Source organism: Dysgonomonas sp. HGC4 (assembly GCF_001261715.1).
GTDB lineage: Bacteria > Bacteroidota > Bacteroidia > Bacteroidales > Dysgonomonadaceae > Dysgonomonas_A.
In genome coordinates, this window is the sequence record NZ_CVRU01000032.1 from 1 (window position 1) to 55,248 (window position 55,248).

Here is a 55,248-nt window from a genome sequence, read left to right on the forward strand (position 1 = left end):
AAATAATTATTTGTCCCTAAAATTAAAATCCAATATTTTCAGATAGATATTATTGATTCTGATTCATTCTAGCCGTATTAAGCATATCATCGCGAATCATACGATTAGATACTATATTACAATTAACAATATTCGCTCTAAAGGTCACCACCTTATCTGCCAGCATTGTACTTTCTGTTTTATAGGGCGTTACCGTAATATTATAAGTACCCGCTGTATCATAAGTATGTTTCTGAGTATAGGTCGTGGTTCCCGCTGCAAAAGCCTGAGTAACTAACGAGCTACCATCTCCAAAATCCCATGTAAAGTAGGTTGGAACATCTATACCCGCAAAAGAGGTTTCGATACTTAACTTAGCTGCATATCCTGCACAAGTAAATGCCTTAGGTGATACAGGCTTTGCATTAAAAAAGGAAGCTGCAAAAGTTGGAAGCCCATAGCCAGCATTCGCAACCAAGAAATTATCCATTGTTCTAATATCAGTGCCTCCTTCATCAGGATTCATTATCACATACAGAGTACTAGTATTTATTTTTATACCATAAATTCGTCCATCAGGAGATAACTGAACGTTGGAGATAGGCAAAGTCGTATTTATCCCAAACAAACCATTACGTACGTCGTTGAATGACACTCTATACATAGGACCACTTTCTGAAGTATTGTAGAAAATATATTCTCCCGAAGGTGAAAACTCCAATGCATACGGTTTAGTTGATATCGATGCCAGATTTGTAGCTTTCACACCAGATACAACGCCTGTTGATGTATCAAAAAAACCAGTTATCATTTGCTTACCGGTATAATTCGGACGAGCAAAGCGTGTATTGTCAGAAGAAAATTTCAGGGTCCCCAATGCAGCACTAGCATCAATTACAGGAGTAAATCCAATATCATATATCTGAGGTGTTGCCGAAAAACCAGCCTCAGCGGTTATCGCCCAGACATAAAAATACCTTCCCGTATTGTGTACCAGCCAAAAATCTTTGCCATTAGCATTTAATATACCAGCAATATTTTCATCCAAAGGACTCGGCAACAGTTGTACGTTTTTAGTTGTAATTTTTCCTAATCCCCCGTTTGCACTTAAATCGGCTATCGAATAATTGATTCCTTTAGCATTTGCGTTTTCACCTATTCTTACAGCCACTGTAACAATATAATATTCGGTAGAAGAACCTGGTTTAGGAATCACAATTCCTGACTGAGTCGCAGATGAATGCCCCAATAGTCCTGAACCGTTTTCCATTTGCTGATTTTGTTTATTATAAACCGTGATTCCGTCTGAAGACATTAGTAGATTTCCTCCCGAATCCGATAATGTAAAACATCCCTCACTAGTATTTAAAGGACCTCTAACAGCCTTTGGCATATTTTCAACACCATTAATAGTACTCAGTTCGTTAAAATTCAAACCCGAACCAGACCCAAAATACCACCAATTGGTTTCTTTTTGAGCATAGATAGCTATTGTGCAGAAAATACAACAAAGTATTAATATTGTTCTTTTCATTAATATGTTTTTATATAGTTATTTCTTCTATAAAATGATTACACCCCACCTTCGTTATGCTCTTACCTCAAAAAAGTCAAGGAATGGCATAACGAATAAATAGCGACATTATCTAATTGTTAATTATTTGATTTTAAAGCACACAGCCCAATAGCTCAGAATACTAAGCTGTCCAAATAAGCATAATTAGAATTATCACTCAGAATACATTAGTTAAATTTGTCGTCGTCTCAAATGTGAAGAGTTGTCAAATTCTTCACTGGCAAAAATATAAAACATTAAATTGGAAACAAAACTATTATCCATCTTTCTTTCTAGCTAACAAAAACTAAATTACCATTTTTACAACTATACCTTTTCATTTCCGAGTCAGAACTTTATCTTTGCATAAATCTGAAAAAACCTAAATACAAAATGACGGAAAATTTATCCACTCCCAAAGAAAGCACATCACACCCGAAAGGACTCAAATACCTATTCCTCACCGAAATGTGGGAGCGATTCGGATACTATCTTATGCTTGGCATATTTGCTCTTTACCTTATCGACTCAGAAGGCATGGGACTCTTAAAAAAAGATGCCTATGATATTGTAGGTACTTATTTAGGATTGGTATATATAACTCCATTTCTTGGAGGGTTAATTGCTGATAAACTTCTGGGATATCGCAAATCCATCATTATAGGAGCAGTTCTTATGTCTGCCGGATATTGTACACTAGCCATTCCGGGAAGTACAGCCATGTGGATAGCCCTACTTCTTATTATTATAGGTAATGGTTTTTTCAAACCAAATATCTCTACATTATTAGGTAATTTATATACAGAAGAAAAATATAAAGCTAAGAAAGATGCAGGTTACAGTATTTTCTACATGGGTATCAATGTAGGAGCTTTTATCTGTAATTTCGTTGCAGCCTATATGCGTAACAATTATGGATGGGGTTATGCATTCATCGCAGCCGGTATAGGTATGCTTATTGGTTTGATAGTCTTTCTGATGGGTACACGCCATATAAAAGAAGCCGATATTATCAAAAAGACCAACGACTCCAATTCTGATATCACTAAAGTATTACTTTATGTATTTGCACCTGCTATTGCTTTTGGAGCATTAGGATGGTTGATCCCCGGAAATGTATTCGGTTCAGATTCTAATGATGCATTCCTATTCGGATGTATTCCTGTTATATTCTTCTATGCCTCATTGATATTCAGATCACCCAAAGAAGAACGATCACAAATTAAAGCACTTTTGAGTATCTTCCTTATCATGGTAGTATTCTGGACAGTATTTAAACAAAATGCAACAGCCCTTACTACCTTTGCCGAAAGTTATACCGAGCGATCTATAACTCCCGCCACTGCCAAATTGGTAAAACCCGTTGGAATGGTACAAGAATTGGAGTATAAAAAAGATTCAGTCATAACGATGGATCATACTTTAAAAGCTGTTACAGATACTGATGGTAACACTCTAAAATCGTACGATTATCCACATTATTTCATAAACGAATCTCCTGAAAACCTACCTAAGGAGAGCGAAAAGGTTAACTTAATTTCTACTGAAATATTCCAATCTATAAACCCATTCTTTATAGTTATACTCACCCCTGTTGTACTCGGATTCTTTTCTAGACTTCGTATAAAAGGAAGAGAACCTTCAACTCCTGCAAAAATGGGATGGGGATTACTTATAACGGGGCTTTCGTCACTCGTGATGGCTGCATCGGTTATCTATACTGATATTTACAGCGACAAAGCCTCGGCGCTTTGGCTCATTGGTACATACGGAGTAGTCACAGTTGGAGAGCTATTAATAAGCCCCATAGGTTTATCGCTCGTCTCAAAAGTCAGCCCCAAAAGCATTACCTCATTTATGATGGGTGGATGGTTCTTGTCAACCTCTATCGGAAATAAATTAAGTGGAATGGTTGCCGGAATGTGGGACATGTTTGATAACAAAGAATATTACTTCCTCATGAATTTCGGGGCATGTGTTATAGCTGCCCTAGCCATTATGATGCTCGTAAAATGGTTAAGAAACATTATCAATCAACATTCGTAAAAAGAAACAAATATTTCAGTCAGCATACAAGAGGTCGGTATTATATAAATGCCGACCTCTTTTTGTTTTGAAATTCGCCAAACTAAATACGATAAAACACTTACAATTAATTTTTTCTGTAAGAAATAACTGGAAAATCTCTTTTCTCAAATCCATAAAAAGTTCATAGAGATTAACATGCTAAAGAACATACAATTTTGTATTTCAGATTATAGTCTCATCAAAAGAACATTTATTAATTTTGAGAAAAAGCAAAAGAGCATTCATTCCTCGATTATAAAAGTAGTGTAATATTTATTGCCATATTTTCTAGACGTTTGAATAAACCTTACAGTTATTCAAACAAAGGGTATACTTATCCTTAGTCAAAGCAATAAAGGGTTGAAAACCCAAATCTGGTATTGAAGTTGAATATTTTATATAAATCCTATAAATATTTATTACCATGAGAACTTACCAAACTAACGAAATCAAAAACATTGCAATTCTTGGGAGCTCCGGCTCCGGGAAAACCACTCTTGCCGAAGCAATGCTTTTCGAGGCAGGTGTTATAAAACGCAGAGGTACTGTGAAAGCCGGAAACACGGTTACCGATTACTTTCCGGTTGAAAAAGAGTATGGATATTCGGTCTTTTCGAGTATCTTTTCTGTTGAATGGATGAATCGTAAACTCAACTTTATTGACTGCCCCGGAGCTGATGATTTTATAGGCAATGTAGTAACATCACTCAATGTGATGGATACAGCACTCATGGTATTAAATGCTCAATATGGGATTGAAGTTGGTACAGTAAACCAACTAAGATATATTCAGAAATTTCAAAAACCGGTAATGTTCATCGTCAATCAGCTCGATCAGGAGAAAGCCGATTTTGACAATGTAGTAGCTCAATTAAAAGGTAATTACGGCGAAAAAGCAGTACTCATACAATACCCTATCAGTTGCGGACCAAGTTTTAATGCCATAATTGATGTTCTAAAAAAGAAAATGTACAGATGGAAACCCGAAGGAGGCGTTCCCGAAGTACTCGAAGTTCCCGAAGAAGAAAAAGATAAAGCCGAAGAACTACACCAAAAATTAGTTGAAGCAGCCGCAGAGCACGAAGAATCGTTGATGGAAAAATTCTTTGAGCAAGGTACACTTACCGAAGAAGAAATGCGTTTCGGAATCCGTAAAGGTCTTGTACAAAGAGATATTTTTCCCATATTCTGCGTTTGTGCCGAACGAGATATGTGTGTAAGACGAACTATGGAATTCTTAGGGAATGTAGTACCTTATGTTGTAGACATGTCTTTCCCCGAGAATACAGAAGGAGAGGAAGTAAAACCTGATGTGAATGGCCCGACGAGTTTATTCTTCTTCAAATCGACAGTAGAGCCTCATGTAGGCGACATTTCGTACTTTAAAGTAATGAGCGGAAAAGTAAAAGAAGGAGATGATCTTATAAATGCAGACAGAGGATCAAAAGAGCGTATTGGACAATTATTCATGGTTGCAGGTCAGCAACGTACCAAAGTAGAAGAACTTGTTGCCGGAGATATAGGTGCAACAGTAAAACTGAAAGATGTACGCACAGGAAACACACTGAACGGAAAAGGAACCGACAATCAATTCGACTTCATTAAATACCCCAACCCCAAATACCGCAGAGCAATAAAAGCTGCTAACGAAAGAGACTCTGAAAAACTGAGCGAAGCTTTGCAACGAATGCACGAAGAAGACCCCACATGGCTTATCGAAAATTCCAAAGAACTAAAACAACTTATAGTATCGGGACAAGGTGAATTCCATTTAAAAACTCTAAAATGGAGAATAGAAAATAACGATAAAATATCAATAGTATATTCTGAACCTAAGATTCCCTATCGTGAGACTATCACAAAACCATCGAGAGCCGAATATCGTCACAGAAAACAATCGGGCGGTGCAGGACAGTTTGGTGAAGTACATATGATTGTAGAACCTTATATTGAAGGCATGCCTGTACCCGACTCCTATAAATTTAACGGGCAGGAATTTAAAGTACAATCTAGAGACATTCAGACTTATGATCTTGATTGGGGAGGAAAACTTATCTTCGTCAATAGTATTGTAGGTGGAGCTATCGACACACGGTTTGTTCCCGCTATTATCAAAGGTATTATGGCTCGACTCGAACAAGGACCTCTTACCGGATCATACGCACGTGACGTACGTGTTATCGTATATGATGGGAAAATGCACCCCGTAGATTCTAATGAAATATCTTTCATGCTAGCCGGACGTAATGCCTTTAGTGAAGCTTTCAAAAATGCAGGTCCTAAGATTCTCGAACCTATATCGGATGTTACCGTTTTTGTTCCTTCCGATAAAATGGGAGATGTAATGAGTGATATTCAAAACAGAAGAGGTATAATTCAGGGGATGGAAAGCGACAAAGACATTGAAGTCATAAATGCTAAAGTACCTTTAAAAGAAATGTCTAACTACTCTATAACTCTTAGTTCTCTTACCGGAGGTCGGGCTTCATTCATTATGAAATTCTCTAAGTATGAATTAGTACCCGCCGATGTACAAGAAAAGCTATTGAAAGAGTATGAAGAAACCCAAAAAGCCGAAGATTAAAGGTCACTTACCTTTTATGCTTTCGATTTTGCCATACATGCACTATTTATTGCTTCCAGATGATCAGTAGACCATTCTACGAGATTTTTAATTAAAGGCAATAAGCTTTTGCCCATATCAGTTAGCTGATACTCTACTCGGGGAGGTATTTCCAGAAATGCCTCTCTTGAGATTAGACCACACTCTTCGAGTACTCGCAGAGTAGAAGCTAGCATTTTTTGAGATATATCCTCAATACCCCTATCCAAATCATTAAAACGGATGGGGGTTTCTTCTTCACCTAAGGTTTGCAAAACAAGAATAGACCACTTATCGCCAAACCTATCCATCACGGTTCTCAACGGACAACCTTCTATCACTATTCTTTTTTTCATTTTTCTTTTGTTCTAACCCCTACATTATCAACTTTACTAACCTTTAGGTTAGCGGATTACACACATGTAAGTTATTGTTTTACAATATATAAGTGACTACTTTTAATCATTCAAAAGTATAAATTTTAAGTCTTCGAAATGAAAACAAACATATTTATTTTATTATTGGCTAGTAATTTTTGTATAACACAAAGCGCCTTTAGTCAAGATGTAGATCTGAATTTTAAAAATCAATCACTTAAAACAATAAAGATGGAAACAATAAATAAATCTACCGAAGAAACACGTAAAATAGTTGAAAGTTTTTATAATAAAACTACTCTGGGAGACGTAGCCGGAATTATAGATCTAATGTCAGATGATATAGAATGGGAAATTCCCGGAAATGAAAGTTTAGCTCCTTGGGTAGGATTAAAAAAAGGAAGGTCCTCTGTAAACGAATTCTATACTTTATTGAACAAGAACACTAAGAATCTGATATTCAAAGTTGATGAATTATTTATAAACGATCAGCATGCTGTTGCACTAGGGTATGTATCAACCATTATATTGAAAACTAATAAAATATTCAATAGTTACTTTATGGCACATTTTACGGTCTCTGATAAACGCATAACAAAATATCTATTTTTGGAGGATAGCTTTGAACTAGCAAAAGCATTGACTATAGATAACTATGAAGAATATACGAAAGGCAATTCAAGTGAAAATATCGATATTATCAAAAAATACTTTAAGAATGTTAGTACCCGAAATATGGATACCATAAATTCTCTTTTTGCACCAGATATAGAAGTTTATTTTCCTCAATCGGGAGTTTTAAAAGGCATCAACAACCTGCTTAAACTTAACAAGAGCCTAATAGAATCAATAGATAAAATCAGCTACGACTATAACAACTTTGTCTATACTATTTCCGGCAATAGGATAATTGTAGAAGGAATAGAGAGTGGCATCTATGCAAATAGTAATAATAGCTTTGTGAACAAACGATTTTGCAGTATATTCGAAATCAAAAATGGACTAATTTGTCGTATGTATGTGTATGCCAATTTAAACCTATAAAATTCTAAATAGACACTCTAGTAATTATGATGCAGATATCTCTTATTTATCAGGGAATAAGAGATGCTGCTCCCAACAAGCTAATATCCTCCTTGGACGAAAGCAATATTTTCATTCTCTCTAAAGCCAAAGGGTAAGGATAAGTATCCAGATTTTTATTCATACCTCCTTCAAAGTATTTATATCCCTTGGATATTCCTCCACCAAGAATCACAGCCTCGGGATCATACATATGCATAATCACTTGAATCATATTACCAATATGATGTCCAAACTCCTCCCACATATCAAGTGCTTCCTGCTCGTTATTCTCAGCTCTCAAATAGGCAATGTGACCGGTAGTATTATATCTTTGAAAAAATTTAGCTGCACAATAGTGTTCGTAATTACTATCCAGATAAGGTATTAAACCAATCTCACCTGCGCCGGTATTTAGCCCTTCATACAAAACATCGTTAATAACAATACCTGCCCCCAAACCTGTACCAAGAGTTACGCCTACGATATTGCGATACGGCGTACATTCGCCATAATATCTTTCGCCAAAAGCAAAGCAATTACAATCGTTATTTACACGTACCGGTATTTTAAACTCAGACTGAAGAATGTCTTTCAAATGTACCTCTTTCCACGAAGGAACATTACCTGCTTTGTAAACAATTCCCTTTTTAGAATCAACAACCGAAGGAACTCCTATACCAATTCCTTTGATATTTGAATTCATCAATCTGCCAATAGTAGTAATCAAGAAGTCTATTGTTTCATCAACTGTTTTATCATACGGAAAAGGTTCCGATATTTTACGGTAGATCACTCCACCTTCAACTATACCTACTCTTATATTCGTAGCACCTAAGTCAACTCCTATTGTCATATTTTTTCTGTTAAAGACTTTAGAGAATAGATTCTTCGAAAAAAAAGATATACTCTAAATTAAAGGTTAAAAAAACTTATTCAGTTGAAAACTGATATAATATTAAATTTATTTGATTTTCCTTCTTCCTGGTAAAATTCAATACAAATATAAACAAAATATCAAATTGGGTGTAATTACAACAGCCATTTAACATGGTGTAAAGCCAGCTAAACACACATATTTCAAATCGAAACCAATTAATATATAATCCGATCAAAATAGCACAAAAAAAAGGGAAGTATTAATACTTCCCCTTTTTTATATAGATAGTTGATAAAGTCTACAACCTTATTTGATAAAACCTCTATTTTTCAACAAATAAATAGGGTTAGGCTCAGCTCCTCTGAAAATCTTGTACAAAGTCATCGGATCCTCAGAACCACCTTTAGACAAGATATTATCACGGAACGATTGTCCTGTTGTTCTATCGAAAACACCTTTTTCTACAAAAGCTTCAAAAGCATCAGCATCCAATACCTCAGACCACAAATAGCTATAATATCCGGCAGAATATCCACCATCAAAGATGTGAGCAAAATAAGTACTCTTATATCTTGGGATAATCTCTGAGATAAGACCTATTTTATTCATTTCATTTGATTCGAATGCATCTACATCAAAATCTTGTTTCTCAGTTATTACATGCCATTTCATATCAAGAAGAGCAGCAGCAACAATTTCAGTAGTTTCGAATCCTGAGTTAAAGTTTGTTGCCTCTTGCATTTTAGCAATCAAAGCATCAGGAATTACTTCACCTGTTTGATAATGTTTAGCATATAGCTTCAATACCTCAGGATGCAATGCCCAATGTTCGTATATTTGAGAAGGAAGTTCTACAAAGTCACGAGATACAGCTGTACCCGACAGTCCATTATAATTTACATTCGATAGTAAGCCATGCAATCCATGTCCAAATTCATGGAAAAGAGTTGTTACTTGCTCCAATGTCAACAAAGAAGGTTTATCCTCAGTAGGCAAAGCAAAATTACCTACATTATAAATAATAGGATTCACAAACTCACCATTCTTTACACTCTGTTTACGGAAACTACCCATCCAAGCACCGTTGCGTTTACTTGCACGAGGGAAGTAATCCAGATAAAGCACACCAATAAAAGATCCGTCAGCATCTATTACATCAAAAGCTTGAACATCTTTATGATAAATAGAAATCTCCGACGATGGTTTAAATGTAATTCCATATAACTTATTAGCTACAAGAAATGCTCCATCACGCACATTATCAACCATAAAATAAGGCTTCAATGCCTCTTCATCTAAAGCATATTTCTCCTTACGAAGTTTTTCAGTATAATACCACCAATCCCAAGAAGCTAATTGAAAATTACCCCTTTCACTATCAATCATCTTTTGAAGTTCAGCAGCTTCTTTTTTAGCTTGAGGTAAAGCATATTCCCAAATATTATTCAATAATCCGAATACATTATCAGGAGTTTTAGCCATTGTTTCATCAAGAACATAATCTGCATGAGATTTATATCCTAAAAGATTAGCTTTCTCTAATCTCAGATTCACAATTTTATTGATGTTCTTTTTATTATCGAATTCGTTATTATTGTTGCCACGACTATACATAGCCTTGTACAATTTTTCGCGTAAATCTCTGTTATCTGCATATTGAAGAAAAGGCAACCAGCTAGGTTTACTCAAAGTAAATACCCATTTACCATCCATTCCTTTTTCTTTAGCTGTTTTTGCTGCGATATTAATAACATCAGATGATAATCCTGATAAGTCTTTAGAATTATCTATGACCAACTCATAGTTATTTGTTTCTGCCAGAAGATTCTTACCAAAAGAAAGAGAAAGTAAACTCAACTCTTTATTTATTTCACGTAAACGATCTTTTTGAGCTGCATTTAATGCAATACCCGAACGAACGAATCTCTTATAGTATTTTTCAACTAAACGTTTTTGCTCTGTAGTTCTGGCAGGATTCAAACTATCAGCATATACTATTTTTATACGTGCAAAAAGAGGCTCGTTCAAATAAATATTATCATCGTGCTCCGACAACAGTGGAGATATTTCCTCAGCTATTTTTTGAATATCCGGATCACTTTGAGCTCCACGAATGGCTCCAAATACTGACGATACTCTATCTAATATCTCACCACTTTCGTCTAAAGCCACCACTGTATTTTCGAAAGTAGCAACATCTCTTTTTCTAGTGATGGCATTTATTTCAGCAGCTTGTTGTTCGATACCTTTAACAAAAGCAGGCTTGTAATCTTCTTTTTTAATTAAATCGAAAGGAGGTGTACCGTTAGGTGTTTTAAACGCCTCGAGGAAAGGATTCTTTATATCCATTTGTTTAATATTATTCTGATTATCTTGCGCATAACTCAATGTCGTTATAGCCAGGCTAAAGAGAAATAAAAACTTTTTGATCATAAACTTGCGTAATTTATATTTAGATTAGTAAATACCTTCAATTAATTATACCTATTAACATAGTAAATAGATATATCACTTTATTGTGAGATCACAGATAATCAGGGAGTCATTTCATCTACCTGAATAACTCCAGCTTCATTCAAATCATCTATCTCACTATCAGGCAACCAGCCTTCCTTTGTTGAAAAATAAGTATATAAAGAACAAGAAGTTCCATTCTCTATATCTCCGCAATTTCTTAATACTAACTTAGTATTATCTATTTCCAGAATTTCAACAATTTGCGATGCTCCATCAGTAGGACTAACCATTACAAAATGAGTATCATCTACCAACTTCCATCGGTCTTCATATACATCGGAACTATATTTTGAGAAAACGGAGTATAATTTATTTTCCTCATCAAAAAAGATACTTGAGATATCATCTCTCTTGTAAAACTCAACCTGAGTCAGCACCTCGTCACCCACTTTTTCCTCAGTTCTCACAGAAAACAAAAACCAAGCACCTTGAGAAGTTAACTGTTGACTCATATCAATATCTTGTCCTTTCATATATATGATACAACACAACATAAATGATACTATAACACCAATCTTTTTAATCATAATATTAAGTAAATGAAAGTATTCAATAATATACTTTCTAATTTTAACAAACTATTGTTATTATGCTTTTCAAAGTATATATAGGTCTGAGATCTTACACTTTTCTTTTTTTAATCGAGACGATACCCGAATGTTCTTAGTATATTATCTCTGCTTCTCCAATCTTTTTCGACCTTTACAAACATTTGAAGGAATATCTTCTTCTCGAAAAAGCGTTCCATATCATGACGTGCCATTGCACCTACTTTCTTCAAAGCTGCACCTTTATGCCCGATAATAATTCCCTTTTGAGAATCGCGTTCTACAATAATAAGAATACGTATATTAATAATATCTTTTTCTTCTTTAAACTCCTCAACTACCACTTCTACCGAATAAGGCACTTCTTTCTGATAATAAAGCAAGATCTTCTCTCTTACTATTTCCGTAACAAAAAATCGTGCAGGACGATCAGTTAAAGCATCTTTCTCAAAATATGGAGGTGATTCAGGTATTAAATCAATAATACGACGTTTTACAAAATCGATATTAAACTTATTCAAAGCCGAGATAGGATATATCTCAGCCTTTGGTAACAACTCTTTCCAAGCCTCTACCAAAGTTACCAAATCATCCTGATTCGTTTGATCTATCTTATTAATTAACAGCAATACAGGAGCTTCTACTTTCTGTACTTTTTGCAAGAAATCCTCATTTTTAGAAGTTTTTTCCACAACATCAGTTACATACAGCAATACATCAGCATCGCCTAAAGCCGATTCCGAAAAGTTACGCATCGATTCCTGCAACTTATAATTGGGGCGAAGTACTCCGGGGGTATCCGAATATACAATTTGATATTCTTCTGTATTTACAATTCCCAAAATACGATGACGGGTAGTTTGAGCCTTCGACGTGATAATTGATATCTTTTCGCCAACTAACTCATTCATCAACGTTGATTTTCCAACATTGGGATTTCCTACAATATTTACAAAGCCTGATTTATGCATTCTTTTTTCTTCTCTCAAAAATTTAGTTTTAAAGTCTAAGACTTGCTCATTATTTCTGTATCGGGAATATATACTGATAAGAATAGGCTCTATTCTTTCAAAACAGAGCAATTAAATACTTCCCAATACTTAAACACCTCATTAGACAACAAATATAGAATAAAAAAACGCACCTGACAAAGATGCGCTTTTCTATCTATATAAGATTTATATTTTTTCTATTATTTTCCGTCGTACGCCCACTTCAAATACACAGAACCCCATGTAAATCCGGCACCAAAGGCTGCAAGAATAATATTATCACCTTTTTTCAACTGGCTCTCCCATTCCCATAAACAAATAGGAATTGTTCCTGCACTAGTATTACCATATCTTTCGATATTCACCATTACCTTATCGCGAGACAATCCCATACGATTAGCTGCTGCATCTATAATTCTTAGATTAGCCTGATGTGGTACAAACCAGCTTACATCATCTTTAGTCAGTTGATTACGCTCCATTATCTCTGCTGAAACATCAGCCATACGAGATACTGCATGCTTAAATACAACCTGACCCTCTTGATATACATAATGCATACCTTTCTCAATAGTCTCTGCTGATGCTGGGAAAGCTGATCCACCACCACATAAATGAAGGTGTGGTGCACCAAACCCGTCGGTATGCAAGATAGTATCTTTAATACCATAATCTTCTGTAGTAGGCTCTAACATTACAGCACCTACTGCATCACCAAACAAAGGACAAGTAGTTCTATCTTTATAGTTTGTAATTGCAGTCATTTTATCTCCCGCAACTACTATTACTTTCTTGTATCTTCCTGATTTTATATAATTCGATCCGGTTTCCAATCCAAAAAGGAAACCTGAACAAGCTGCTTGCAAATCAAAAGCTAAAGAATTTTTTATTCCGCAACCATCAGCTACTAAAGCTGCTGTTGAAGGAAACTGAAAATCGGGTGTTGTTGTTGCAAAAATAATTACTTCAACATCTTCAGGTTTTGTATTTGTCTTATCCAACAACTCTTGTACAGCACGTATACCCATTACGGATGTGCCTTTACCTTCACCTCTAAGTACATGACGTTCCTTGATTCCAACGCGACTCATGATCCATTCATCATTAGTATCTACGAGTTTCTCAAGATCTTCATTAGTGATGACATCTTCGGGAACATAAGCTCCGATGCCTGTTATCGCTGCTTGAATCATATTTTCAAAGTAAAATTATAAAAAAAATGCCCTATTTGATTAGGGCTTTTATTGTTTAGACAATTAAAGAGCGACTTCTTTCTCAATTGCTAATTTTCCTCTGTAATAACCGCAATCACCACATACTGTGTGATAAACGTGCCATGTTCCGCAATTAGGGCATACAGCTAATGTTGGAGTTAGAGCTTTATCATGAGTTCTTCTTTTCGCTGATCTAGACTTTGATTGTCTATGCTTTGGATGTGCCATTTTATCTGTTTATTTAATTTAAATTTTTACTTTATTTATTATCTCACTCTTCAACAAGTCCCTTTAAGGTATCCCATCGGGGATCCGTAGCCTCATTAGATTCTTCTTCAACCGAATCATCAAAACCAGCATCGTCATCTGCTTCAAAAGCATCATCTGGATCTGCTGCAACAGCTTTGTGCTTATTAAGTTTCGAAGACATCATTTTATTGCATTTACCCGGTGCATGAACATGCTTCATCGGAAGGCTCAACATTACAAATTCATATAAGAACCATGCAATATTAATTTCACCTTCTTCTTCCGGTATAATTACAATCTCATCGCTTTCTTCCGAATATTCATGACCAAATTTCACAACCAGACGGTTGGTAGAGTTCGTTTCAATCTGAATATCATCCAAACAACGATCACAAGGAACCGAGACTTCACCACCCAGAGTAAAACTAAACTCGAATGTTGAAGATACACTTTTCACTGTGACATCTACATTAACTTTACCTCTTCTAATATCAGAATCGGCGTCGCCAATAGCTTTGAAGTATTGATCATCCAAAACGTACTCGAACTTATGAAGACCATCTGCCAGATTCCTTAACGGAATATTATAGAGACTAAATTTTCCCACTTTTTCAATTAATAAAAGAATGGTCGCAAAGATAAAAAACTTTTTCCTAATTACCATATTTCTTTCTAACTAAAAAAAGACACACAGATATATAGTTAATATTTGAGCATTGTATTCAGATCTTATTTTTATATATTTATTTTGTTGTAATTATTATCTTTGACTGTCTTATTAAAATTAGCAAGAAATAAAACAACATCAAATTTTCAGATCAAAATATAATAATTTCAACTCACTAATAAGAAACAATAAATAGGTTTACGACCAGAACTGTTTACTCAATGCAAAAACTCGCATCTATAATACTACTCTATATCCTATGTATATTTTATACACAGGCACAAGAACATCGAATCATTCGCTATACGTTCGAAGTAGTAAAAGGCGACACTCTATTTAATGCATATCTCCCCGAAGCTATCATATTTCCCCCACTCTATTTCAAAAGCGAAAAGGAAAGATTAGAGTACACCAAACTTGTACGTGACGTAAAGATAACCCTACCCTATGCCAAACAGGTAGCGCAAAATATCATTGAGACTTACGAATTTATGGAGACTTTACCCGATAAGAAAACAAAACAAAAGCATCTAGAACAGACTCAAAAATTCATAATGGACTCCTATAAGCCCAGAATGAAGAAGTTAACTAAAAATCAAGGGAAGATTCTAGTGAAACTTATTGACAGGCAAACAAACTCCTCAGCATATGACATTGTAAAATCTCTTACGGGAGGCTTCAAAGCAACCGTATACAACACCTTCGCTGGAGTTTTTGGCAACAACCTTAAAACTCAATACGAACCTAATGGTAAAGACAAGATGATAGAACGTATTGTGATAGAAATAGAACAAGGCACACTATAAATTTTCTCTCCAAGAGTTTCACAATCCAAAGAATACAAATACTTTTGTAACGATTACAGTATTTACAAATAAAAACAACTCATGTATATAATAGGTATTGCGGGAGGATCGGGTTCAGGAAAGACAACTTTAGTAGATGGCATATTAAGCCGCATCCCTCGAGAGGAAATTGCTATTTTACCACAAGATGCCTATTATAAAGACAATAGCGACATACCATTAGAAGATCGATTCAAATTAAACTATGACCATCCGGATTCTATCGAATGGGAATTGATGAGTAAAGATATTGAGTTGCTAAAATCGGGACAAACGATTAACTGCCCTACCTATTCGTATCTGACATGTGCACGTTTGGAAGAAACAATACCAATCACTCCAAAAAACATATTATTAGTAGAAGGCATATTAATATATACATCTCAAATGATTTGTGACCAATTGGACATGAAGATATTCCTTGAAGTCCCTGCAGATCAACGCTTAACTCGTATTATCCAACGAGATATGGATTCACGCGGACGTACTGCATTAGAAGTTATAGATCGTTACTACAAAACAGTTCGTCCTATGCACGAAGAATTCATAGAACCTTCCCGCCAACAAGCTGACATGCTTGTAATGGGTGGAGGATTAAACGAAAAAGCTGCTGAATTTATAGCAGCAGCAATCCTTGAAAAACTGAAATAAAAAACCCTTCAACATACATGTAATAAAAAAGGACGATTAAATCGTCCTTTTTTATTACCCTTTATTCAATCTCTAAAAAACATAGGTGTATCTCCAAATATGAAATTAGAGAATCCCGCCTCTTTAAATTTATATTTAGCTAAAACTTCTTTTGCAATAGCCAAGAAAGCTTCAATATCATAAATTATAAAATCCATATACGAAAAATAGAAACCCGTTGCACCACCTATCGAATCGGCAACCCCTTCGGATTTTGCCTGCGTCAGTATCTGATCTTCAATTTCAGTTCTGAAAGGAACCATACGATCTTTAGGTACATTTATATTTTCATAAAACAAGAATCCGAAAACAACACCATCAGCATAAAAATTACCGAACAATTCGGTTGATTTATTATAAAAGGCATTCAATACCGGAAAACAAGACGAATAAGCTATATATATATCCTCTCTCAACTGCCAATCTTTAGCCTTTGATGGAACCATTTCATAACCAGCACACCTTTCGCAAATATTCTCGATTTTAAACCAGTTTTGCGCTACAATAGTATCATCCATCAACTTCTTAAGATCGCCGGCAGCTATTTCTCTGAAACCTTTCCCTGAAGACGCCACAAAATCAATAGAACCGATATACTCCATTGTATAAGCTTCTCCAATGAGCTGATCTAGATAAATAAAAAACATGCTGTATTTTTTATTCTCTTCCAACTTCATCAACTGAGGGCATTCAACCTGCAAATTTACTTTCTGATGCTTTTCGTCCACATTATAATATAATACAATACTATCTGCAGAAAGAGATGTATCATACATATTTATAGTAAAATCGCCTTTAGCCTTAGCTGGCTTAGTAGAGTAAAAATTCCATTTTTCTAACAATGCCTCCGGAACTTGTTTCAACCAATACTCCAATTGAAACAATCTTGAACGATCTCCCTCAGGAGTCAAAATCAGTTCATTTTTTCCATCCTCATTAACCCCCAATTCGAAAAATGCTTTACTGAAAGCAACAGACAATAGATCGTCAACATATTTTATCAATGTATCAGTTTCGACTTTGTCATCTATCATTTTTCTGACTTCGGATTCTTTTTCACTAAAGAGATCCCAAAATTTCGCTACTCTTTCCTTAAATGATACATTCATAAAATTATCTCTTTATTTTTTATAAAAGGTCTATAACCTCAAAGTTTAAAAATCAACTGCAACACAACAAACACCGATACTGGCGCACCCGCCTGTTTGCCCACTTGCCATTTAGGCATAGACTTCACTAATCTAAAAGCCTCTTCATCCAACACCTCATCACATCCCTCTATTACCTTTAAATCTTTTATTGAGCCGTCTTTTCCTACAACAAAACCCACCATTACCGCACCACATGATTCTGGCAAATCAATATCTTCCGCTAAATTCACTTTTTCGTTAAGATATTTCATCATCGCATTATAACCTCCATTAAAGGATGGCATAAACTCGGCATTGATCAATGGACGAAACTTAGTATTCAAAGTTATATATCGCACTTCACCTAAGACATCAAAGAGAGTTTCTTCTCCTTGAAAAGATATAGCTGCAACAGTTCGGGTTTCGCTCGGTTCAAAATTAGGATCATTAAAAAGAAACATGAAACGCCCTTCGTCCCCTTTTTGAAAACGAGACAGTTTCTTTACCGACACAAGATGCTTTACAACACCATCCTCAACAACCCTATCCAAATAACGAGCTTCATTATAATGAGGTATTACTTTTTTGATCTCTAAAGAATCCCTTAACGAAGAGTCAGCATTCCAGACCAAATACATTTCTTTTCTTTTCAAAGAATCAGACAAAACCTCTTGTCTCGCTCTCCCTTGAAGCACGAAAAAAAATAGAAAACATAGCAAAGATAAAATTCGTCCCATAGCCTTATCAATTACAAATAAAAACTCCCAACTGTTTATTTTATTGCTGCTTATCATCGAAGCTAAACCTACGAATCATCCCGACTATACTTATCAAAACAATAAAAAGGTCTAAAACTTTAGATACAATAAAAATAACATTTATTGCTCTACTTTGCAAACATTCCTCATCATTAGATCAAAAAGGATCTATTTCTAACGATATATAATTCTCACAACCTAAGAGTTACGAATCAATCAACCTCCACTTTAAATACAACTTTACGCACTTTAGTCTTTTCTCCATATTGAATATTCGTCATATGAATATCATCAGGAAAAAAAACAGTAAATTGATTGGGGCGTACTACATGATAATTTATCACCGGAACTTTAAAATGAGCAATATCTCTTTTTACATCATACGGGTTTACAATCTCCGTTGCGGTAAACAACTTTGCGTAACCTTGTAATTCACAACCATCAACCACATATTGCAAGTCGATATACTTTTGATGACCTTCCAACTGCTCATTTCCCGGCTCACGGGTAATATATTCTTGCACGTTAACTGTAACATCATCTCCCAAAGATTGTTTTCCGAGAGGAAGAGTTTCCAAATCATTTTCTTTTATAAACTTAAACACTTTCGCCCATCTTTCGGGATGTTTTTCATAATGATTTACAAATGTCATCACATCCAAACCAGCATCAGGGGATGCATCAACACCTTGCATCCATACTTTAGAATCATACCACTCTTGCTGCTGTTTAGATAATCGCTTTGTCTTCACCCCATCTTTCGCAATCAAATTCACAAAAGGAAATAATAGAATAAATGAAGCAATGAGTACAAAACGAAAGAAACACACTTTCTTTTTCATTGATTTACTATTTAAGTAACGTTAATAATTTTCACTGACAAACCGACTTACAGTGGCAGACCGATATACTCGTTTTCTGCAAAAAGAAAAGAAACTCCCACATACGTATCAACAAGAGATACACATCCATACCAACCATAAGCACAGCAAATGTAAGATATGTGCTCTAAAAAAGAAGATAAATTCTCAATAAAGTAACGTTAAATATCCAAAGGGTAACATTCCAATTATAGCTACATTTGATTATTAGACGCGTCGAAGAGACAAAGAGGTTTGCTCTCTTAAAAAGAAATCATTTTCGATTTAATAAAATCTTACAAAACATATCTTTCAATAGTACAATTCTTTCCGTATATTTGCATCCCGTAAATTGGGGTTGTAATCTCCATGCGATAAACTAGTCACACCATTGTTTAAGAATGAATAAAATAAGAAACTTTTGCATTATTGCGCATATAGATCATGGTAAGAGCACATTAGCTGACCGCCTACTCGAATATACTAAAACAGTAGAAGGCAAAGATATGCAAGCTCAAGTCCTTGATAATATGGATTTGGAACGTGAACGTGGTATCACAATTAAAAGTCACGCCATCCAGATGCAATACCTGTACAATGGCGAAACATATATACTGAATCTCATTGATACTCCGGGACACGTTGACTTCTCTTACGAAGTTTCGCGTTCTATTGCTGCATGCGAAGGGGCACTACTTATAGTTGATGCAGCTCAAGGAATACAAGCTCAAACGATTTCCAACCTTTATATGGCAATCGATAATGACTTGGAAATTATTCCAATCCTCAATAAGATAGATCTTCCAAGTGCTATGCCTGACGAAGTAGAAGATCAGATCATCGAACTTTTAGGATGTAAACGCGAAGAAATTATCCGTGCCAGTGGAAAAATGGGGCAAGGAGTATATGATATTTTAGCCGCTATTATAGAACGTGTTCCTGCTCCAAAAGGAGATCCAGAAGCACCTTTGCAAGCTTTGATTTTTGACTCTGTATTTAATTCCTTCCGAGGAATTATAGCCTATTTCAAAATTCTAAACGGTTCTATAAGAAAAGGCGACCTTGTAAAATTCTTTGCTACTGAAAAAGAATATAACGCTGATGAAGTTGGTGTTTTAAAACTAACCATGTCACCCCGCGATGTAGTTACTTGTGGAGATGTAGGTTATATTATATCAGGCATCAAGACCTCTAAAGAGGTAAAAGTAGGTGATACAATTACTCATGTAAAAAATCCTTGTGAGAAAGCGATAGATGGTTTCGAAGAAGTAAAACCAATGGTTTTCGCAGGGGTATACCCTATCGAAAGTGAAGACTTTGAAGACCTGAGAGCTTCTTTGGAAAAGCTTCAATTGAACGATGCTTCACTAACCTTCCAACCCGAATCGTCTATTGCCTTAGGTTTTGGTTTCCGATGCGGATTCTTGGGACTTTTACATATGGAGATCATACAAGAACGTTTGGAACGTGAGTTCAACATGGACGTTATAACAACAGTACCCAACGTTTCATATTTAGTATACGACAAAAAAGGAGGAGTAAAAGAAGTACATAACCCTTCGGGGCTACCCGACCCTACCCTTATCGATTATATAGAAGAACCATATATACGTGCATCGGTTATTACCAGTACAGCATACATCGGACCTATCATGTCGCTATGTTTAGGTAAACGTGGTATACTTCTAAAACAAGAATATATTTCAGGAGATCGTGTAGAAATCACTTATGATTTACCTCTTGGTGAAATTGTAATCGACTTTTACGATAAATTGAAAAGTATATCAAAAGGATATGCTTCATTCGACTATCAAATGCACGACTATCGTGAAGCTAAGTTGGCTAAAATGGATATTCTCTTAAACGGAGAACCTGTGGATGCTCTTTCAACACTTACTCACGTAGACAATGCAGTAAACTTTGGTCGTAGAATGTGCGAGAAATTAAAAGAACTTATTCCACGTCAACAGTTTGACATTGCGATACAAGCAGCTATCGGCGCTAAAATCATAGCTCGCGAAACAATAAAGGCTGTTCGTAAAGATGTTACGGCAAAATGCTACGGAGGTGATATTTCTCGTAAACGTAAACTTCTTGAAAAACAAAAAGAAGGTAAAAAAAGAATGAAACAAGTAGGTAACGTAGAAGTGCCTCAAAAAGCATTCTTAGCAGTACTAAAACTAGATTAAGGTTTTAGACCTATTAATTTCAATTCATAATCAAGCAATATTGCGATAAGCATTTACAGTTACTTAATTTGACAAAAAACATTCTCATCGTATTTTTCTTTTTGACAGCATTGTTTACTCAAGCGCAAGAGAGAAAGGAATATGACACCGATCATTACAGGGAACGTATGGCTTATTTTGAGCAAAACCCGATTGGTGAGAACAAAATTGTCTTTTTAGGAAACAGCTTGACCGAAGGTGGACAATGGGATAAATATTTTCCCGAAGCTGCACCTGTCAACAGAGGTATATCAGGAGATAACACTGAAGGGATGCTTAACAGAATAGATGAGATTGCAGAATCACATCCAAGATTTCTATTTATACTCGCAGGTATCAATGATATCTCCCAAGATTCACCTAACAAAAAAATTATAAAACAGTATCGTTCTATAATAAAACAAGTAAAAAAAGAATCTCCCAATACAGTTATTTATATACAAAGCTTGCTTCCAATAAATAACGACTTCGAACGGTATAAAAGATTGCTAGGAAAAGAGAAGCAAATTGGAAAGCTCAATAAAGAGCTAAAAAAATTAGCATCAAAGGAACGCGTCAGTTTTCTAAATATTAATCCATTATACATGGATGCGCAAGGAAAATTAGATACAAAATATACAAACGACGGTTTACATCTTACCGAAACTTCTTATAATATATGGGTGAATGAACTTCATAAATATATTAACTAAGTAAAAGAGGTATAACAGATATGAATAACTTCAAGGAAATATCGGCTAAAGAACTTACATTCGATCCTTTTGACATAAAGGACGAATGGATGTTAGTTACTGCCGAAAAAGAAGGAAAAGTAAATACTATGACTGCCAGCTGGGGAGGCTTCGGAATTATGTGGAACAAACAAGTAGCCTTTATTGTTATACGTCCGCAACGTTACACTAAAGAATTTGTTGATAATGCAGACTCTTTTTCACTTACCTTCTTTGATAAAAGCTATCTGAAAAAGCTTAGTTATCTGGGTAAAGTATCGGGCAGAGATGAAAATAAAATAGAAAAAGCTGAACTGACAATTACTCACGAAGGAGAGATTCCTTACTTTGAGGAAGCTCACACAGCCATTTTTATTAAAAAATTATATGCTCAACCAATGGGAGGTGAATATTTTCTGGATAAGGAAATAATTGCAAAGTGGTTCCCTCAAAACGATTTCCATATTTTATATATAGGAGAGATCACAAAGGTTCTAACAACAAATTAAGGTCGAAGACCTATTTATATCTACCTAAGTATAGGTATACTTGCAAGTTATGATTTTACAAATCTAACTTTCACTTAAGATCACTCTATTTACAAACAATTTTAAAACAGGCGTATTTGCAATAATGAGAAAATGGCGCATTGAAGATTCGGAAGAATTGTACAACATCTCCAGTTGGGGTGTTAATTATTTTTCAATCAATGAAAAGGGGAACGTAATAGTTACTCCCCGAAAAGACGGTGTAGCTGTGGACATGAAAGAGCTGATAGATGAACTACAGCTTCGCGATGTAGCAGCACCTGTATTGGTTCGTTTTCCGGATATTCTGGATAACCGCATCGAAAAGATTTCTACCTGCTTTAAAAAAGCAGCCAAAGAGTATGGTTACGAAGCACAGAATCACATTATATATCCTATAAAGGTGAATCAAATGCGACCCGTAGTAGAGGAGCTTGTGAGTCATGGTAAAAAGTTTAACATCGGTCTTGAGGCTGGTTCTAAACCCGAATTACATGCAGTTATAGCCATCAATACAGACCCTAACTCTTTAATTATCTGTAATGGATACAAAGACGAAAGTTATGTAGAATTGGCTCTTCTTGCTCAAAAAATGGGAAAAAGAGTATTCATTGTAGTTGAAAAACTGAATGAATTACCACTTATTACAAAAACAGCAAAACGTTTAAAGATAGTTCCTAATATTGGTATACGTATCAAATTAGCGAGTAGCGGTAGCGGAAAATGGGAAGAATCGGGAGGCGATGTTAGTAAATTCGGATTAAATTCGAGTGAACTATTAGAGGCTCTATCTTTTCTTGAAAAGAATAACATGCAGGGTTCTCTGCGTCTTATCCACTTCCATATCGGTAGCCAGGTAACAAAAATCAGACGTATTAAAACAGCATTACGTGAAGCTTCGCAGTTTTATGTGCAACTTCATAGCATGGGTTTCAATATCGAATTTGTTGATATTGGCGGAGGTCTTGGTATTGATTACGATGGTACACGCTCGTCACACAGCGAAAGTAGCGTTAATTACACTATTCAAGAATATGTAAACGACTCTATTTCGACGATGGTAGATGCTGCCAACAAGAATGGTTTGCCACATCCTCATATCATTACTGAATCAGGAAGATCATTAACAGCCCATCACTCTATACTTGTATTTGAAGTTCTCGAAACAGCAACTCTACCCGAATGGGAAGAAAGTGATGCGATTACAGAACAAGATCACGAACTAGTTCGCGAGCTATATCAAATATGGGACGATCTTAATCAACGCCGCATGCTTGAAGCATGGCACGATTCGCAACAGATCAGAGAAGAAGCACTCGATTTATTCAGCTTAGGAATGCTTAATCTGAAAACGAGAGCACAAGTAGAGCGTCTTTATTTCTCTATCGCACGTGAAATATATCAGATGGCAGGACGTATGAAACATTCTCCTGACGAATTGAAACAATTGGCAAAATTGCTTCCTGATAAATATTTCTGTAACTTCTCTCTTTTCCAGTCTCTGCCTGACTCTTGGGCTATTGATCAGATATTTCCGATCATACCTTTACACCGTTTGTCAGAAAGACCTGATAGAACTGCTACATTACAGGATATCACTTGCGATTCGGACGGAAAGATTGACAACTTCATACCAACAGGCAATCAAACAGGATATTTACCTGTACACAGCCTGAAAAAGAATGAACCTTATTATTTAGGAGTATTTTTGGTTGGAGCATATCAGGAAATTCTGGGCGATCTTCATAACCTCTTTGGTGATACCAATGCCGTTCACGTAGCAGTTGACGAAAACGGATATAAGATAGAACAGATATTAGATGGAGAAACTGTAGCTGAAGTATTGGAATATGCACAATACAATGCTAAAAAACTGGTTCGCACAGTAGAAACTTGGGTAACAACTTGCGTTAAACAAGGATCTATTACTGTTGAAGAAGGTAAAGAATTCTTATCGAATTATCGTTCGGGACTATACGGATATACGTATTTGGAGTAAAAGACTTCAATCTATAAACTATATAAATAGGCTGAGAAAGATAATCTTTCTCAGCCTATTTTGTCTCATACTAGCTAATCCCCTCTTACAAAGCTCAACATTTTTTTTAGAGTCTACAAACAGACTATTCTTTTCGTAAACATTTACTATTTTAGAAAACAATCTTTATATTTAAGGTTTCAGACCTTTTTAATATTTTGACAAGTACAACAACTATAACCTGAAAGCATATTGCTTATAGCTTTCTTTACTAAAAAATAAACAAACATGGTTTTAAAAGATTCGACACCTAACCTTATGGTTAAAGATGTAAACAAGACAGTAGATTTTTATACTAATATCTTAGGATTTACTAAAATAGATAGCGTACCCGAAACCGGACAATGGGTATTCGCAATAGTAAAATCGGGAGACGTTATGTTTATGTTTCAGGAAGAAAACAGTATTAGAGAAGAGTATCCTCAACTATCTAGATTTCCTCAGGGAGGAGGACTTACATTCTACATACATGTATCTGACATACATGCTCTTTATGAAAAATTGAAAAACAAAGTAACCTTAGCAAAAGATCTACATGACACATTTTACGGATCAACAGACTTTGCAATAGAAGATTGCAACGGATATATACTTACATTTTCGCAAAGCAACACGTAATCCGCTCCCGAATATACCTTAAATACGAGAAACCAAACACAATATTATGATAAAACAGATTACACCCATACTCTTGATGGCTGCTCTATTCTTATCGTGCAGCCGTCCGATAACTACAGTTACAGATAACGGATGGGGAATGGTTCCTGAAATTATGAAAAATATTTCCGAACCTAAATTTCAAGACAAGACGTTCAATATCGTAGACTTTGGAGCAAAGAACGATTCCACATTCAATAGCCTTCCTGCAATAATTGCCGCAATAAATGAATGTAATCAGCAAGGTGGAGGCAAAGTATTAGTTCCCGCAGGCACATACTACCTTAAAGGTTCTATTATCTTAAAAAGCCACATAAATCTTCATTTAGCAGAAGGAGCTCGGCTCGAATTTTCGACAGAACCTACCGATTATCTCCCGATGGTACTAACTAAATGGGAAGGTACAGAATGCTTCAACTACACACCGTTTATTTACAGCTATCAATGTGTAAACGTTGCTATCACTGGTAAAGGTGAAATTGATGGTAATGGAGCAGTAACATTCAACACTTGGAAACCTAAAGAAAAACCTGCAATGGATAGACTTCGCCAAATGGGTAACGATTCTATTCCCGTCTACGAACGTGTTTTTGGAGAAGGTTGGTATTTGCGTCCATGTATGATACAATTTTTTGGATGTAAAAATGTATTGATCGAAGGCGTAAAGATATACGATTCGCCTTTCTGGATTATTCATCCCGTTTATTGCGACAATGTAATTGTACGTGATGTATATATCGACAGTAACAATTACAACAATGACGGATGCGACCCCGAATCGTCAACCAATGTACTCATCGAGAATGTAAAATTCAATGTTGGCGATGATGGTATTGCGATCAAATCAGGACGCGACCAAGACGGATGGCGTGTAGGACAAGCAACAGAGAATGTAATTATCCGAAACTGTTATTTTGCTCGCTGGGCTATTACCATCGGTAGCGAAATGTCGGGAGGAGTACGCAATATTTTCATTGAAGACTGTAAAATAGACAGTTGTAGAAATGGCATTTACTTCAAATCGAATCTTGATCGTGGAGGATTCTTCGAAAATCTTCATATGCGAAATATCGAAGCTGATGTTTGTTTATGGGGAGTAATCAACTTCCGCACAGACTATCACGGCTATCGCGGAGGAAATTACCCTACACAATTTCGAAACATTACCATAGAGAATGTCACATGTAACCGTGTAGACAGCGTAGCCATTATGGCGAATGGTGTTCCCGAAGCTAAACTTTACGACATCACATTACGTAATATTGATGTAAAGCAAGCACCTAAAGCAACCCAAATGCAGAACGTAGTTAACCTAGTTCTCGACAATGTAAAAGTAAACGGAAAACTCGTCACCAAAGAAAACGAATAAGCTACATGTTCATCACAATAATAAAACCCGAGACCTTAAGAAATAAAGTTTCGGGTTAAATAGTATTAACAAAAACCACTATAATCTATTTTAAGGAGTATATTGCGAGGTTTAATTTATAGATATATCTATTTACAATAATAGATATTATAAACAAAGCTTATTAGGAGTTTGTTATAAAACCCAGATATTATAAATAATCAAGTTACGGTAAGTAGCAAATACAATATAAAGACACATACTAGATAGTGTATCTATACTTACCAAAGCTATAAATAGGTCAAAGACCTCAATATACTTAACATGAGTAAAATAATAACAACAGCCAAAAGCGGCATCGTCTCAAAAGTTCTAGAATGGACATACGCCAGAGCCATAAATGGTTTTGGAGGGGTAGACTCAGCATATCAATTAGGAAACGATTATCTAAAATCGAAAGGAAGCATCGATCAACAAGTCGATCAACTTATCAAATGGCAAGTAACAAAGGCTGCATCCAGCGGATTCTTTGCAGGATTGGGAGGATGGGCTATAATGCCTTTTGCCTTGCCTGCCAACATCGCCAGTGTAATGTATATTCAAGTTAGAATGATCTCTGCGATTGCCTATATGGGTGGTCACGACATACAAAGCGATCAGGTAAAATCGGTCATCTATGTCTGTATGCTAGGTAATGGTACAAAAGAGATATTTAAGGAGATGGGAATCAAAGCAGGTGAAAAATTCGTAAGAAGCTTTATTGAACAATCTTCGAAAAAAATGCTCCTTTCCGTAAATGAAAAAGTGAGTGTAAACATTGCCTCAAAATTAGGCAACAAGGGCTTATCAGGTTTAGGAAAAGCAGTACCTCTAGTGGGAGGACTTATTGGTGGAGGTTTTGACGCCGCATCAACACAAATCATAGGAAAGGTAGCCAAGAAAATATTTATTGATAATGATAAATCATTTTCAATTCTTGAGAGAGAGGAAAGCGGAATCCCTTCACTTCTCTAATTTTTTTGTACATTTGTTATCTAGAAAAGGCAGATAAGGTTGTAAACTTATTTATTGCTTTTCGAGGTATAACACAACAGACTGTTATATTTGAATGATACAGGCATTAAACTGCTTTAACTATTTATTGCTATGTTTTATCATTATAACTATCTTTGATTATTGTACTTACCAAAACAATAAAAAGGTCTGAGACCTTAGATATTTCACCGTACTTAAAAGTTAATTTAAAGGTATGCTATTAATAAGTTCGTTAGAAAAATTAGGACAATATGCGATGTTAATGCGCAAGGTCTTAACAAAACCTCAGAAGTGGAGAGTATTTCTTCAACAGCTTTCAAAAGAGATAAGTAAACTTGGAGTTGACTCGATAAGTATCGTTATCATCATTTCGTTTTTTATCGGTGCAGTAATAGTTATACAGATTGCACTTAATATCAACAATCCGCTATTACCCAGATATACCGTAGGATATACCTCGCGTGAAATCATTTTGCTCGAGTTCTCATCATCCATTATGTGTCTTATTCTGGCCGGTAAAGTAGGATCTAACATATCTTCCGAGATTGGGACCATGCGTGTTACCGAGCAGATAGATGCCCTCGAAATAATGGGAGTAAACTCTGCAAATTACCTCATCTTACCTAAAGTTGTGGGTCTGATGACTTTCGTACCAGTATTAGTTATACTAAGTATGTTTTTTGGTATTGTAGGAGGATTTGGTGTCTGCTATTTTACGAATGCCGTACCTGTCGCCGATTTCGAATTTGGGTTACAATCCTTTTTCAAAACATATTATATATGGTACGCCATAATAAAAACAATATTTTTCGCCTTTCTGATTTCCTCGATAGCAGCCTATTATGGATATTTTGCCAAAGGAGGTTCGCTTGATGTAGGGAAAGCAAGTACAAATGCCGTTGTAGTGAGCAGTATTTTGATCTTGATTTCCGATTTATTAATTACTGATTTGATGATGGGATGATAGAAGTTAAAGATTTAGTAAAATCATTCGACGGTCGCGAAGTGCTTAAAGGAATAAGCATGACTTTTGAGGAAGGTAAGACCAATCTTATCATAGGACGAAGCGGATCGGGTAAAACAGTATTACTCAAAAACCTAATCGGGTTGATGAGACCCACTAAAGGTAGCATCTTATACGACAACAGGGACTTAACAAAATTATCTTCGGATCAGATGAAAGCCTTGCGTCAGGAGATGGGTATGATCTTTCAAGGATCAGCTTTATTTGATGCAATGACTGTATTCGAAAATGTGTATTTTCCATTAGATATGTTTTCATCACTGTCTAAGAGTGAAAAAATAAAACGTGCAGCATCCTGTCTCGATCGTGTAAACTTATCGGATGCAGGTCACTTATACCCCTCTGAAATAAGTGGAGGTATGATGAAACGTGCAGCTATCGCTAGAGCCATCTCTTTAAATCCAAAATACTTATTTTGTGATGAACCCAACTCAGGACTTGATCCTCAAACATCTCTGGTTATCGATGAATTGATAAGCGATATTACCAAAGAATATAAAATTACCACGATCATCAATACACATGATATGAACTCTGTGATGAATATTGGAGATAAGATATTCTTTATCCAAGAAGGTAATCTTGAATGGGAAGGCACCAATAAGCAAATATTAACAACTAAAAATGAAGCTCTTAACGATTTTGTGTTTGCTTCTGATCTATTCAAAAAGGTCAAAGCAATTGAAATGGACGAAATAAATAATAAATGACGAATGGTGGATAACTAAAACATTCATCGCCTTTTTAATTTCCTAATAATGAAAATTGTCTCATATAACGTTAATGGTATACGTGCTGCATTCAATAAAGGACTAGCTGAATGGCTAAACAAAGAGAACCCAGATGTAGTATGTTTTCAGGAACTCAAAGCACAAGAAGATCAAATAGATCTCATAACCTTAAAATCTCTAGGATACGAATACTGTTATTTTCACCCGGCAGAAAAGAAAGGTTACAGTGGGGTCGGAATCATAACTAAAATCCAACCCGATTTTGTAAAAATTGGAATGGGTATTGAAAAATACGATAAAGAAGGTCGCGTAATACGTGTCGACTATGGCAATGTTACAATAATATGTGTATATATTCCGTCGGGAACTACTGGAGGACTTCGTCAAGTCTTCAAAATGGAGTTTCTAGCAGACTTCTCAGAATACATCCAAGAATTAAGAAAAGAACGTAAAGAAATATTGATTTGTGGCGATTATAATATCTGTCATAAGCCTATTGATATAAATCATCCCGAAAAACACTTAACTTCGTCTGGGTTTTTACCAGAAGAAAGAGAGTGGTTCGACCAATTTGTTGGAACGGGCATGATAGATACTTTCCGAGAATATGATCAAAGCGGTGAGAAATATACGTGGTGGAGCTACCGAGCTGGCGCCAAACCTAAGAATTTGGGGTGGAGAATAGACTATCATATGATTTCGAGCGAAGCTAGAGAAAGAGTAAAAAGTGCAACCATTCACAACGAAGTATGTTATTCCGATCACTGTCCGATATCTATTGAGGCAGATATATAATCTTTATAGATTTTTTAGATCAGATATAGCCGAAAAGAAATAAACAATTTCTCTCAACTATTGTTCATTGTATTGAAATATATAGCCTCGGCTATGTTTAGTAGATAACTAATAATTTAAAAAACAACGAGTAATAAAGTTATTAATAAGCTGAATAAGCGATTATTAAAAGACTTACACTATATTATTTAATTATTTTATTTTAAACAAAATAATGGCGAATTTATTAAGTATAAAAAACTTGCATGCCAACATTGATGGCAAAGAAATATTAAGAGGACTAGATCTTGAAGTAAATAACGGAGAGATACATGCAATTATGGGTCCTAATGGAGCCGGTAAAAGCACATTAGCATCGGTACTTGTAGGTAATCCCAATTTTGAGGTAACCGAAGGTGAAGTTACTTTCGAAGGTAAAGATTTATTGGAACTTGCTCCAGAAGAAAGAGCATGCGAAGGTTTATTCCTTAGTTTCCAATATCCAGTAGAAATACCGGGAGTAAGCATGGTCAACTTTATGCGTGCAGCAGTAAATGAGACTCGCAAGCACAAAGGATTAGAGCCTATTGCAGCATCGGACTTCTTGAAATTGATGAAAGAAAAACGTGAATTAGTTGATCTTGACAGCACCCTTGCAAGCCGTTCGGTAAACGAAGGTTTCTCTGGTGGAGAGAAAAAACGCAACGAGATTTTCCAAATGGCAATGCTTGATCCTAAATTAGCTATTTTGGACGAAACTGATTCAGGTTTGGATATTGATGCTCTTCGTATTGTTGCAGCAGGCGTTAACAAGTTGAGACGTAAAGACAATGCTACTATTGTAATTACTCACTACCAACGTCTTTTAGAGTACATCAAACCAGACTTTGTACATGTATTATACAAAGGAAAAATAGTAAAAAGTGCAGGACCTGAATTGGCTCTTGAACTTGAAGAAAAAGGATACGATTGGATTATTAAAGATTTCCAAGATTAAGGTCATAAACCTATCTGTTGTTTTGGTGCAGGAATGAGGTTTATCTCCTGCAATACCAAGAATACAGAAACAATGTTTTACAGTAAAATATACAGAATTCAATGATAGAAACTCAATATATAGACTTATTCACCGAACACAGAAGCCTTATCGACAGCAAATCGACAAAGGTTCTGAACGATGAAAGGAATAAGGCTTTTGAAATTTTCAAGACGCTGGGTTTTCCCGATCGTAGTCTTGAAGATTATCAATATTCGGATGTTGTAAAGGAATTTATTCCTGATTATGGATTTAATCTAAGCCGATTATCTACTCAAACAAATCCATACAACGCATATAAATGCAATGTACCCGAACTTTCGACTAATTTATTCTTTTTAATGAATGATACATTCCACAAAGAGCATCAGCCAAAAACTGATTTTCCAAAGGGTGTATTTATCGGAAGCTTAAATGACTTTGCGGAACAACATGCTGATATAGCTTCAAAATATTATGGCAAAGTAGCTCAATTAGAAAACAATGCTATAGCTGCTTTCAACACGATGTTTGTACAAGATGGATTTGTAATATACATTCCTGATAACATTGTAATTGAACAGCCTCTGCAATTAATAAACATACTTACTGCAAATGTAGATTTTCTGGTAAACAGACGTCTACTTATTATTGCAGGAAAAAACTCTCAGGTAAAATTGTTGGCTTGCGACCATACTGTTGACAGCCATAAGTTTCTGGCAACTCAGGTTACTGAAATATTTGCTGAAGAGAATGCCCATATCGAATTTTACGAATTAGAGGAAAACTCTAATCAAGTAACCCGATTAGCTTCGACCTACGTTCAACAAGAGAAATCATCGACCGTCTTGGTTAACAATATTACTCTGAACTGTGGTTTTACACGCAATAATTATCATGTAAAACTTAACGGAGAAAACGCCGAAGCAACTATTGCAGGTGTTGTTATTGCCGATAAGGTGCAACATGTTGACAACTTTGCATTCTTAGATCACGCAAAACCTCATTGCCAAAGCACTCAGCTATTTAAATATGTATTGCAGGAGCAAGCCGTAGGCTCTTTCTGTGGACGTATTCTTGTAGAGCAGGATGCACAAAAAACAATAGCGTATCAAACAAATAACAATCTTTGTGCTTCGCCCGACGCTCGTATGTACTCTAAACCTCAACTTGAGATTTATGCAGATGACGTAAAATGTTCGCACGGTTTAACTACCGGACAATTGGACGAAGATGCTCTTTTCTACTTACGAGCAAGAGGTATAGCCAAAGAGGATGCTAAATTGCTACTAATGCAAGCATTTACTGCGGATGTGCTTAAACTAATTCATATTGACGTACTAAGAGACCGTCTTGAAGAATTGGTAGAAAAACGCTTCCGTGGAGAAGAAGCCAGATGTGGAGATTGCGCTATATGTAAATAAGCCCTCTTTTGTTTGGGTAATTTCAATTATTCATAACAATATCAGGTAATAATAAATTTGTTATGACAAGTACAAAAGCGACAGGGACATCTACCCCTTTAGATATAAATAAAATACGAGCTAATTTCCCTATACTTGAAACTCAAGTATATGGGAAACCTCTCATTTATCTGGATAATGGAGCTACTACACAAAAACCTAAATGTGTAATAGATAAGATAAGTGAAGTATACGGTTCTGTTAATGCAAATATTCACAGAGGAGTACACCATCTTAGTCAAGAAGCTACCGAACTGACTGAAAACGCCCGCAAAAAAGTTCAGCAGTTTATCAATGCAAAACATGCTCACGAAATAATATTCACAAAGGGAACAACTGAAAGTATAAATTTGGTTGCCTCTAGTTTTTGCCGTGAGTTTTGCAAAGAAGGTGATGAGATTATTGTTTCTGCCATGGAGCACCATTCCAATATTGTACCTTGGCAAATACAGGAAAGCATTACGGGTGTAAAGCTCAAAGTAATTCCTATCAACGAAAAGGGAGAACTTATTCTTGAAGAACTAGAGAAACTGATTACACCTAAGACTCGCTTGATCTCAGTAATGCACGTATCGAATGTTCTGGGAACCATAAATCCGATTGAAAAAATCATAGAGATAGCACACAAGCAAAATATTCCTGTTTTGGTAGATGCAGCTCAATCTATACAGCATATCAATATAGATGTGCAAAAGTTGGATTGTGATCTATTGGTTTTCTCGGGACATAAAATATATGGTCCTACGGGAACAGGTATTTTATATGGAAAAGAAGACCTACTTAACAAGATGCCACCATATCAGGGAGGAGGGGAAATGATAGGTTCGGTTTCGTTTAAGAAAACGACTTTTAACGAACTTCCTTTCAAGTTTGAAGCAGGTACTCCCAATTATGTAGATTTTATTGCTTTGGGAACTGCCTTAGACTACGTCAGTTCAATAGAACTATCCAATATTCGTGCCTATGAAGATGAACTTTTGGAGTATTGCACTTCGGAATTGATGAAGATAGACGGTATGCGTATTTTCGGAACATCTGACCACAAAAGTAGTGCCGTATCATTTCTTGTAAAGAATATCCATCATTACGATATGGGTATGTTACTAGACAGAATGGGTATTGCTGTACGTACAGGACACCATTGCGCTCAACCATTGATGGAAGAACTAGGTATTGAAGGAACAGTTAGAGCATCTTTTGCATTTTATAATACAAAGGATGAAATAGATCAACTTATTGCAGGAATAAAACGAATTATTCCTATGTTTGGATGACATTAAGCACCCTATATACAGAAAGACTATTTATGAATCAATTTCATAAGTAGTCTTTTTTTATTGCTAAATTTACACTTTATAAGGTAGTAAGTCGTAGCCCTTATCAATATTGTAACATGTAAAACAATTATAGATTGTTATAACTCGAAAGTATATCATCAAATGCTTTCATTCACCTATATTATAATATCATTTATGAAGAAATATTTATTGATCTGTTTTGCCTTATTGGCAGTAGCTGGCTTTGCTCAAAACAAAAAGGAAATATATCCTATTGCATTTTATAATGTAGAAAATTTATTTGACACACAAAGAGATACCAATATTCAGGATGAAGATTTTACACCTTCGGGACGTAATAATTGGACAGACGATAAATATAAAAAGAAACTCAAAAACTTAGCATACGTAATCAATTTACTCGGAAAAGAAACAAATCCTGCGGGTGCGGCTATAATAGGTGTAGCTGAAGTTGAAAATAAAAAGGTAATAGAAGACCTTATCAATACCGGAGATTTAGCCAGTCGAAAATATCAGATTGTACACCAAGATTCACCCGATGCACGTGGTATTGATGTCGGACTTATTTACAATCCATTGTTATTCAAAGTAACCTCATACAAAGTGTATCCTTTTACACTTCCAGGAGCAAATGATATAAAAACCCGAGACATTCTTGTCGTTAGCGGATTACTTGCAGGACAACCTCTTAATGTATTAGTTAATCACTGGCCTTCGCGCCGAGGAGATAACTCCTCGCCTCTTAGAGAATGTGCCGCTGCCATCTGTAAATATATCAGCGATTCTATTTACCTAGCTAATCCTAAAGCTGGCATCATCATTATGGGAGATATGAATGATGATCCTAAAGATAAAAGTACACGAATAGTACTTAATGCTAAAAAGAATAAGGAAGAGGTACAGAAAGGCGGACTATATAATACTATGTGGAAAATACACGAAAGTGGTACAGGTACTTTATGCTATAAAGACCAATGGAATTTGTTCGATCAAATTATAATTTCGCAGAACCTATTAAGTACAGGAAAAAGCAAATTAAATTTTGAAAAAGCGGAAGTATTCAATAAAGATTTTCTCTTCCAAAAATCGGGAAAATATAAAGGATATCCACTGCGTACTTTCTCCGGAAATACTTTCTTAAATGGGTATAGCGACCACTTCCCTACCCTAATCTACCTATCATTAGACAAATAATGTTCTTTTCTTTAGAAATTATAGAGAAATAGGTAATCTATAACACTTAAACTCCTTCTTTTTTACAAAAGAAAAAACATATTTATATTATCTTTGGCTAATAAATCATATAAATAACTAATTACAGATGAGTAGTTCTTTAAACCTCAAGTATCGCCTTATAATAATGAATTTCCTACAATTCTTTTTATGGGGTACATGGCTTACTTCTCTAGGGGTATATCTTTCCGTAACACTTCATTTCAATGCCGTAGAAATCGGAGGTATTTTTGCAACCATGGGTATCTCTGCACTTATAATGCCAGCTTTGCTTGGTATTATTGCCGACAGATTCCTCAATGCCGAACGTGTATATGCAATGTGCCATCTTTTGGGAGCTGCACTGCTGTTTTATCTACCGCATGTTACAGAATATAGTCAGGTTTACTTTATTATGCTACTCGTTACTATGTGCTATATGCCTACACTAGGTTTGACTAATACTATTGCTTACAATGCAATGGAACGATCAAACTTCGATATAGTAAAGCATTACCCACCCGTTAGGGTTTGGGGTACAGTAGGATTTATTGTTGCCATGTGGATGGTTGATATAATGAAATGGACTGCCAGCGCCAATCAATTATATTTAGGAGCTGCTGCTGCGCTTATATTAGGTTTATATGCATTTACATTACCTAAATGTCCTCCGACTCATGCAACTAAAAATTCTTCATGGGTTTCAACTTTTGGACTAGATGCTTTCGTTCTTTTCAAAGAAAAGAAGATGGCTATATTTTTTATCTTTTCCATGTTACTAGGTGCTGCACTGCAAATCACCAACCTTTTCGGACAACAATTCTTAAATGACTTTGCTCTTACTGAAGAATACAAAGACTCTTTTGCTGTTCAGCATCCGGGTATTTTGACTTCATTATCACAAATATCAGAAGCTTTGTTTATTCTGGCAATACCATTCTTCATGAAACGTTATGGTATCAAGAATGTAATGCTCATCAGTATGCTAGCTTGGGTATTGCGCTTTGCCTTGTTTGGTATCGGAAACCCTGATAGCGGCATCATATTCATCATGCTATCTATGGTAGTATACGGAATGGCTTTCGATTTCTTCAATGTATCGGGATCTCTTTTTGTGGAGACAGAAACAAATCCATCGTTCAGAGCAAGTGCTCAAGGTTTATTCATACTTATGACTAACGGAATTGGTACTATTGTAGGAACAATGGGTAGCGGATACGTTGTAGATTTATTCACGTCAAGCGATGGTATAAAAGACTGGCCAAGCATTTGGTTTAGTTTTGCAGCCTACGCTTTAGTTCTAGCCATTGTATTTAGCATTGTCTTTAAGTATAAGAAAACTGAACAAAAAACAGTCTAAAAAAGATGTCACTAGGTAAACTATATATTATACCGACCCCCGTCGGAAATCTGGAAGATATGACTATCAGAGCAATAAGACTGCTCAAAGAGGTAGATCTTATTCTTGCAGAAGATACTCGCACAACAGGTTTTCTGCTGAAGCACTTTGAGATTCAAAATAAGATGCAGTCGTACCATAAATTCAACGAGCATAAAACTATATCTCATATCATAGACCGACTCAGTGCAGGAGAAAATATAGGTCTTGTTTCAGATGCCGGAACTCCCGGTATTTCTGATCCTGGTTTTCTTATTGGTAGAGAGTGTATAAAAGCGGGTATCGAAATAGAATGTCTTCCGGGAGCAACAGCATTAATTCCGGCGTTAGTTTCATCAGGTATTCCTTGTGATAAATTTTATTTCGAAGGTTTTCTGCCTCAAAAGAAAGGGCGAATGACCCGATTTAAAGAACTTGCAGAAATACCGACTACCATTGTTTTATACGAATCACCTCATCGTGTATTAAAGACGCTAACTCAATTAGCAGAATATATGGGAGAGGACAGACAAGCTGCTACTTGTAGAGAAATATCAAAAATGCATGAAGAAACTCTACGCGGTACTCTTGCAGAACTTATTTTGCATTTTACGACAAAGGCTCCAAGAGGTGAATTTGTTATAATTATTGCTGCGAAAAACGAATAAACTCTAAAAATAAGCTATTTATTTAGGAAAAGAATTAAATTTGATGAATTGAACCAAAACTAAACAAGAGGGTTTAGTGTTAAATAGGAAAAAGTAAAAGTAGATAATTATGAAAAAAGTAATTTTAGGATGTCTATGCCTTGGCATGTTAGCATCATGTAATGTAAAGAACTCTGACGAATATAAAGCATTGCAAGCTGAGAGAGATTCTTTATTACAAGTCTCGACTAAGGGGCAATCAGATGTATCCGATTTAATGGCAATGATAAACCAAGTGGAGGAAAACTTCGCTCAAATTAAAGAGGCTGAGAAATTCTTAACCATAGAGTCAAGATCTAAAGGCGAAATGTCTTCTGACACCAAATCTCGTATCACTAGTGATTTCAATATGATTAATGAGATTCTTAAGAAAAATAAAGCAGACATAGAAACTCTGAACAAAAAACTAAAGAGTTCAGGAGGACAATCTGCACAGCTTAAACAAACAGTCGAAAGACTTACTGCCGAACTTGAACAAAGAAGTGCTGCAATTACCGAGCTTAGAGAAGCTCTTACAGTAAGAGATGCTCAAATTGCATCATTAACAGGTGAAGTTGAAAAATTGAATACTAATGTTGAAGATCTTTCTAACAAAAATGTAGAACAGTCTAACAAAATAAAAGAACAAGAGAAAGCATTGAATACCGGTTATTATATCTTCGGTACATCAAAAGAGCTTAAAGAAGCCAAAGTTGTTACAGGCGGTTTTATCTCTTCTCCTAAAATTTTGAAAGAGTCTATCGACAAATCAACTTTCATCAAGATTGACATTCGTGATGTAAAAGAAATTCCTGTATATGCTAAGAAAGCAAAAGTACTATCTGATCAACCTAAAGACAGCTACACTATTGCTAAAGATGCAAACAGTCAGGTAGTAATTAAAATTAATGATTACAAAAGATTCTGGAGCCTAGGTCAATTCCTTATTATACAGGTTGATTAAGCTTTAATAATTCTTACATAAGATAAAAACAGTGGTAAAGATTTCTCTTTGCCACTGTTTATTAAAGGGTCTACGACCTTTTTATTATTTTAATACATACCTATCGGTAATAAAAGAAGAACTAACAAACAGTTTATAGCCATAGTAAATTATAGCTATTACACTCAAAGCCTCCCAAAGGCTTATTTAATTAAAACAGATGAAATATACAACTATATTTTTCGATCTAGATGATACGCTTATCGACACAGCTCTTAACAGTAAACAAGTACTGGAAGAAGTTTACACAGACTACACGATCGATAAGTATTATCCTAGTTTCAACGATTTCTACCAAAAATATCAAAGCATCAATCTTCACTTATGGGATCAATATGAGCAAAATCTAATAAGTAAAGAAGAACTAAAGACGGGAAGATTCAAACAAGCATTGAATGACTTCACTTCTATCTCTACTGAGCAGTCTTTAGAAATGAACAATGATTTTATGGGTAGAGTATCCAATAAAAAGAATATTATTGAGGGAGTAGAAGACATACTTGAATATCTGCAACCTAAATATCACCTATATATAATATCAAACGGATTTCTGGAAGTACAAGACAAGAAGATTAAAAATGCAGGACTAGATTCATACTTTAAAGATGTATTTCTCTCAGATCATGTAGGGAAGAATAAACCTCATCCTATGATCTTCAATTATGCACTGAAAGAATCTAGTACCAGCAGTACCGATTGTATTATGATTGGAGATAACATCAATACAGATATTATAGGAGCTAAAAACATTGGTATAGATCAGATTTGGTTTAACCCTAAAAGTATGGTTGACTCAAGCAATGTAGCACCAACATATACAGTAAAAACTTTAAATGATATAAAGACTATTCTTTAAAAAGAAAAAGTGGTATTATATAATACCACTTTTTCTTTTTACTATCTAGAACGATGTACAAACCCCTTTTTGGCTATGGTTATAACATATGCTTAATCTATTATTAGAATACAATAGGTGAAACAATATTAATCAAAGTACTCACCACAGACCATCCTGCAATTTCGGGTGTGGCACTATATACATCTACCACTGCGTGTACCTGATCATTCTTAATTTCAACTCTTTGAGTATCTCCTATGAAACCGGGAGTGGATTGCATAGTTACATGCATATCTTCGGGACCAACCGAAGCCAGCGAAGCAGCGACCGAAACATTAAGTCCCGTAGGAAAAACACCTATTGCCTCTCTAGCTGTTCCAGAAAAGACTACTCGCTTCTCTGTTTCTAAAGATGGATCATATACTACTGACCGTCTCAATGCAGCTTGTCCTTTCTCGTTAAAGAATCTGGCTGAAGCATTACCCATTAAAGCAGCAGTCCTTAAAACATCGAAACCACCCGTAGCACCCGACGCAATATATACACGTGTACCATGTGCTTTTGCAGTTTCCCTTACTTCCTGATAAAATGCAGTGTCAGCAAAAGCTCCAATAGATAAGGTGACGATAGAAGTTCCATTCTTCAATGTAGGCAGAGCAAGAGCCTTCATAGCTGTAGGAGAAGCAGACTCTACTAAATAATCAGGCTTCAAAGCCAATAAGTCTTCTAAAGTTTCACATGCTACACAAGGTTTTCCATGTTGTTGCATCTTTGTTACAATACGATCAGCCTTCGAAGCTGTACGCGAGTAAACGCCAACCAAATCATATTCAGCTAACAAACCACTAACAACTGCATCCGCAACTATTTCGGCAAGATGTCCACATCCAACAATTACTAACTTTTTCATATAAACAAAGGTATCTTTATTCAGGTCTCAGACCTATTTATTACTTAGACAAGCGTTAATACAACAGATCGTATTACGACTCAAAATACTTGTACAGTATAATTACTATTACTTATATAGACTTTATAGTATATCTAACTCTAATCCATCGAAAGACACGAATACATTTTCGGGTAATATCTTCTCCATCTCAGCATGTAATCCGAAATGATGATTCATATGCGTAAGGTAAGTTCTCTTTGGAGCTATCCGTTTTATCTTTTCCAAAGCCTGCTCCAGATTTTGGTGAGAGATATGTTCCCTTATGCGAAGAGCATTTATTACCAAAACGTCCAAACCCTCAAGTTTATGATATTCTTCTTCTGGAATAGTTTTAAGGTCGGTAAGATAAGCAAAATTCCCGATCCTATAACCAACGATAGGGAGTGTACCATGCATCAATCTGATAGGAATAATCTCTATTTTTCCTGCAACCTTAAAAGGCTCTAAACTAATTTCATTTAAAGCAATAATAGGTATTCCCGGATATTTGTATTCTGTAAAACAATAAGGGATTCTTGACTTTAATGCTTCTGAAACATATTCTTCTAAATAGATCTCAATATCTCCAAATTTGCAAAAAGGGCGTAAATCGTCAATACCTCCTACATGATCATAGTGCTCATGGGTTATTAAAAGCGCATCAATCGGCAGGAAAGCAATCCCCAACATCTGCTCTCTAAAGTCGGGACCACAATCTATCAATATAGACTTTCCCTCAATATAAACAATAACCGACGCTCTTAATCTATTGTCTCGTTTATCTGTTGATCTACATACATCGCACTCGCAGCCAATCTCGGGTACCCCCGTTGAAGTTCCTGTGCCTAAAAATCTTACACGCATAATTTACATTAAGGCATCAGGCCTTTTATTATTTTAGTAAACATATCTATCAAAGATAGCTATGATTGAAAGATAGAGCAATAAATTCATTAAATATTTTACGGTATTTAGGGGTCTCAAATATTTTAATGCTCAGCCAAACATTATAGCTACCATCTGTTTCAACAAAAAACAAAAAAAACGACCTACAAAGAAAAATGGCTATTTCATATTCTGAAATAGCCATTTTTAGGTCTTTACATTTTGACTTTATTAGTATTGTCTTTGCAATATCCAAAGATCGTCAAACGGTATACCGTATGTTCTTCTAAGAACATCGCTAGAACCGCTAGCCAAATATTTGTCGCGAATACTATTTCTTTCGTTTACAGCAGCCGCTTTATCATCGTAGCTTGCAATAATTACACGATACATACCTTGTTCGTTTTGAGCTAAGATAATTCTGTAACCTTCTTGTTCCATTCTGGCTTTCAAGGCTTCAGCATTAGGTTTCACACTCAAAGAGGCAATAACCACACTATATGCTCTAAGTCCCGAAGCGTCAGCATCATATACTGGTGTAATTTTTTCTGTTCTTACTTTTTCGTTTGATGCATCTGTGTAAGCAGGATAAGCTGGTTTAGTAACCGGAGTTGCTGGTTGAGCTTTATTTTCCTCAAGTTCTCTTTCCTTCGCTGCTTCATATACAGATTTATAAGCACTTTGTTTTGGTTTACAAGAACCAAAAGCCACCAATAATGACAGTGCTAATCCAAATCCCAGTAGTTTATTCATAATCTCATTGTTAAAAGTTATTTTTACAAAGATAATAATTTCTCCTATATCAAATAACAGATGAATACTAAAAATAGTTTAACCTATTAAGGTATACATAACTGTTTTTTAGTATTTTTTGAAATATAAAATCTCTCCATCTGATTCTAATTGGAGCGATGATGACGTATTTCTTTTTATTATAAAATTTCGAGACAGACTATTCCATCCTAAGCAGCTATCGCACTCATAAGGACGGAAACTCTCCCAAATCAGATCGACTTTAATTTCACCGTTTGATACAGTATAATTACCAAATCCCATAAAGGTTTCAGTATCTGAAGTTAATTTCAAATATTGAAAGACCTTTCTGTCGAAAGAATAAAAGATGGTATCTACATCCTGCTTCTTTCCATCCGAAGTCTCTATTTGGTTTAGCTGCCATCTACCTTCCAGATTTGAATTCTCGTCATCACTACAAGAATAAAACCCAAATAAAGAGAAGATCAGAATTAGCAGACTTAATTTTCGAAAATTCATTAGCCAATTTATATTTTGTAAAATGGCAGTATAGCCATAAAAAGATCTCAGATCTTAATCTATTATATCAAATCCTGTATAAGGAATCAACACCTTAGGAATATGTATTCCATCTGATTTCTGATTATTCTCAAGCAAAGCAGCCACTATTCGAGGAAGAGCCAAAGCACTACCATTTAAAGTATGCACCAATTGAGTTTTCTTATCTGTGTTTCGATATCTGCATTTTAGACGGTTAGCCTGAAAGCTTTCGAAATTAGAAACGGAGCTTACCTCTAGCCATCGTTTTTGCGCAGCAGAGAACACTTCGAAATCGAATGTCAATGCCGATGTGAAACTCATGTCACCACCACAAAGACGAAGTATACGCCAAGGCAGTCCAAGTTCGGTCACCAACGACTCCACATGGCTTACCATCTCTTTCAGCGATTCGTATGAATGCTCAGGAGTATCTATACGTACAATCTCTACTTTATCGAATTGATGCAAGCGGTTCAATCCGCGAACATCTTTTCCGTAAGAACCAGCTTCACGTCTGAAACATGCTGAATAAGCTGTATTTTTGATCGGAAGATCTTTTTCTTCCAGAATTACATCGCGATATATATTTGTTACAGGTATTTCAGCTGTTGGTATCAAATACAAATCATCCAAAGTCGCATGGTACATTTGACCTTCTTTATCGGGAAGATTACCTGTACCATAACCCGATGCTGCATTTACCACATAAGGCGGTTGAATCTCTAAATAACCCGCATCGCGTGCTTTATCTAAGAAATAGTTGATTAATGCTCGTTGCAAACGGGCTCCTTTTCCTTTATAAACGGGAAAACCTGCTCCTGAAATTTTAACACCCAATTCAAAATCGATGAGGTCATACTTTTTCGCTAAATCCCAGTGAGGAAGAGCTTCGTCTCCTAAATCAGGAATAGTACCTCCTGTTTTAATCTCAACATTATCTTCTGCAACCCTACCCTCCGGTACTTCATCCGCAGGCAGATTAGGTATAAGTACAAGCATTTCCTGCACCTGCACCTCAGCATCTTTAAGATCTGCTTCCAATACTTGAATACGACCTTTAACCTCTTGTACAAAAGAACGCAGGTTTTCGGCTTCGTCTTTCTTTCCTTCTTTCATCAAAGCGCCTATGCTCTTCGACTTGGCATTAACATCCGCAAGAAGTCCATCTAACTCAGTTTGTATATCTCTACGTCTTTTATCTTCGCCCAACACTTTATAGATGATTTCTTTTCCATCAAAGTGTTTTTTAGCCAATTTTTTTATAACTGCCTCAGGGTTATCATTAATAGTCTTGATCGTTAACATCTTATTCTTTAATATTTAGATATTGGAAATATTTATCAAAACTGGCAATACTACAAGAAATTTTAGAACCTTAACTTGCGTGTTATTATCAATTTGACGAACAAAGGTATAAATATTTTAAGTCACTTCTAAGAGGTTAGTATATATAAATAAGAAAAAAGTAAAATCGGTGAATATTCCGAAAAATTCATAAACTCCTACAAGTAATATAGAGCGCTATGGAGTTTTTTAGTACTTTTACTTCTCCAAAATATAATTTTTATTTAGAATGCGGTTATTAGTCATTACAATTATCCTCTTATTTTCTTGTTCAACTATATCATACACACAGCCTACATCTGACAAATTAATCAGAAAAGGAGTTAGCCTCCACGACAAAGGACGCTATCAGGATGCTATCAGTTACTATCAGCAAGCACTAAAGGCTAATCCGTCTTCGATGTCAGCAACCTATGAGATGGCCCTATCTTATCTTCATCTTAAAGATTATGATAATGCTCTAAAATATAGCACTAAGGTTATTAATGCCAACTTCAAACCCCTTCTTGTAGATGCATACTGTGTAAAGAGTTCTGCTCTTGCCGATATGAACAAAATAGATCAGTCGGTAAAGCTACTAAATGAGGCATTGGAAAGATGCGGAGATGAATACCTCCTCCATTACAATCTTGGATTGAGTTATTTTAAAGCTAAAAACCTAAAGCTATCTATTTTCCATTTGCAAAAAGCTATTGAAATAGATACCACTCACCCCAGCGCATTTTTACTATACGCCTATGTGTTAAGTGATTCGGACAGATGGATACAAAGCTTTCTATCATTTCACTTCTTCTTATTACTTGAACCGAATACAGATCGATCTAAAGACGCATTCGGTGAAATGTATGATATTATCACACAAAAAATTCCGGCAAATTCTCCTCTGTTAACTCCCGAAGATGGTATTGACAGACAAAAAATATACGATCAACTTCGTACAATGCAACCCAAGGTTGAAGATCAGCGCTTTCAATATGCTTATTTTGAACAAGCATCACGAACCATCTTTTTCACTTTGAGCCAAATGCAGAACGATACTCGTAAAGGTATGTTATGGGATTTTTATGTCCCTATCTATACGGAGATACTAGAATCAGGATATTTTGAGACATATTGCAGATATGTAAGTGTTTCTTATTTCCCCGTATCTCTCGAATGGTGGAATAACAATACAACCAAAGTAGATGGCTTTATCTCTTGGTTTGAGGATGGACAAGGTTCTACAGTTGATAATGAAGATGACTTCGGAGACGATTCGGAGATGTAATAATTACAAACTGATTTTACAATTAAACTGAAAACTGTTTATATCTTTATCATTAGGGTAAACTTAGATATGTTCCCCATATGTATATAAATATATTAGCACTTAATATAAAATGACAGAAACGGAAGAAGCTCTATTAGTTAAAAGACTATTGGATGAGAAAACCCAAAGGGATGCTTTCTCTGTTTTGGTGAAGTCGTTCAGCGAGCGGCTCTACTGGCAGATCAGAAAGATTGTTATCTCTCACGAAGATGCTAATGATGTTTTACAGAATACATTTATCAAAATCTGGACAAATATCGACAGCTTTAGGGGTGACTCTAAATTGACTACATGGCTATATAAAATAGCTATCAACGAAAGTATATCTTTTATAAACAAACAACGACAACAGCAAAATGTACCGTTGGATGATAGCGACAACTTTCTGGAAGCAAAACTCGAAAGCGATTCTTATTTCGATGGTGATGAAGCCCAACTGAAACTTCAAAAAGCTATTTTGACTTTACCCGAAAAACAAAGGATAGTATTCAATCTGAAATATTTCGAAGAAATGAAATATGAGGAAATGTCTGAAGTGCTCGACACCTCGGTAGGAGCTCTCAAAGCCTCTTATCATCATGCAGTGAAAAAAATAGAAGATTTTTTATCACAATCCAATTAAACCTTTTTCATTTTAAAGAGTCTATATTATACTCAAAAGATTAGTAGTATGTTGAACAATATCGAAAAAAATAGCCCATTCAGAGTTCCGGAAAATTACTTTCAGAATTTCAATGAAGAAATAATGAATAATTTACCGGAAAAGAAGAAACAAAAGAAAATTGTTCCTCTATGGAGGTCTGTTGGCAAATGGGTAGCTGCGGCAGCTGTGGTTACAGGCATTGCTATATTGGGAACTAATTACATGGAGAACCATTCTCCTGATATTAGTAATTTTGCAAAAGAGAATTATATATCAGGTGACGACAATTTGGCTTCTTTTGAGAATGATTATTACCAATTTCTTGAAGACGATGCAACTCAATTAGTTTATAAAGACGCAATTTATAGTGTAGAATAATTCAAAAACAAGATTATGCAATATAAAAATATCTTACTTCTTGCCCTGCTTTCTATATTTTCATATTTTCCATTATCGGCGCAAGAACATTCGCACCGAGGAGATTTTGACATAGAAGCTTTTAAACAGAAAAGAGCCGAATTTATCATAGAGAAGGTAAATTTGACTGATGCTGAAGCCAAAGCTTTTATTCCCCTAACCAACGAGTTAATGGATAAACGTTTTGAGTTGAATAGAGCAATCAGAAAAGAATCAAGAGAACTTCGCAAAAAGAGCAATAAAACAAATGCCGATTACGAACGATTACTGGAGGCTAGCAGCTCTGTTAAAATAAAAGAAGCACAATTAGAACAAGAATACCTTCAGAAGTTCAAAAAAGTATTATCTGCCGAGAAAATCTATAGATACAAGCAAGCAGAGACCCAATACATGAAAGAATTGGTAGGCAATAGGTCGGACAAAGAAAGATCAAAAAGAAAATAATTAGGAAATCTCTTTGTGTTTTATTTTTTCTTACTATATTTGCCTTTGTATAAAAATATTAATAATGACAAGACAATTACATCATCATCACCTCTATTTCTCTTCATTTGGTAAGTGAGGTCTTATTATGATGTATTTTCAAAATAACACAAGAAGTAAAGACTTACCTACATATAGGTGAGTCTTTTTTTTAACCTAATTACTTTAATAAATATATGCTACGCATTGCTATCCAATCAAAAGGTCGTCTATTTGAAGAAACAATGGAACTTCTACAAGAGGCTGGTATCAAACTTAATAATAAGAAGAGAACATTACTTGTTCCCGTAAAAGGTTTTGATGTAGAAATTCTATTTCTCCGAGACGACGATATTCCTCAGGCTGTTGCTACAGGCGTAGCCGATGTTGGTATTGTTGGAGAAAATGAATTCGTAGAGAAAAAAGAAGGATCGCTCATAACCAAACGCCTAGGTTTCAGCAAATGTCGCCTATCGTTAGCCATTCCAAAAGACATAGACTACATTGACGTTAATTGGTTCCACAACAAAACTATTGCTACCTCCTACCCTCATATCTTAAAAAAATTCCTAGCAGATAATTCTATTGAATCAGAAATACACGTTATTTCCGGTTCTGTTGAGATAGCTCCAAGTATAGGACTTGCTGATGCTATATTCGATATTGTCAGCTCTGGTAGCACATTAGTTAGTAACCGACTGAAAGAAGTAGCAGTTGTGATGCAATCAGAAGCATTGCTTATCGCAAATAACGACTTATCACAAGATAAAAAACAGATATTACACGAATTAATATTCAGAATAGAATCTGTACAATTTGCAGAAGGTAAAAAATACATTTTGCTTAATGCACCTAACGAAAAAGTAGAAGATATTATATCTCTTCTACCAGGAATGAAAAGCCCAACAGTAATGCCTCTGGCAGAATCGGGATGGAGTTCTATACATTCTGTAATCTCAGAAAAACAATTTTGGGATATAATAGGAAAATTAAAAGCCTTAGGAGCGGAAGGAATACTAGTGATTCCTATTGAGAAAATGATCTTATAAAAAGCAGTCTGATGAGTACAGTAAAAAAGTATTTCACAATACTATATACAGTATATATAATTATGCTTTTGCTCCCTTGTATATTTCTATTTTTTGCATTGATGTACAAGAAACATAATAATTTCACAAAACATGATATACCTTATATCATAGCTGATGGAATTATTGTTATTATTGGCTTTACGCTGGCTTATTTTTACGCTCAGAAAAGTATTAAAGAAGCAAAACAGAAAAGAGGATTGCATGAAAAGCTATCTAAATATAGAAAAGGACTACTTATCCCTTGGACGATCTTAGATACTGTTGCACTATTTTCTATCGGTTGTTATATAATAACAGGAGAACTTTTTTTTGTATGCATAACACTGTTTTCTCTTGCTGTTTTATTTCTTAATAAGCCCAATGTATCAAATGCCATAATAAGGCTAGATTTGCAAGAAGATGAACAACGAGTTTTAGAAAATCCAAAATCGGCTATATGATAAAGATCACAGAAACATTAGTCCTACGCCCAACAACATTAGAATCTACTTCTGATATTTATGAGGCAATAACCAGAGAACGAGATTACCTGAGAACATGGCTACCGTTTGTTGACTGGACTCAGGATGAAAGCAATACACTTGAATACGTTCAAGGTGTAATTGATAATGAAGAAGTTCAATATAGTATTTATGATTCAGATAGGTTTATCGGTCGCATAGGATTTAACCATATGGATGCTCTCAATCATAAAGCTGAGATAGGTTATTGGATTATAGAAGAAGCACAAGGAAAAGGCATTGTAACGAGATCAGTAAAAGAATTGCTGATATTAGGCTTTACCGATCTCAATTTAAATAAGATTGTAATAAAAGCTGGAGTAGAAAATGCTAAAAGTCGCAGTATTCCTGAGAAGCTTGGATTTACACTCGAAGGCATTGAACGTGATGGCGAATTACTTGTTGATAATAAGTATACCGATTTAGCTGTTTACGGATTATTAAAAAAAGAATTTAAGGTCTAAGATCTTATAAGATATACTTTATACTTACAAAAATGAAAGTCATAAAATATCCACAAAAGAACGATTGGGACAAGATTTTGGCTCGTCCAACATTCGACACATCTTCACTGAATGCAACCGTTAGCTCTATTTTGGCTGAAGTAAAGTCAGGCGGCGATAAAGCTGTTATCAGCTATGAGGAAAAATTTGATAAAGTACAATTATCTTCTCTTGCAGTATCTAGCAAAGAAATTGAAGATTCAGAAAAGTATCTTTCCGAAGAGCTTAAGTCTGCAATAAGAACTGCTAAAAGCAATATTGAAAAATTCCATTCAGCTCAAAAAATAGAAACCAAGAAAATAGAAACTACTAAAGGCGTTATTTGCTGGCAAAAGGCAGTAGCCATCCAAAAAGTAGGACTATACATACCTGGAGGTACAGCACCATTATTCTCTACCGTATTAATGCTTGCTATACCTGCAACTATTGCTGGATGTAAAGAAATAGTACTATGCACTCCTCCCGACAAAGACGGAAATGTGAATGCTGCCATACTATATGCTGCTAAAGTAGCAGGAGTTAGCAAAATTTTCAAGATTGGTGGAGTACAGGCTATTGGAGCAATGGCATATGGAACCGAAAGCGTTCCTAAAGTTTATAAAATATTTGGACCAGGTAATCAGTATGTAATGGCTGCAAAACAATTGGTCAGTCTTAAAGACGTCGCCATAGATATGCCGGCAGGTCCATCGGAAGTACAAGTAATTGCCGATGAAACATCAAATCCCGCTTTTATAGCTTCTGACTTATTATCTCAAGCAGAGCATGGGATTGATAGTCAAGTTATACTAACTACAACTAATGAGGCTATTATAGAATCTGTTATATCTGAAATAAAGGAACAGTTAGCAGAATTACCGCGGAAAGAAATCGCAGAAAAAGCCCTTCAACATAGTATAGCTATCTTAGTAAATAATGATGACGAACTAATTGAGCTAACTAACGAGTATGCTCCCGAACACCTCATCATCGAGACTAAAAATTACAACGACTTAGCAGATAGAATAGTAAATGCTGGATCGGTATTCTTAGGTCATAACACACCCGAAAGTGCCGGAGATTATGCTTCTGGAACCAATCACACTTTGCCCACAAATGGTCATGCCAAAGCATATAGTGGAGTAAATTTGGACAGTTTCATTAAGAAAATTACATTCCAAGAAATCAGTAGAGAAGGAATACAAAATCTAGGAGCTACTATTGAAATTATGGCAGAAAACGAATTGCTTTTTGCTCATAAAAATGCAATAACACTTCGCTTGAAGAAATAATGGAACTAAAACTCATTACATATCAGTCGCCGGAATATGACGAAATGGTTGCTCTTCGATATAGTGTATTGAGAGAACCACTAGGTTTGGTCTTTACCAAAGAGGATCTGCAAAAAGATGAAAATGATTTGTTATTAGTTGCATGTTTGCCTAAAAGCGAAAAGATAGTAGGCTGTTGTATATTGACCCCCCTTAATGAGCATACTGTTCAATTACGTCAAATGGCGATAGCCCTTTTTATGCAGGGTAAAGGTTTAGGAGCTCAACTCCTTCAATTTGCTGAAAATACAGCAAAAGATCTTCAGCATAGATACATCTATCTCCATGCTCGAAAAATAGCTGTCGATTTTTATAAGAAACACAATTATACAATAGAAGGCGATCAATTTACAGAAGTGGGTATTCCACACTTTGAAATGTTGAAACAATTAAACTAAGAAATATGGATAGCGAGAAAAAACATGTATTAGATACTGTCTCTAAATATATAGATATTACACTTACCCCTTTTGGTAAACCACAAAGAACGGTAATTGACGTAGAAAAGAGAGACCCTATGTATGGCGGAAATGGTGTAGTATATATGCTTTCTCTTTTCGAAAAAGACGAATTAGTCAACAACCGCATCGGCGTCTACATGGTACTGATGAATAATGGTGATCAAGCAGGTTTCCATGAGCATGGAAGCAAAAAAGAGCAAGAAATATATGTATTAGTACACGGTCAAGGCGAATACATTGAGCGTATTGGTGAAGACAATATAACACGCAAATTCGATCTTAAAAAAGGAAATGTAACCTGTATTCAGGGAGATAATAATTATCACTCGATTATAAATACAAGTGACGAGCCCTTAATCATATTTGTAGTCACTACATACGAAGCAAAGTAAGACGTTTTTTTAATCCTATCAGAACTCTTATCTTTAGACAGTAAGCAATCGCAGATATTGGACAAGTCATTTTCAATTCATTACAATCAATTGTTCTTACACTTACAAAACAATAAAAAGGTCTGAGACCCTAACTTTTAAAACATTACAGGTATGAAAAAGAAAATTTTAATGTTAGCTGGAGATTTCGTTGAAGATTATGAATTAATGGTTCCATATCAGGCATTAGAATCATTGGGTTTTCATGTAGACGTAGTTTGCCCCGATAAAAAGGCAGGAGATAAGATTGCTACAGCAATACATGATTTTACTGAATTTCAAACATATATCGAATTGAGAGGACATAATTTTGTTATCACAAAAAACTTCGATGATGTGAGACTCGATGAATACAGCGGATTATATATTACAGGAGGAAGAGCTCCCGAATATATTCGACTGAATAAAAAAGTACTGGAATACACACGTTACTTTTTCGAAAAGAACTTACCCGTTGCAGCGATCTGTCATGGTATACAAATATTAACTGCAGCAAAAGTAGTTGCTGGCAAAACTTTGACTTGTTATGCTGCCGTCGCTCCCGAAGTAGAATTAGCCGGAGGCAACTATAAAAACATTGCTCCCGCAGAAGCAATTACCGATGGTAATCTAACAACATCACCAGCCTGGCCAGGACATCAGGCAATATTGGCTGAGTTTTACAAATTGTTAGGCGTTAAAATATCAATATAAGACCTTTAGACTTTATTTAATTTTTATTCTTAAATATAATGAATCTACAACAGCTAGTTCGTACAAACATATGGAATCTCAAAGCATATTCTTCGGCAAGAGATGAATTTAAAGGAGAAGCCTCTGTTTATTTAGATGCTAATGAAAATCCATTAAATGGTCCTTACAATCGCTATCCCGACCCCTTACAATGGAAACTCAAAGAAAAGGTATCTGAGATAAAACATGTGGATATAAAAAACATATTCTTTGGCAATGGAAGTGATGAACCCATAGATCTTGTTATTCGTATTTTTTGCGAACCAGCTGTTGACAATGTTGTTGCCATTGACCCTACTTATGGGATGTACAAGGTTTGTGCAGATATCAACAATATCGAATATAGACAAGTACTGCTCAATGATAACTTTTCGCTAGATGCCGATAGTGTTTTAAAAGCAACAGATAATAATACCAAAATAATATTTCTTTGCTCACCAAACAATCCATCAGGTAATCTCTTAGACAGAAATGAGATCTTGAAAGTAATCCAAAACTTCTCAGGAATTGTAGTTTTAGACGAAGCTTACATTGATTTTGCTCCCGCAGCAAGCTGGGTACCTCAATTAGACAAATACCCAAATCTCATAATCTTACAAACATTCTCTAAAGCATGGGGAATAGCTGCTGTAAGATTGGGAATGGCATTTGCGTCTCCTGAGATCATCAACCTATTCAACAAAGTAAAATATCCTTATAACATCAATATCTTAACTCAGAATTTCGTACAATCAGAGTTAGACAAATTAGAGTTAAAAGAAGAGTGGGTTAAAACGATCTTAACGCAAAAAACTCACCTTGAGAAAGAATTAAGCAAAATAGCTCTTGTTAAAAAAATATACCCTTCCGATGCTAACTTTATATTAGTCAAAGTTGATGATGCAAATATGATATATAATAAGTTAGTAGATCGTGGTATCATCATACGCAACAGAAATACAATATCATTATGTAACGGCTGCCTCCGTATAACTATTGGCACAGAATCCGAAAACAATACACTAATAGAAGCATTATCACATATAGTATAACATGCCAGTAGAAGAAGAGAAAAAAGTAAAGAAAGGTGGCAAAAAATGGAAATTCCTACTCATTTTACTATTAATAATAGTTATAGGTGGAGTATTCAGTAAGTTTTTTATGCAAATAAAACATATACCTTCGGGATATATTGGTGTAAAATCGAGCATAGGAAATCCCCTTGACAATAGCGTAGATTACGAGGTAAAGTTAGTAAAAGGGTACGTTATATTTATGCCTCTTTATACAGAAATAATCGTTTATCCTACTACGATACAAACCGCAGCATACGATTCTATTAAAGTAAATGCTCTGGATGGAACCGAATTTATAGTAAAACCTAGAGTATCGTATTTACTCGACGAATCTAAAGCTGAACTTCTTTATAAAAACGAAAAGAAGAGTTTAGGAGAAATAAACAACAGCTATCTCAAAGAAGTTGTAGCACACTCCTATTCAACTGCCGCCGGCACTTTCAGCTCTGACTCTCTTGTGAGTAATAAAAATGCCTTTGAAATCGAAGTGAATAGAATATTAGCTTCGAAAATGGGAGAAATCGGTTTGATCCTAAAAAATACAAACTCGAACTTGGAAATTCCTCAAAAAATAAAAGACATAATTGCCCTTCGTAGCCAATCTCTACAAAATGCGATATTGGCAGAAGATAAGATGAAGCAAGCCGAAGCTGAAGCAGAAATACAATTACTGGAGGCTAGAACAAAAAGCAAAGAAGATTCCTTAAAGAATTCGGCAATGACTAATCTTGCAATTCAAAAAATGTTTATTGAGAAATGGGATGGCAAATTACCCCTGTATGGTGACACCCCTAAAATCTACAAAAACATAACTGAATAATAAGGTCTTAGAGCTATTTAAAACCTTAGCAAGTATAACATCAATAGACTGTTATAAATCCTAAATAGATCATTAAATACTTTTATATACTTACTAATGAAAAAAAAAGCCTTATTCATAGATAGAGATGGTACAATTGTAGTAGAACCCCCTATTGACTATCAATTGGATAGCCTCGAAAAATTAGAATTCTATCCCAAAGTCCTTAGAAATTTATTTTTCATACAGAAAAATCTGGATTTTGAATTTGTTATGGTTACCAATCAAGATGGATTAGGAACTTCATCCTTTCCCGAAGAGTCATTCTGGCCTGCACATAACAAAATGATGAAAACATTAGAAGGCGAGAATATTACTTTTAGTGACATTCTAATAGACAGAAGCTTTCCTGAAGACAATGCGCCTACACGAAAACCTCGCATAGGTATGCTTACAAAATATCTTTCGGGAGACTATGATTTGCAGAATTCATTTGTAATAGGTGATAGACTTACAGATATTGAACTCGCTAAAAATTTAGGTTGCAAAGGTATTTTTCTGAAAAAAGACATAGAGCTTCCTTCCGAATTAAAAGAATATTGTGTATTACAAACTGAAAACTGGGACACCATAAGTGAGTTTCTTTTTGCAGGTGAACGTAAAGCTGAAATAAAACGTACAACCAAAGAAACTGATATATACGTATCTCTTGATTTGGATGGAAAAGGTGCATGCGATATTCACACCGGATTGTCTTTCTTTGATCATATGCTGGAACAAATAGGAAAACACGCCAACATAGACCTTACAATAAAAGTAAATGGTGACTTGAACGTAGATGAACACCACACTATAGAAGATACAGCTATCGCCCTCGGAGAAGCCATTGCTAAAGCCTTAGGAGACAAAAGAGGTATAGAGCGCTACGGTTATTGCCTACCAATGGATGATTGCCTGTGTACAGTGGCTATTGACTTTGGAGGAAGACCTTGGTTAGTATGGGATGCCGATTTTAAACGTGAGAAGGTTGGAGATATGCCAACTGAGATGTTTTTGCACTTTTTCAAATCATTAAGTGATGCTGCAAAAATGAATCTGAATATAAAAGCGGAAGGTGCAAATGAGCATCATAAAATAGAAGGAATCTTCAAAGCTTTGGCTAGATCAATGAAAATGGCAAAACAACGAGATATCTTTAATTACGAACTACCTAGTACAAAGGGTATTATTTAACATTCTGAAAAGTTTGGGCTAAATTCTATCAATTGTTTTGGCTAAATCAAGATATTGACTTATATTTGCACTCGCTAAGCCCAAAATTGGTTCCTTGGCCGAGTGGCTAGGCACCGGTCTGCAAAACCGTCTACGGCGGTTCGAATCCGCCAGGAACCTCCATGTTAAAGCTGATAGATCAAAAGTCTATCAGTTTTTTTATATCCAATTCAAAGACAGCATTTTACAAGATATTCATTTTGGCATTTTAACAAAAAGCTGTAGACCCTATGTAGACTGACGGTTTTAATTAGACCGTTTTGCAACATAAAATGAAATGATCAAATTAAAAATTTATTAAAAAATAAACTACAGTAATATTGCGGCATATTAAGTAAAAAAACTTAGATAGAGTACAATGTAGCTATCTAAGTTCACTTTATATTGAACATGCAAAATTACAATACCTGCCAGAACTATCGATAGTAATCTAAAATTTCGATTTAGTTGTGTGAAAATCAGAGCTAAAGAAAAAGGGTTTAAAACTAAAGAGATTATTACTGAGATAGTTTAGATCCCAATTAATAATATTCAAGTTAAATATCGCCTATTAAAAAGAAGGCTAAACAAATGGATAATACCGTCTTAATATTATTTCAGAATAATAATCCGAAATTAGGAAAACCGACTTATTCGCTACCCAATTTCGACTTAAACTTTCGTAGCTACTAGCCATGCAAATAATATATTAATTTAAAGAAAGATTAATATTTAACTAGCTGATAAATAACTATTATTAACACAATTACATTTTATTTTTTGATAGTAATCCTTTGTTTTGGCATAAACCCTCAAACAATATATAGGGAGTTAGCTATTTCGTAATATTCTTTCTACTAATAACATCCGATAG

At 35.3% G+C, this 55,248-nt stretch carries 54 protein-coding genes and 1 tRNA gene; 38 read left to right on the top strand and 17 right to left on the bottom strand.

What is annotated here, in order from left to right:
• Window positions 1-49 precede the first annotated feature (49 nt).
• Window positions 50-1,513: a PKD domain-containing protein gene (locus HGC4_RS03225; RefSeq protein ID WP_050708684.1), complete on the bottom strand. Its 1,464-nt coding sequence runs from the start codon at window positions 1,511-1,513 to the stop codon at window positions 50-52.
• A 414-nt stretch (window positions 1,514-1,927) separates the two neighbouring features.
• On the opposite strand from HGC4_RS03225, the gene HGC4_RS03230 reads away from it, so the two are divergent.
• Together HGC4_RS03230 and HGC4_RS03235 are read left to right on the top strand one after the other, a co-directional pair.
• Window positions 1,928-3,580, top strand: a complete 1,653-nt coding sequence (locus tag HGC4_RS03230) for a peptide MFS transporter (protein ID WP_050708685.1) — start codon at window positions 1,928-1,930, stop codon at window positions 3,578-3,580.
• A 445-nt stretch (window positions 3,581-4,025) separates the two neighbouring features.
• Window positions 4,026-6,185, top strand: coding sequence for an elongation factor G (locus HGC4_RS03235; RefSeq protein WP_050708686.1), 2,160 nt, complete (start codon window positions 4,026-4,028; stop codon window positions 6,183-6,185).
• Window positions 6,186-6,199: 14 nt separating this feature from the next.
• On the opposite strand, the gene HGC4_RS03240 is transcribed toward HGC4_RS03235, so the two are convergent.
• Complete coding sequence (locus tag HGC4_RS03240) at window positions 6,200-6,559, bottom strand: winged helix-turn-helix transcriptional regulator (protein WP_050708687.1); 360 nt, start codon at window positions 6,557-6,559, stop codon at window positions 6,200-6,202.
• Between the two features lie 252 nt (window positions 6,560-6,811).
• On the opposite strand from HGC4_RS03240, the gene HGC4_RS03245 reads away from it, so the two are divergent.
• Window positions 6,812-7,624 carry a nuclear transport factor 2 family protein gene (locus HGC4_RS03245; protein ID WP_185099941.1) on the top strand — a complete coding sequence of 271 codons (813 nt, stop codon included), beginning with the start codon at window positions 6,812-6,814 and terminating at the stop codon, window positions 7,622-7,624.
• Window positions 7,625-7,673: 49 nt separating this feature from the next.
• On the opposite strand, the gene HGC4_RS03250 is transcribed toward HGC4_RS03245, so the two are convergent.
• The 7 genes from HGC4_RS03250 to HGC4_RS03275 all read right to left on the bottom strand — a co-directional run bounded on the left by HGC4_RS03250 (window position 7,674) and on the right by HGC4_RS03275 (window position 14,649).
• The gene (locus HGC4_RS03250) at window positions 7,674-8,498 is read right to left on the bottom strand and encodes an ROK family protein (protein WP_050708689.1); all 825 of its coding nucleotides are present in this window, start codon (window positions 8,496-8,498) and stop codon (window positions 7,674-7,676) included.
• Between the two features lie 330 nt (window positions 8,499-8,828).
• The gene (locus HGC4_RS03255; RefSeq protein WP_050708690.1) at window positions 8,829-10,955 is read right to left on the bottom strand and encodes a M3 family metallopeptidase; all 2,127 of its coding nucleotides are present in this window, start codon (window positions 10,953-10,955) and stop codon (window positions 8,829-8,831) included.
• A gap of 101 nt (window positions 10,956-11,056) precedes the next feature.
• On the bottom strand, window positions 11,057-11,566 hold the full coding sequence (locus tag HGC4_RS03260; protein ID WP_050708691.1) for a hypothetical protein: 510 nt from the start codon (window positions 11,564-11,566) through the stop codon (window positions 11,057-11,059).
• Window positions 11,567-11,676: 110 nt separating this feature from the next.
• Window positions 11,677-12,558 (bottom strand): GTPase Era, encoded by an 882-nt coding sequence (gene era, locus HGC4_RS03265; RefSeq protein WP_050708692.1) that lies wholly within the window; start codon window positions 12,556-12,558, stop codon window positions 11,677-11,679.
• 221 nt (window positions 12,559-12,779) lie between these two features.
• A complete protein-coding gene (locus tag HGC4_RS03270; protein WP_050708693.1) occupies window positions 12,780-13,772 on the bottom strand; it encodes a beta-ketoacyl-ACP synthase III in 993 nt (330 codons plus the stop codon).
• Between the two features lie 63 nt (window positions 13,773-13,835).
• Window positions 13,836-14,021 carry a 50S ribosomal protein L32 gene (gene rpmF, locus HGC4_RS18335; protein WP_082204055.1) on the bottom strand — a complete coding sequence of 62 codons (186 nt, stop codon included), beginning with the start codon at window positions 14,019-14,021 and terminating at the stop codon, window positions 13,836-13,838.
• A gap of 43 nt (window positions 14,022-14,064) precedes the next feature.
• The gene (locus HGC4_RS03275) at window positions 14,065-14,649 is read right to left on the bottom strand and encodes a YceD family protein (protein WP_050708733.1); all 585 of its coding nucleotides are present in this window, start codon (window positions 14,647-14,649) and stop codon (window positions 14,065-14,067) included.
• A 281-nt stretch (window positions 14,650-14,930) separates the two neighbouring features.
• On the opposite strand from HGC4_RS03275, the gene HGC4_RS03280 reads away from it, so the two are divergent.
• Both HGC4_RS03280 and udk read left to right on the top strand, forming a co-directional pair.
• A complete protein-coding gene (locus HGC4_RS03280; RefSeq protein ID WP_050708694.1) occupies window positions 14,931-15,515 on the top strand; it encodes a DUF4294 domain-containing protein in 585 nt (194 codons plus the stop codon).
• Window positions 15,516-15,596: 81 nt separating this feature from the next.
• Window positions 15,597-16,205: a uridine kinase gene (udk, locus tag HGC4_RS03285; protein ID WP_050708695.1), complete on the top strand. Its 609-nt coding sequence runs from the start codon at window positions 15,597-15,599 to the stop codon at window positions 16,203-16,205.
• Window positions 16,206-16,270: 65 nt separating this feature from the next.
• Here udk and HGC4_RS03290 read toward each other — a convergent pair whose 3' ends face one another.
• From HGC4_RS03290 to HGC4_RS03300, 3 genes are all read right to left on the bottom strand, one after another.
• A complete protein-coding gene (locus HGC4_RS03290; RefSeq protein ID WP_050708696.1) occupies window positions 16,271-17,353 on the bottom strand; it encodes a hypothetical protein in 1,083 nt (360 codons plus the stop codon).
• A gap of 38 nt (window positions 17,354-17,391) precedes the next feature.
• Window positions 17,392-18,168, bottom strand: coding sequence for an energy transducer TonB (locus tag HGC4_RS03295; RefSeq protein WP_050708697.1), 777 nt, complete (start codon window positions 18,166-18,168; stop codon window positions 17,392-17,394).
• A gap of 176 nt (window positions 18,169-18,344) precedes the next feature.
• Window positions 18,345-18,974, bottom strand: coding sequence for a NanQ anomerase/TabA/YiaL family protein (locus tag HGC4_RS03300; RefSeq protein ID WP_050708698.1), 630 nt, complete (start codon window positions 18,972-18,974; stop codon window positions 18,345-18,347).
• A gap of 419 nt (window positions 18,975-19,393) precedes the next feature.
• Between HGC4_RS03300 and lepA the strand changes: the two genes are divergently transcribed.
• The 18 genes from lepA to HGC4_RS03390 all read left to right on the top strand — a co-directional run bounded on the left by lepA (window position 19,394) and on the right by HGC4_RS03390 (window position 38,975).
• On the top strand, window positions 19,394-21,181 hold the full coding sequence (gene lepA, locus HGC4_RS03305) for a translation elongation factor 4 (RefSeq protein ID WP_050708699.1): 1,788 nt from the start codon (window positions 19,394-19,396) through the stop codon (window positions 21,179-21,181).
• Between the two features lie 68 nt (window positions 21,182-21,249).
• A complete protein-coding gene (locus HGC4_RS03310; RefSeq protein WP_242047120.1) occupies window positions 21,250-21,912 on the top strand; it encodes a GDSL-type esterase/lipase family protein in 663 nt (220 codons plus the stop codon).
• A 20-nt stretch (window positions 21,913-21,932) separates the two neighbouring features.
• The gene (locus HGC4_RS03315; RefSeq protein ID WP_050708700.1) at window positions 21,933-22,439 is read left to right on the top strand and encodes a flavin reductase; all 507 of its coding nucleotides are present in this window, start codon (window positions 21,933-21,935) and stop codon (window positions 22,437-22,439) included.
• 124 nt (window positions 22,440-22,563) lie between these two features.
• Entirely contained in the window at window positions 22,564-24,456 is a 1,893-nt protein-coding gene (speA, locus tag HGC4_RS03320; RefSeq protein WP_050708701.1) for a biosynthetic arginine decarboxylase, read from the top strand.
• A 267-nt stretch (window positions 24,457-24,723) separates the two neighbouring features.
• A complete protein-coding gene (locus HGC4_RS03325) occupies window positions 24,724-25,113 on the top strand; it encodes a VOC family protein (RefSeq protein ID WP_050708702.1) in 390 nt (129 codons plus the stop codon).
• A 46-nt stretch (window positions 25,114-25,159) separates the two neighbouring features.
• A complete protein-coding gene (locus HGC4_RS03330) occupies window positions 25,160-26,521 on the top strand; it encodes a glycoside hydrolase family 28 protein (RefSeq protein ID WP_087880144.1) in 1,362 nt (453 codons plus the stop codon).
• Window positions 26,522-26,824: 303 nt separating this feature from the next.
• Complete coding sequence (locus HGC4_RS03335; RefSeq protein WP_050708703.1) at window positions 26,825-27,514, top strand: EcsC family protein; 690 nt, start codon at window positions 26,825-26,827, stop codon at window positions 27,512-27,514.
• Window positions 27,515-27,749: 235 nt separating this feature from the next.
• A complete protein-coding gene (locus HGC4_RS03340) occupies window positions 27,750-28,499 on the top strand; it encodes an MlaE family ABC transporter permease (protein ID WP_050708704.1) in 750 nt (249 codons plus the stop codon).
• Window positions 28,496-29,269, top strand: a complete 774-nt coding sequence (locus HGC4_RS03345; protein ID WP_050708705.1) for an ABC transporter ATP-binding protein — start codon at window positions 28,496-28,498, stop codon at window positions 29,267-29,269. The genes HGC4_RS03340 and HGC4_RS03345 overlap by 4 nt, the downstream gene beginning before the upstream one ends.
• A gap of 48 nt (window positions 29,270-29,317) precedes the next feature.
• Window positions 29,318-30,085: an exodeoxyribonuclease III gene (locus HGC4_RS03350; RefSeq protein ID WP_050708706.1), complete on the top strand. Its 768-nt coding sequence runs from the start codon at window positions 29,318-29,320 to the stop codon at window positions 30,083-30,085.
• A gap of 214 nt (window positions 30,086-30,299) precedes the next feature.
• Complete coding sequence (sufC, locus tag HGC4_RS03355) at window positions 30,300-31,061, top strand: Fe-S cluster assembly ATPase SufC (RefSeq protein WP_050708707.1); 762 nt, start codon at window positions 30,300-30,302, stop codon at window positions 31,059-31,061.
• A 101-nt stretch (window positions 31,062-31,162) separates the two neighbouring features.
• A complete protein-coding gene (gene sufD / locus HGC4_RS03360) occupies window positions 31,163-32,503 on the top strand; it encodes a Fe-S cluster assembly protein SufD (RefSeq protein ID WP_050708708.1) in 1,341 nt (446 codons plus the stop codon).
• Between the two features lie 62 nt (window positions 32,504-32,565).
• The gene (locus tag HGC4_RS03365) at window positions 32,566-33,816 is read left to right on the top strand and encodes an aminotransferase class V-fold PLP-dependent enzyme (protein WP_050708709.1); all 1,251 of its coding nucleotides are present in this window, start codon (window positions 32,566-32,568) and stop codon (window positions 33,814-33,816) included.
• A 198-nt stretch (window positions 33,817-34,014) separates the two neighbouring features.
• Complete coding sequence (locus HGC4_RS03370; protein ID WP_050708736.1) at window positions 34,015-35,034, top strand: endonuclease/exonuclease/phosphatase family protein; 1,020 nt, start codon at window positions 34,015-34,017, stop codon at window positions 35,032-35,034.
• 127 nt (window positions 35,035-35,161) lie between these two features.
• A complete protein-coding gene (locus HGC4_RS03375) occupies window positions 35,162-36,412 on the top strand; it encodes a nucleoside permease (protein WP_050708710.1) in 1,251 nt (416 codons plus the stop codon).
• 5 nt (window positions 36,413-36,417) lie between these two features.
• Window positions 36,418-37,098, top strand: coding sequence for a 16S rRNA (cytidine(1402)-2'-O)-methyltransferase (gene rsmI, locus HGC4_RS03380; protein WP_050708711.1), 681 nt, complete (start codon window positions 36,418-36,420; stop codon window positions 37,096-37,098).
• A 109-nt stretch (window positions 37,099-37,207) separates the two neighbouring features.
• Window positions 37,208-38,080, top strand: coding sequence for a Cbp1 family collagen-binding glycoprotein adhesin (locus HGC4_RS03385; protein WP_050708712.1), 873 nt, complete (start codon window positions 37,208-37,210; stop codon window positions 38,078-38,080).
• Window positions 38,081-38,279: 199 nt separating this feature from the next.
• Window positions 38,280-38,975, top strand: a complete 696-nt coding sequence (locus HGC4_RS03390; RefSeq protein ID WP_050708713.1) for a YjjG family noncanonical pyrimidine nucleotidase — start codon at window positions 38,280-38,282, stop codon at window positions 38,973-38,975.
• 103 nt (window positions 38,976-39,078) lie between these two features.
• On the opposite strand, the gene HGC4_RS03395 is transcribed toward HGC4_RS03390, so the two are convergent.
• The 5 genes from HGC4_RS03395 to serS all read right to left on the bottom strand — a co-directional run bounded on the left by HGC4_RS03395 (window position 39,079) and on the right by serS (window position 43,371).
• The gene (locus HGC4_RS03395; RefSeq protein ID WP_050708714.1) at window positions 39,079-39,867 is read right to left on the bottom strand and encodes an aspartate dehydrogenase domain-containing protein; all 789 of its coding nucleotides are present in this window, start codon (window positions 39,865-39,867) and stop codon (window positions 39,079-39,081) included.
• Between the two features lie 123 nt (window positions 39,868-39,990).
• Entirely contained in the window at window positions 39,991-40,752 is a 762-nt protein-coding gene (locus tag HGC4_RS03400; RefSeq protein WP_050708715.1) for an MBL fold metallo-hydrolase, read from the bottom strand.
• 252 nt (window positions 40,753-41,004) lie between these two features.
• Complete coding sequence (locus tag HGC4_RS03405; protein ID WP_050708716.1) at window positions 41,005-41,526, bottom strand: SPOR domain-containing protein; 522 nt, start codon at window positions 41,524-41,526, stop codon at window positions 41,005-41,007.
• A gap of 108 nt (window positions 41,527-41,634) precedes the next feature.
• On the bottom strand, window positions 41,635-42,045 hold the full coding sequence (locus HGC4_RS03410; RefSeq protein ID WP_050708717.1) for a lipocalin-like domain-containing protein: 411 nt from the start codon (window positions 42,043-42,045) through the stop codon (window positions 41,635-41,637).
• Window positions 42,046-42,099: 54 nt separating this feature from the next.
• Entirely contained in the window at window positions 42,100-43,371 is a 1,272-nt protein-coding gene (gene serS, locus HGC4_RS03415; RefSeq protein WP_050708718.1) for a serine--tRNA ligase, read from the bottom strand.
• Between the two features lie 268 nt (window positions 43,372-43,639).
• On the opposite strand from serS, the gene HGC4_RS03420 reads away from it, so the two are divergent.
• The 15 genes from HGC4_RS03420 to HGC4_RS03490 all read left to right on the top strand — a co-directional run bounded on the left by HGC4_RS03420 (window position 43,640) and on the right by HGC4_RS03490 (window position 54,518).
• Window positions 43,640-44,677, top strand: coding sequence for a tetratricopeptide repeat protein (locus HGC4_RS03420; RefSeq protein WP_050708719.1), 1,038 nt, complete (start codon window positions 43,640-43,642; stop codon window positions 44,675-44,677).
• A 112-nt stretch (window positions 44,678-44,789) separates the two neighbouring features.
• Window positions 44,790-45,341 (top strand): RNA polymerase sigma factor, encoded by a 552-nt coding sequence (locus HGC4_RS03425; protein ID WP_050708720.1) that lies wholly within the window; start codon window positions 44,790-44,792, stop codon window positions 45,339-45,341.
• Window positions 45,342-45,389: 48 nt separating this feature from the next.
• Window positions 45,390-45,740 carry a hypothetical protein gene (locus HGC4_RS03430; RefSeq protein ID WP_050708721.1) on the top strand — a complete coding sequence of 117 codons (351 nt, stop codon included), beginning with the start codon at window positions 45,390-45,392 and terminating at the stop codon, window positions 45,738-45,740.
• Between the two features lie 15 nt (window positions 45,741-45,755).
• Window positions 45,756-46,223, top strand: coding sequence for a hypothetical protein (locus HGC4_RS03435; RefSeq protein WP_050708722.1), 468 nt, complete (start codon window positions 45,756-45,758; stop codon window positions 46,221-46,223).
• 215 nt (window positions 46,224-46,438) lie between these two features.
• Window positions 46,439-47,290, top strand: a complete 852-nt coding sequence (gene hisG / locus HGC4_RS03440; RefSeq protein ID WP_050708723.1) for an ATP phosphoribosyltransferase — start codon at window positions 46,439-46,441, stop codon at window positions 47,288-47,290.
• An 11-nt stretch (window positions 47,291-47,301) separates the two neighbouring features.
• On the top strand, window positions 47,302-47,772 hold the full coding sequence (locus HGC4_RS03445; RefSeq protein ID WP_050708724.1) for a hypothetical protein: 471 nt from the start codon (window positions 47,302-47,304) through the stop codon (window positions 47,770-47,772).
• Window positions 47,769-48,296 carry a GNAT family N-acetyltransferase gene (locus HGC4_RS03450; protein ID WP_050708725.1) on the top strand — a complete coding sequence of 176 codons (528 nt, stop codon included), beginning with the start codon at window positions 47,769-47,771 and terminating at the stop codon, window positions 48,294-48,296. The genes HGC4_RS03445 and HGC4_RS03450 overlap by 4 nt, the downstream gene beginning before the upstream one ends.
• Before the next feature lie 32 nt (window positions 48,297-48,328).
• Window positions 48,329-49,606 carry a histidinol dehydrogenase gene (gene hisD, locus HGC4_RS03455; RefSeq protein ID WP_050708726.1) on the top strand — a complete coding sequence of 426 codons (1,278 nt, stop codon included), beginning with the start codon at window positions 48,329-48,331 and terminating at the stop codon, window positions 49,604-49,606.
• Window positions 49,606-50,043, top strand: a complete 438-nt coding sequence (locus HGC4_RS03460) for a GNAT family N-acetyltransferase (RefSeq protein WP_199327717.1) — start codon at window positions 49,606-49,608, stop codon at window positions 50,041-50,043. Before hisD ends, HGC4_RS03460 begins: the two co-directional genes overlap by 1 nt.
• 5 nt (window positions 50,044-50,048) lie before the next feature.
• Window positions 50,049-50,498, top strand: a complete 450-nt coding sequence (locus HGC4_RS03465; protein WP_050708728.1) for a cupin domain-containing protein — start codon at window positions 50,049-50,051, stop codon at window positions 50,496-50,498.
• Window positions 50,499-50,651: 153 nt separating this feature from the next.
• Entirely contained in the window at window positions 50,652-51,230 is a 579-nt protein-coding gene (locus HGC4_RS03470) for a DJ-1/PfpI family protein (protein ID WP_050708729.1), read from the top strand.
• 38 nt (window positions 51,231-51,268) lie between these two features.
• A complete protein-coding gene (hisC, locus tag HGC4_RS03475) occupies window positions 51,269-52,300 on the top strand; it encodes a histidinol-phosphate transaminase (RefSeq protein ID WP_050708730.1) in 1,032 nt (343 codons plus the stop codon).
• A 1-nt stretch (window position 52,301) separates the two neighbouring features.
• Entirely contained in the window at window positions 52,302-53,144 is an 843-nt protein-coding gene (locus HGC4_RS03480) for an SPFH domain-containing protein (RefSeq protein ID WP_050708731.1), read from the top strand.
• 96 nt (window positions 53,145-53,240) lie between these two features.
• Complete coding sequence (gene hisB, locus HGC4_RS03485; protein WP_050708732.1) at window positions 53,241-54,356, top strand: bifunctional histidinol-phosphatase/imidazoleglycerol-phosphate dehydratase HisB; 1,116 nt, start codon at window positions 53,241-53,243, stop codon at window positions 54,354-54,356.
• A gap of 88 nt (window positions 54,357-54,444) precedes the next feature.
• Window positions 54,445-54,518: transfer RNA gene (locus HGC4_RS03490), tRNA-Cys, on the top strand.
• The last annotated feature ends 730 nt before the right edge of the window (window positions 54,519-55,248 follow it).

Excerpts from the sequence above, each read along its gene's own strand:
- HGC4_RS03400 (WP_050708715.1), bottom strand. The coding sequence starts at position 40,752 with ATGCGTGTAAGATTTTTAGGCACAGGAACTTCAACGGGGGTACCCGAG.
- hisD (WP_050708726.1), top strand. The coding sequence starts at position 48,329 with ATGAAAGTCATAAAATATCCACAAAAGAACGATTGGGACAAGATTTTG.
- era (WP_050708692.1), bottom strand. The coding sequence starts at position 12,558 with ATGCATAAATCAGGCTTTGTAAATATTGTAGGAAATCCCAATGTTGGA.
- rpmF (WP_082204055.1), bottom strand. The coding sequence starts at position 14,021 with ATGGCACATCCAAAGCATAGACAATCAAAGTCTAGATCAGCGAAAAGA.
- HGC4_RS03255 (WP_050708690.1), bottom strand. The coding sequence starts at position 10,955 with ATGATCAAAAAGTTTTTATTTCTCTTTAGCCTGGCTATAACGACATTG.
- HGC4_RS03450 (WP_050708725.1), top strand. The coding sequence starts at position 47,769 with ATGATAAAGATCACAGAAACATTAGTCCTACGCCCAACAACATTAGAA.
- HGC4_RS03425 (WP_050708720.1), top strand. The coding sequence starts at position 44,790 with ATGACAGAAACGGAAGAAGCTCTATTAGTTAAAAGACTATTGGATGAG.
- HGC4_RS03460 (WP_199327717.1), top strand. The coding sequence starts at position 49,606 with ATGGAACTAAAACTCATTACATATCAGTCGCCGGAATATGACGAAATG.
- hisC (WP_050708730.1), top strand. The coding sequence starts at position 51,269 with ATGAATCTACAACAGCTAGTTCGTACAAACATATGGAATCTCAAAGCA.
- HGC4_RS03245 (WP_185099941.1), top strand. The coding sequence starts at position 6,812 with ATGGAAACAATAAATAAATCTACCGAAGAAACACGTAAAATAGTTGAA.
- HGC4_RS03240 (WP_050708687.1), bottom strand. The coding sequence starts at position 6,559 with ATGAAAAAAAGAATAGTGATAGAAGGTTGTCCGTTGAGAACCGTGATG.
- HGC4_RS03280 (WP_050708694.1), top strand. The coding sequence starts at position 14,931 with ATGCAAAAACTCGCATCTATAATACTACTCTATATCCTATGTATATTT.
- rsmI (WP_050708711.1), top strand. The coding sequence starts at position 36,418 with ATGTCACTAGGTAAACTATATATTATACCGACCCCCGTCGGAAATCTG.
- lepA (WP_050708699.1), top strand. The coding sequence starts at position 19,394 with ATGAATAAAATAAGAAACTTTTGCATTATTGCGCATATAGATCATGGT.
- HGC4_RS03345 (WP_050708705.1), top strand. The coding sequence starts at position 28,496 with ATGATAGAAGTTAAAGATTTAGTAAAATCATTCGACGGTCGCGAAGTG.
- HGC4_RS03470 (WP_050708729.1), top strand. The coding sequence starts at position 50,652 with ATGAAAAAGAAAATTTTAATGTTAGCTGGAGATTTCGTTGAAGATTAT.
- HGC4_RS03290 (WP_050708696.1), bottom strand. The coding sequence starts at position 17,353 with ATGAATGTATCATTTAAGGAAAGAGTAGCGAAATTTTGGGATCTCTTT.
- HGC4_RS03295 (WP_050708697.1), bottom strand. The coding sequence starts at position 18,168 with ATGATAAGCAGCAATAAAATAAACAGTTGGGAGTTTTTATTTGTAATT.
- hisB (WP_050708732.1), top strand. The coding sequence starts at position 53,241 with ATGAAAAAAAAAGCCTTATTCATAGATAGAGATGGTACAATTGTAGTA.
- HGC4_RS03420 (WP_050708719.1), top strand. The coding sequence starts at position 43,640 with ATGCGGTTATTAGTCATTACAATTATCCTCTTATTTTCTTGTTCAACT.
- sufC (WP_050708707.1), top strand. The coding sequence starts at position 30,300 with ATGGCGAATTTATTAAGTATAAAAAACTTGCATGCCAACATTGATGGC.
- sufD (WP_050708708.1), top strand. The coding sequence starts at position 31,163 with ATGATAGAAACTCAATATATAGACTTATTCACCGAACACAGAAGCCTT.
- HGC4_RS03300 (WP_050708698.1), bottom strand. The coding sequence starts at position 18,974 with ATGAAAAAGAAAGTGTGTTTCTTTCGTTTTGTACTCATTGCTTCATTT.
- HGC4_RS03375 (WP_050708710.1), top strand. The coding sequence starts at position 35,162 with ATGAGTAGTTCTTTAAACCTCAAGTATCGCCTTATAATAATGAATTTC.
- HGC4_RS03395 (WP_050708714.1), bottom strand. The coding sequence starts at position 39,867 with ATGAAAAAGTTAGTAATTGTTGGATGTGGACATCTTGCCGAAATAGTT.
- HGC4_RS03465 (WP_050708728.1), top strand. The coding sequence starts at position 50,049 with ATGGATAGCGAGAAAAAACATGTATTAGATACTGTCTCTAAATATATA.
- serS (WP_050708718.1), bottom strand. The coding sequence starts at position 43,371 with ATGTTAACGATCAAGACTATTAATGATAACCCTGAGGCAGTTATAAAA.
- HGC4_RS03325 (WP_050708702.1), top strand. The coding sequence starts at position 24,724 with ATGGTTTTAAAAGATTCGACACCTAACCTTATGGTTAAAGATGTAAAC.
- hisG (WP_050708723.1), top strand. The coding sequence starts at position 46,439 with ATGCTACGCATTGCTATCCAATCAAAAGGTCGTCTATTTGAAGAAACA.
- speA (WP_050708701.1), top strand. The coding sequence starts at position 22,564 with ATGAGAAAATGGCGCATTGAAGATTCGGAAGAATTGTACAACATCTCC.
- HGC4_RS03270 (WP_050708693.1), bottom strand. The coding sequence starts at position 13,772 with ATGATTCAAGCAGCGATAACAGGCATCGGAGCTTATGTTCCCGAAGAT.
- HGC4_RS03260 (WP_050708691.1), bottom strand. The coding sequence starts at position 11,566 with ATGATTAAAAAGATTGGTGTTATAGTATCATTTATGTTGTGTTGTATC.
- HGC4_RS03330 (WP_087880144.1), top strand. The coding sequence starts at position 25,160 with ATGATAAAACAGATTACACCCATACTCTTGATGGCTGCTCTATTCTTA.
- HGC4_RS03385 (WP_050708712.1), top strand. The coding sequence starts at position 37,208 with ATGAAAAAAGTAATTTTAGGATGTCTATGCCTTGGCATGTTAGCATCA.
- HGC4_RS03365 (WP_050708709.1), top strand. The coding sequence starts at position 32,566 with ATGACAAGTACAAAAGCGACAGGGACATCTACCCCTTTAGATATAAAT.
- HGC4_RS03445 (WP_050708724.1), top strand. The coding sequence starts at position 47,302 with ATGAGTACAGTAAAAAAGTATTTCACAATACTATATACAGTATATATA.
- HGC4_RS03315 (WP_050708700.1), top strand. The coding sequence starts at position 21,933 with ATGAATAACTTCAAGGAAATATCGGCTAAAGAACTTACATTCGATCCT.
- HGC4_RS03350 (WP_050708706.1), top strand. The coding sequence starts at position 29,318 with ATGAAAATTGTCTCATATAACGTTAATGGTATACGTGCTGCATTCAAT.
- HGC4_RS03335 (WP_050708703.1), top strand. The coding sequence starts at position 26,825 with ATGAGTAAAATAATAACAACAGCCAAAAGCGGCATCGTCTCAAAAGTT.
- HGC4_RS03430 (WP_050708721.1), top strand. The coding sequence starts at position 45,390 with ATGTTGAACAATATCGAAAAAAATAGCCCATTCAGAGTTCCGGAAAAT.
- HGC4_RS03370 (WP_050708736.1), top strand. The coding sequence starts at position 34,015 with ATGAAGAAATATTTATTGATCTGTTTTGCCTTATTGGCAGTAGCTGGC.
- HGC4_RS03235 (WP_050708686.1), top strand. The coding sequence starts at position 4,026 with ATGAGAACTTACCAAACTAACGAAATCAAAAACATTGCAATTCTTGGG.
- HGC4_RS03410 (WP_050708717.1), bottom strand. The coding sequence starts at position 42,045 with ATGAATTTTCGAAAATTAAGTCTGCTAATTCTGATCTTCTCTTTATTT.
- HGC4_RS03435 (WP_050708722.1), top strand. The coding sequence starts at position 45,756 with ATGCAATATAAAAATATCTTACTTCTTGCCCTGCTTTCTATATTTTCA.
- HGC4_RS03250 (WP_050708689.1), bottom strand. The coding sequence starts at position 8,498 with ATGACAATAGGAGTTGACTTAGGTGCTACGAATATAAGAGTAGGTATA.
- HGC4_RS03390 (WP_050708713.1), top strand. The coding sequence starts at position 38,280 with ATGAAATATACAACTATATTTTTCGATCTAGATGATACGCTTATCGAC.
- HGC4_RS03230 (WP_050708685.1), top strand. The coding sequence starts at position 1,928 with ATGACGGAAAATTTATCCACTCCCAAAGAAAGCACATCACACCCGAAA.
- HGC4_RS03480 (WP_050708731.1), top strand. The coding sequence starts at position 52,302 with ATGCCAGTAGAAGAAGAGAAAAAAGTAAAGAAAGGTGGCAAAAAATGG.
- udk (WP_050708695.1), top strand. The coding sequence starts at position 15,597 with ATGTATATAATAGGTATTGCGGGAGGATCGGGTTCAGGAAAGACAACT.
- HGC4_RS03340 (WP_050708704.1), top strand. The coding sequence starts at position 27,750 with ATGCTATTAATAAGTTCGTTAGAAAAATTAGGACAATATGCGATGTTA.
- HGC4_RS03405 (WP_050708716.1), bottom strand. The coding sequence starts at position 41,526 with ATGAATAAACTACTGGGATTTGGATTAGCACTGTCATTATTGGTGGCT.
- HGC4_RS03225 (WP_050708684.1), bottom strand. The coding sequence starts at position 1,513 with ATGAAAAGAACAATATTAATACTTTGTTGTATTTTCTGCACAATAGCT.